The organism is Pseudomonas sp. NPDC087803, assembly GCF_044742995.1.
GTDB lineage: Bacteria > Pseudomonadota > Gammaproteobacteria > Pseudomonadales > Pseudomonadaceae > Aquipseudomonas.
This window is the reverse complement of sequence record NZ_JBIUVO010000029.1, coordinates 1-44,196: the sequence shown is the minus strand read 5'-3', so window position 1 is coordinate 44,196 and position 44,196 is coordinate 1. Positions and strand designations below refer to the sequence as shown.

The window sequence follows — 44,196 nt, the reverse complement described above, 5'->3', positions numbered from 1 at the left end:
ATCACGCTGACCGCCCGCGACGGCGATGTGATCTCGATCCTCGGTTCCTCCGGTTCCGGCAAGTCCACGTTCCTGCGTTGCATCAACCTGTTGGAAAACCCGCATCAGGGTCAGATTCTGGTGGCGGGTGAAGAACTCAAGCTCAAGCCTGCCAAAAATGGCGAACTGGTTGCCGCTGATGGCAAACAGATCAACCGCCTGCGTTCCGAGATTGGTTTTGTATTTCAAAACTTTAATCTGTGGCCGCACATGAGCGTGCTCGACAACATCATTGAAGCCCCGCGCCGCGTGCTCGGCCAGAGCAAGGCAGAGGCGATCGAAGTCGCCGAAGCGCTGCTGGCCAAGGTCGGCATCGCCGACAAGCGCCACGCCTACCCGGCGCAACTGTCCGGTGGTCAGCAACAACGCGCGGCGATCGCCCGCACGCTGGCGATGCAACCGAAGGTGATTCTGTTCGACGAGCCCACCTCCGCCCTTGACCCGGAAATGGTTCAGGAAGTACTTAGTGTCATCCGCGCACTGGCCGAAGAAGGCCGCACCATGCTGTTGGTGACCCACGAAATGGGCTTTGCCCGTCAGGTCTCCAGCGAAGTGGTGTTCCTCCACCAGGGGTTGGTGGAAGAGCAAGGATCGCCTCAGCAGGTGTTCGAAAACCCGCTTTCGGCGCGCTGCAAACAATTCATGTCCGGCAACCGCTAACGGAGCAACATGCATGCAGAATTTTAAAAAGGTCTTCCTGGCCGCCGCCGTCACCCTCGCGTTCAGCGCCGGTGCCATGGCCGAGACCCTGAAAATGGGCATCGAAGCGGCGTATCCGCCGTTCAACAATAAAGACGCCAGCGGCAACGTGGTCGGCTTCGACAAAGACATCGGCGCCGCCCTGTGCGCCAAGATGAAAGTCGAGTGCACCGTGGTCACTTCCGACTGGGACGGCATCATCCCTGCGTTGAACGCGAAGAAGTTTGACTTCCTGATCTCCTCGCTGTCGATTACCGAAGAGCGCAAGGGCGCGGTGGACTTCACCGACCCGTACTACTCGAACAAACTGCAGTTCATCGCGCCGAAAAACGTCGACTTCAAAACCGACAAGGACTCGCTCAAAGGCAAGATCATCGGTACTCAGCGCGCGACGCTCGCCGGCACCTGGCTGGAGGACACCTACGGTAGCGATATCGAGGTCAAACTCTACGATACTCAGGAAAACGCCTATCTGGATCTGACCTCCGGTCGTGTCGACGCGATCCTCGCCGACAAGTACGCCAACTACGACTGGCTGAAAACCGACGCTGGCAAAAACTACGAGTTCAAGGGCGACCCGGTCGTGGAAAGCGACAAGATCGGCATCGCCGTGCGTAAAGGCGATCCACTGCGTGAGAAGCTGAACGCCGCGCTGAAGGAAATCGTCGCCGACGGTACCTACAAGAAGATCAACGACAAGTACTTCCCGTTCAGCATCTATTGATCTGACCTGCGGGATCGGCGCCGTGATCCGACGGCGCCGGCTCCCGGCCTTGCCTGCCGCGATTTGAAAAGAAATCCATGATTATCGACCTCTACGGATTCGGCCCGGCCCTCGCTGCCGGTGCGCTGATGACCGTCAAACTGGCTCTCACGGCCTTGTGCCTAGGGCTGGTGCTCGGTCTGCTCGGCGCCTTGGCCAAGACGTCCCCGTACAAGCCGCTGCAATGGCTTGGCGGTACTTATTCGACCCTGGTGCGCGGTGTCCCGGAATTGCTCTGGGTGCTGTTGATCTACTTTGGTACGGTCAACCTGATGCGCAGCCTCGGTGAGTTCTTCGGCAACCCCGACCTGCAACTCAGCGCCTTCGCCGCTGGCGTGATTGCGTTGGGCCTGTGCTTCGGCGCCTACGCCACCGAAGTGTTCCGCGGCGCGATCCTCGCCATTCCCAAGGGCCACCGCGAAGCCGGTGTGGCGCTGGGCCTGTCGAAATGGCGGATCTTCACCAAGCTGATCATGCCGCAGATGTGGCGCATCGCCCTGCCCGGTCTGGGCAACCTGTTCATGATCCTGATGAAAGACACCGCACTGGTGTCGGTGATCGGCTTGGAAGAAATCATGCGTCACGCGCAGATCGGCGTGACCGTGTCGAAACAGCCGTTCACCTTCTATCTGGTGGCCGCAGTCATGTACCTGGGCCTGACGGTGCTGGCGATGACCGGCATGCACTTCCTGGAAAAACGCGCCGCTCGCGGCTTTGCGAGGAGCGCTTCATGAACTGGGAAGTGATCATCAAGTGGCTGCCGAAACTGGCGCAGGGCGCGACCCTGACTCTGGAGCTGGTGGCGATTGCCGTGATTGCCGGCCTGTTGCTGGCCATTCCGCTGGGCATCGCCCGCTCCTCGAAGCTGTGGTACGTGCGCGCTTTGCCCTACGCCTACATCTTCTTTTTCCGTGGCACGCCGCTGCTGGTGCAACTGTTCCTCGTCTATTACGGCCTGGCGCAGTTCGATGCCGTGCGCAGCAGCGCGCTGTGGCCGTACCTGCGCGATCCGTTCTGGTGTACCACCGCAACCATGACCCTGCACACCGCGGCATACATCGCCGAGATTCTGCGCGGCGCGATCCAGGCCATTCCGCCGGGCGAAATCGAAGCGGCGCGGGCACTGGGCATGTCCAAGCCCAAGGCAATGTTCTACATCATGCTGCCGCGTGCGGCGCGTATCGGCCTGCCGGCCTACAGCAACGAAGTGATCCTGATGCTCAAGGCCAGCGCGCTGGCGAGCACCGTGACCCTGCTGGAACTGACCGGCATGGCCCGCACGATCATTGCCCGCACCTACCTGCCGGTGGAAATCTTCTTCGCCGCCGGGTTGTTCTATCTGCTGATGTCCTACGTGCTGGTGCGCGGCTTCAAGCTGCTGGAGCGCTGGCTGCGCGTCGATGCCTGCCAAGGGCGTTGATACTTCCCACGTGCTGACGGGCGAGAACCTACTCGCCCGCTTCGCCGCGCTGGATGCTTTTCTGATTGAGCATCAGGCGCTGTGGAAACCTCGTCCGTTCACTCATCTTTCGCTTCCATGGGAAACCGCCTACCGCGAATTGGCTTCGTGGCTACGCGGACGATCGCTGGAAGATGCAGAGCGGGCGCACAACCATCCTGCGGATCTCGTCGATGCCCCGGAGCCGTTCGCTGCATTGGCGGCGTTGTCATCTGAGCTGAGCGCAGTCGGAGAGTTGCCGGAACATGCGCTGGTAGCGGCAGGTCACCGATTGAACGTCGATGTACCGGGGCGCAAGTGGCAGCAGATCGAAGCCTTCGCCAGTCGCTTGTCTTTTGCCTCGCCGCCAAAGCATTGGCTGGACTGGTGTTCTGGCAAGGGGCATTTGGGCCGGCGCCTGCTGAGCGCCGGGCAACAGCTGACCTGCGTTGAATACGATCCGGTGCTGGCGGCTAGCGGTCAGGCATTAAGCCAGCGTCATCATTTGCACGCCCTGCATGTCGAACAGGATGTACTGGCGGCAGACGCAGCGAGCGTTATAAGTGCTCAGCACACCCCGGTCGCCCTGCACGCCTGCGGTGATCTGCATGTGCGCCTGATGCAACTGGCAAGCGCTGCCGGATGTCAGCAGATGGCCATCGCCCCGTGCTGCTACAACCGGATTAATCGCAATGAGTACCAGGCCTTGTCCTGCGCCGGCATGCAATCCGCCCTACAACTCTCGCTCGAAGATCTGGCACTGCCCATGAGCGAAACCGTCACCGCCGGTGCACGCGTCCGACGACAGCGCGACACCTCCATGGCCCGGCGCCTGGCCTTTGACCTGCTGCAACGGCAAGTACGAGGAGTAGACGAATACCTGCCCACCCCGTCCCTGCCCAGCGCCTGGCTGGACAAACCTTTCGCCGATTACTGCCGCGACCTGGCAGCGCTGAAAGAGTTATCCACAATCGGCTCGCCCGACTGGCAGGCGCTGGAAGCCGCCGGTTGGCAGCGGTTGGCCGAAGTTCGCAACCTGGAATTATTGCGCGGACTGTTCCGACGACCATTGGAGCTATGGCTCAATCTTGATCGAGCGATTTTCCTCAGCGAACAGGGTTACGTCGTACGCCTCGGCACCTTTTGCGACACCCCACTGACACCGCGTAATTTTCTGCTGCTGGCCGAACGTGCTTAAAATCTTTACAGCCTGTGGATAACTCTGTTGATGGTTTTCCACTGGATCCAATATCTACAGCTGCTACGCGGCCAAAACAGCATTGGTCATTTTTTGTTCATATAGATAAAAAACCTGTAAAACAGGCATTTGCGCACAAAACGAGAACGTGTCCACAAAATCCCCCGCAACACTGCCGTAGCGACGATCCGTTGTGCATAAGCTTCCAATCAAAAGGACATAAACGGGTGAAATGGGTGCTTGAATGGTGCACAAATCCTGCCATCACTCTCATGCTGGATTGGCGCCGAGCAGCCCGATTTTGCGGCTTGAAACCCGGCGACACAGCCCACGCCACCCTCGATCCAGCGCCTGCGTAAAAATAGTCTGAATTCAGGGGTTTACAGAACCAACCCAATCGCTATAATCGTCGCCCACACGCCGGTATAGCTCAGTTGGTAGAGCAACTGACTTGTAATCAGTAGGTCCCGGGTTCGACTCCTGGTGCCGGCACCATATTCAAAGCCCCGCAATGCGGGGCTTTGTCGTTTCTGGACCAAAAGAATTCTTCACGTCGAATAGTGAAAACGTCCACAAAGTGTCCACACTTGTTTCTCTCTCCCCACCACCAGCCCTTATTGACCCTAAGCCGGGGCCGCTCTGCTCAAAAAACAGGTCGCGCTGCTCAAGCCGCGACGGCGATCACAGTCGGTCAAACAGCAATCGGTCAACCGCTTGCGCGGAAGGGCTAAAATTGCGCGAAAACATAAGGTTCGCTACCACTCATTTTAGCTTACCTCTTTGTGAGTCAATAAACTGTGCAAGGTCAGCCGTCGAAACGCTTTCACGTTTATAATCTGAAGCAGTTGAAAGTAAACCTTCTATCTCACTCCAGGTTTTAAAATACGCTGCCATATATTCCTTTGAGTCCAACTTCCTTGTGTCCGCCAAAGCTTTGTTTTCATAAATCCATACTTCACTCCCGAACCTGAGAAACTCATCACCACAAAATCCGACCATCTTCAGCATTAGTTCTACCTGGGCATCATACAGTCCACTTGGTACGTCACTGATAACGCCAGTACATTCACTGCCGTTTTTTTCTTGCGCTTTATGCATATCCAAACTTAAACCGTCTCTAAGTGTTGAATTCGCAAAAGCTTTATCAAACATCTTCTTATCCATCACAAGTAATCCTATTATTTAGAAACATGATCGCTCAAGGAAGAATCGGCTTCGGCATCATCCAACTTCTGAGACCTCCCTCCCACTGTCAAACTGACAGTATTTTGGAATTTTCAGAATTACTTCTATAGCTATTTATTCAAATTCAATAATGAAACATTCGTCCACTCCTACTCTCGCCTTAGTCAATCGCCAATAATCAAATGCTCAGTCAACTAATACCCACTTAGTAGGAAATGGCTATGGCGGGGCCGCTCACTCGCCACGGCGTACTCCGTCGCTAAAACACCGGGCCAGGTTGTTAAAAAAACGTGTCGCGCTGAACAAGCCGCGACGGCAGTTGCAGCCGGTTGAACAGCTATCGGCCAACCGCTTGCGCGGAAGGGCTAAAAGTGTGCGAGAACGTAAGGTTCGCCACCACTCACTTTAGCTTACCAATAAGCTGTGCAAGGTCAGCCATCGAAACGTCTTCACGTTTTTAATCTGGAGCAGCTCAAATTAAATTTTCTATCTCACTCCAGGTTTTAAAATAAGCTGCCTTAAATTCGCGTGATCTCAACTTCCTAAAATCCGCCTTCTCTTTAGCTTCAAAAATAAAAACTTTACTCCCATCCCTTAGGAACTTATCACCACGATATCCGGCCACTGCCAGTAAATCGCGCACCTCAAAATCATCCAATTCACTTGGAACGTCACTGATGAGGCCTGTACATTCATAAGAGAAACTATCACTGCCAGCTTCAGTTTCAGCTTTAAGCCCCGCTGACAGCCTATTAAAATGCGTACTGAAGGCCGCCCAGTCTCCTTGAAGATTCTTTGATACCTCATCCATCACAATTACTCCTCTTTTGTCAGAAACATGACCGTTCAAGGAAGAATCGGCTTCGGTATCATTGAATTTCTGAGACCTCCATACCTCTGTCATAACTGACAGTTTTTTGGAATTTTTCAGAATTATTCTTATAGCCATTTGCACAACGTCACGAATGAAGCATTCGTGCATCCGACTCTCGCCACCTTAACCTTCCGATCACCGCGCAACCGCCGGCTCCAGCAATAGGCCGACGATGTCGCGTTTGCGCTGAAAGTCCTCCTCACCAAACATCATGAAATCCAATACCGCTCGGCCCAAGGTCTGCGCGCTGCAACCGGCGGAAGGGATAAAGTCATGCAGCAACAGGTTGCGCTTGAAGCGCGGAATAGTGCCGTGGTGTGCGTTGGCGCGCAGCAGCTTGGCAAAGCCCGTGCGCGACACTGACAGCGTGTAAATCTGGCCGTCGTCGCTGGCGAACACGTCCAGGTAACGGGATTACCCCGGCGTGTACTGGGGCGACGCAAATCTGTTGGACGTTTTGTCAGCAATTACACCGTCGTCGAAAATCTGCGACTGCTCGACGCGTGCAGATCCGATGCCTAGAGGTCCCACTCCGGCACGACGTGACCACGATTGCGAATCGCCCCTCCCCCGAGTTTCCGCAAAAACGGTCGCGGCCGATTGATGTAACTCACCCATGCAAAGCCTTCGTGGATACGAAGGCTTTTGGCATTTCAGACCTGACTGATCTCAAATACGAACGAAATCTTCTGCTGGCTCGCACTCCACACATAACGCAGATGTTTGCCCTGCTTCGGAATCGACACCGCTGGCGGCCGGAACGCAGCGACACATTCGTGGCCCGGCAAACGCACGCTGTTGTAGAGCATTCCCCACGATTCAGACTCGCGCAGTTGTCGGGCAAACGCCTGTGACGGGCCATAGGCGTCTGGATCGGGTTGATGCAAATGTGCAAAACCATCACGGACATCGTGCAGCGGCTTAACCACACGATTGACGTAAGTGCGCATGGTCAACTCAAGATCCGCTTCGTTGGTGGCCGCGAGGAAACGCTCCTGGTGGTAGCAGGTTTCGGCGATGGCCGCGGCCTGGCTGCTGGCGGCGTAGTAGACGCCGAAGGTGCCATCGGTGAAGCGACTGCTTTTGCCGATGTGGGTAAATGCCGCCATCACCGGGGTTGAACCGGGGCCGGAGAGTCGGTCTTCGGGGCGCACGCGGGCTAGGACGCCGGCCTGTTCGATCAGGCGATCGTTGGTCAGCGCTTCCAGCGCGTAGGTGATTTCCAGGTCTTCGGGATCGAGCACGTCTTCGAACAAAGCAATCGGCGGGAAGCTGCTGTTGACGATCCGGTAGGCCTTGGGCCATTGCGTCTCAGCCAGCGGCGGGGCCTTCAACCGCGCACCCCGTCGAGGTAGCGGCGCACGTCGGCAATGTCGACCACCCTACCCGCGAGCATGTAATCCAGCGCCGTTCGACCATTGAATGGCGCAGCCGTGTTGGGGCTGCTGACCCATGTGTAGGCGCGCTCGCGGCTGTTGCTGAAGATGATGCTCAACGCCTTGTGAATACCCATCAGATACGAGATGCGCTCCAGCGTGTCATGCGGAAGACGAATGTTCGGCGGCAGGTGCTTGTACTTGTAGAACGTGGTGTTGCCCACGCCGCCCAACAACGTGCGTTGCTGCTCGGCGCTGCAGCCCCAGCGCTCCATGAGGTTGAAGAAGAACTTCAGCGCGACGCGCCCGGCTTCGGGGACGTCGAGTTGTTCGCGTGGGGTGAGGGCTGGGGATGAGGTAGGCATAGACGCCTCCTGATTTTTTGTCTTGGCTGAAGACTAGTACATAACTGTAATTTTTTTGAGTTTTGATACACAAACGAACGATCGTAACTATCAGCGCACAGAAGCCGGAGTTAATCCGGCTTATGTATTTCTGCGCTATTTGAACAATTCTGAATGGCTTCCCAAATCAACAAACGTGATCAGGTCTGGGCGTGTGTTTTCGTAAACCATCAGAAAATCGCCACCGATATGACACTCACGGAATCCAGACCAATCTCCAGTCAGCGCATGATCCAGATACTCTGCCGGTAATTGCTGCCCCAAGAACAACATCGTCATCACCTTCCGGACGTCGTTCATGTCTCGCCTTCCGGCGCGGTTATAACGATCCCAGGACTTCTTGAATTCAGAAGTCTGTGCACACTGTTTAGGCCGATCAGCGCGTTTTTGCGTTTTCTCCGGTTTCGCCATCAGCAGTCCTCAGCATGTCGTCTATCGAGTCGAAACGCTGACGGATTTCTAGTGCTTCCATCATTGCGCGGGCCGTTTTTTCTGATGGAACTCGCACCTCGAAGGGAAGCCCCTGAGTGGCAACAACCTGTCGCAGAAAAAGTCGCATGGCGTCGCTAATGCTCAGCCCGCAAGCGTTCAAGACTTCAGTGGCACGCGCTTTCAAATCCTCATCAATGCGGCAGCGCACATCGGTAGTTTTCAGTAGTGCAGCCATTTCAATTACCTCATCGTGATTTTGTAGCTACATGAGCGCTACCTCTACATTGTTGTCGGAGGGATCTTCGTCGGTCAACGCGAAGTTGATAGGTGGTTCTCTACCGCCATGACTCGCATGCCAGACAGCCATTTCAGCTCGTCTGACAAGGTAAGTGCTATCAGCTAAATCGTTACTTTGCCTGAGACCTGTCTGCGCATCACGCAGGCATAAACCCCGGAAGATGTAAGCTGTTTCTCTTCGAAAAAATTGCCCCACGCGCCAAAACCACGCACTTTTCTTGACCCCAATCACCCCCACGTCATCAAAAATCCCGATCCTGTGTCAGCTTCCAGCCATCGGCGGGGACATCAATTCGCTACTAAACCCGCGACAACTATGCTCAGGTGCTGGAATATAGCCGGCATATGACGCCGGATCGGCCGTCTCGTAAACAACAATACCCAGCCCACTTCAGAGGGCATTACCCATGGATAGCAGAACCTTACGCAACCTCATGCGCATCGTGCAGACCGGCTCGTTGTCGGCCGCAGCCGAGCATTCGTGCCTGACTGTGCAGGCCTTGGCCGCACAGTTGAACAAGGTCGAAGAGCAGTTCGGTTTCCGCTTGTTTCGTCGTTCCAACAAAGGGCTGACGCTGACGCCGCAAGGCACGGAGCTGACGCCTTACATGGACAAAGTGCTGATTGCCACGCGACAGATGGAAGAAAAGGTCGAGGCGCTCAAGGTGCCTGGCCAGCGCACATTGAAGGTTGCGTTGAACAACACGTTGTCGTCTGACTTCAACCGGCGAATGATCGGACGCCTGATCGAGGTGTTTCCCGATTACCAGATGGAATTCAGCTACGCCGAGTCGATGGAGAACCTGAGCAAGCTGAAGAACGAGGACTTTGACCTCGCGGTGCTGATCGGCCCGCAGCGGCCGGGTTTGCCGAGCATTGTTTTGCCGGATGTGCAGGTGCAGGTGGTCGGCGCCCATTGCGGGCAGGAAAACGATCCACTGACGTTGCTGGGCAACAAGTTTCAGGTGCGTCCTGCGGAAGATTGTCCGTATTCCCACAGCTTCCTGCGCTTTCTCGACGCTGGGCTGGGCAATCACGAGAACGGTCAGCGCATGGTCTATTCCTGCAGCGAGACCCTGACGCTGTCGTTGATCACGCAGATGGACGCGGTTGGCATGGTGTCTCGTGAGGCCGCGCAAAAGAACGGCCTGACGATTTTCCCCGGATTCGAGGATTTCCTCGAAGTGCGTCTGGCGGTGAATAACCCGAACCTGTCGGGCCAGGCCCTGAACGACGTGGTCGATCTGCCGCTACATGAACGAGCCGAGCGCAATGTACGCAGCCGTCCCAACCGCCACACTGAGAAAGAGGTTTTTGCTGAAATACGCACATAACAGCGTCGGAATGGCTGCATAAAATTCCGGGCGATCGAGCTGTAAGTGCTGATCCTTGATCAACAAGGGTGTCAGGCTGATCGCAGCGACGATCGCCACCGGCAGGTATTCCAGCGCCCGCGCGACGAACGGCGGCCAGTGCTCGGTGTTGACTTGCAGCGGCAGCGCGCGCGGCAGGAAGGTCACGGCCATCATCAGCGCCACCACCAGGATCAGGAACGTCTGGTCAGGCATACACCCACTCCGCAGCCCACAAACGTGGCGATGAATACGTTGAATGGCGAAGTGCCGACCAGGCTCAGCGCGCCCATGCAGGCGACGGCAGCTGCTGCGGCGATGAGTTTGTTGCGGGTGTTGCACAGCGACACCAGCACGTAGAGCATCATCGCGGTCAGTGCGTAGTCGAGTTGATATTTGATCAGGTGCGACGCGTACTGCGCACATACAGCACCCAACAATCCGCCCAGCACCCAGGAGGTGTGGCAGAACAGGTTGAAGCCGATCAGGTAACGGATGTTGACCGGCGCGCCGGTGCCCAGTTTGACGCTGTGAAACGCAAAGGATTCGTCGGTCAGGCCACCCGCATAAGCCCAGCGCTCCATGCGGCTCAGCCCCAGCGCGCGCAGGGCCTTGGCCATGTACACCGACATCAGCATGTGCCGCGCATTGATCAGGAAGGTGGTCAGCACGATGGTGGTCAGCGAAGCCCCGCTGGAGATCAGCGCCAGCGCGGCAAATTGCGAAGCGCCGGCGTAAACGAACAGGCACATGGCTACCGGCAGCCACATCGGCAGCCCGGCATTGACCGCCATCAGCCCGAACACGAATGACACCGTGAAGTAACCGGCCACCACCGGGCTGGCTTCGGCAAACGTGCGCGATGGCTGATGGGCAGCCATCAGCGGCGCACTGCCGGACGTTTCATTCATAGATCCCTCTCAAATGTCCGCTCGCCGTGGGGTTCGCAAAAACCCTGGGCAGCCCAGAATCGCTTGCCCGCGAGGTTAGCATCGTCGACGAACAGAAACATCCGTAATACACCGACCCGCTTCATGTCGGACGAAGCCGCTTCCACCAGCCGCTGGCCGACGCCCTGGCTGCGATAGCGTGGGCTGACCGCCAAGTGGTTGATGGTGCCGCGACTGCCGAGCATGCCGCCGAGCACCGCACCGACGATTTCGCCTTCGACGTCGAAGGCCAGATAGGCCGTGGTGGTCTTCTGGATCAATACTCCGCGCAGGCATTTGGCGTCCTGCCATTCGCAGAACGACACTTCGTCGAACTGCCGGAAGAAGCGCTCCATGCGCTGCGCGTCCTTGGCGGTGGCGCGTCGCAGCACCACCGGCGTCGAGCACTCGACGCCATCGATTGGGGTGATCTGATTAGCGAACAATGTCGAAAGCGGTCCCGGGCCGCGAGAAGGAAATCGCCAGAATCTGCCGGTAAGCCATGGCATGCGTGTGGGTGTTGCGCGCCGGGGTCACGTAGTGGCGCATGTCGCGATCAAGGAAGTACGTGGTGTCGAGGATTTCCTGGTAGGTGGTCGACGCCAGTTGATGCTCGTGCACATCGTACAAACGGCTTTCCGCGCCCTCGACGTTGTTGCGCCCCCAGAAGTGCACACCGCTGAACGGATAGCCGTCGCAGTGAATCCCTTCCGGGGTGATTTCCAGTTGCTTGCCGGGTTTGATCTCGATACGGATCTGATGGATCTGGCATTGCCAGATTTCATCGTGCAATTCTTCCGGCAGCACGCTTTTGTACACTTCAAAATCGGTGTCGATCAGGCTGCGCATCACCGGCGAAGTAATCACTTCATCGGAGAAGTCCTGAAAGTGCCGCACAACACCGCCCACATAGGCGTTGTTCTCTTTCGACTGCACGTAAGCGCGATGTTCGAGTTGCTTCAATTCACGTGTTTTCGGGTTGTACTCGAAGTCGCTGTAACGACGGTAACGCATGCCGGCTTCGGCCTGACCGTAGTAACTGTCCGGCTCCATGTTTTCCCAACTTTTGGTCAGTCTGACGAAGTCGGCAAAATGACCGTAGAGATTGAAGTCACCACCCTGGACGTTGACATATTTGTCGCGCCGTAGCGATTCGCCCACTTCTCTGTTCAAAACGATCATTACCAAATTCTCCGCTGCGTTGAGCGGCCTAATCTATTAGGTGGAGAATTTGCGTCCATGAGAAAGAATTTCAGGCATTTAAAGCCCTGTTTGAAACGGTACTTGAAGACGCGTCAAAACAACTTTTACATGACAAAAACACGGGTTTTTTACGCTTTTCGCAGAAAAGACCTCGAAAAAAAACCCCGAGCCAGTCGGGGTTTTCTCATGCTTTTTACAGCGGATCGTTCATCAGAAGATGTTGATCGGGTAATCCACGAATACACGCACTTCGTTACCGCTGCTGTTGTAGTCGGCGGATTTCTGCGACACGCGCAGGATCGAGCTGCGCAGTTTCACGCTCAGGTCTTTCGCCGGACCGCTTTGCACGACGTATTTGACCTGGTTGAAGATCTCACGCTCAGTGCCGCCACTGCTGGTATCGGTGGTGATGTTATCGCCACGCACATAAGCGAAGTTGTAGCTCAGACCCGGTACGCCGAATGCGCCGAAGTCCAGGCCGTAGCCCAACTGCCAGCTGCGCTCGTCTTCAGCGTTGAAGTCCGACCAGTAGGAGTTGGCCAGGTAGATGGTGTTGCCACCGTCGCCCTGACGACGACCATCGTTCTGATAACCGCCGTACGGATAACCCAGGTTGCTGTCACCGGTACTGCGCTGATGCGCCACGGTGAACGAGTGCGGGCCGGTGGCGAATGTGGCCGCCAGGCTCCAGATCTTGTTGTCCTGGCCGCCGGTGTTCTTGATGTCGGCATAGGACTTGTCGAGCTTGGTGCGATAGCCGTTGAAGTCCAGGGTCAGGGATTGATCCTTGTCGATCGGGAACACGTAGTTGGCGTTCACGTACTGCTTCTTCATGACGTCTTCAACGTCGGAAGCGTACAGCGCCGCCTTGAACTGTTCGGTGAACTGATAGCTGCCGCCCAATACGTTGATCGACTTCAGACCACCGCTGTCACGGCCTTCAGCACTTTTGCGCGATTCGGCAGTGAAGCGACCGGCGTCCAGTTGCAGGCCTTTGATCTCTTTGGAAGTGATCAAGGTACCGGTATAGCTTTCCGGCAGCAGACGCGAGTTGTCGTAGTTCAGCACCGGCAGGGCCGGCATCTGGTCACCGTAGGTCAGTACGGTATTGGACACGCGGAATTTGACCGCAGCGCCACCCTTGGACAGGTCGTCAGCCGCATTGCCGCTGTCACCCTGTTTGAAGAAGTCGATACCACCGGCACCGCTGCGGCCCTTGCCGCCATCCAGACGCAGTGCATACAGACCGAAGGCATCAACGCCCACACCCACGGTGCCTTGGGTGAAACCGGACGAGAACGTACCGATGGCCGCCTGGCCCCACTCGGCTTTGTCCGGGTTGCCGTCTTTGTAATCACGATTGATGTAGGCATTGCGCAGCAGCACTTTCAGGCTGCTGTCTTCAACAAAACCCTTGGATTCGGCCTGGCCGTCGGCCATTGCCGAAGTGGCACTCAACATCCCCAGTGCGATCAGACTGATTCGCTTGTTCAACATTTTGTTTTCCTTATTACGGGTTGAAACGCGCTGTGTCGAACGGCTGAAACGGCGCTATTGCACTCTTTTTTCACCCCGAAACAAAAAGACCCGCCCACGGTAAAACCGTGTCGGGCCCTTTTATTATTTTGAGTCATGGCGGTTGGCCACAGGCGTTGGGCCGAATCGTAGCCGCGCCCTCAATAATGTGTCAATTTCAAGAATCGTCTTTAAATAGGTAAAAATCGTCTAAGAATCGTAAATTTTGCGATAGCGCATTGCTCGGAAATGCGCTCAGCCAGTGAATCCAGTGCGATTACGCGCAGCCGTCGAGACCGCATTGCACGGGGGATTGCCTTGGTTCAACAGCGACAACCGCTTGCCCCAACCAGTGGGCGAAAGCCTGCGGTTTACCAAGCCAAGGGCTGATGTCGATCAAAGTGAATTGCCCGCCCTGCTCCAGCGCCAGTGTCGGAAAACCTTGGCCGCCCAGTTGCGCCAAGAGTGCACGGCTGGCTTTTACATGCGTTGTTGTATCAACGGATTTAAACGCGGCCGCAAAGGTGTCCTCGGCGTAACCCAACTCACTGGCGAGTTCGAACAATACGGATTGATCGGCAATCCGCCGTCCCTCCACGTAATGCGCCGTCTGCAATCGCCCGAGCAGTTGCAGCCCACGACCGTCGATGGACTCTGCCGCCAGCACCGCTGCGATCGGTGGCCTCGAATCGAAAACCGCCGAGTGATCGCGCAGCAGACCTTCGAAATACGCCTCGCCAAACGGCTGCCCGGTGTATTCGGCAATGCGCCGGTCGTGGGGCATGACGTAATCGCGCAGTTGTGAGGAAACGCGCTGGCGGTTCGCGCCGCTCATCATTCCGCCCGCATGGGCAACGACCGGCAACACTTGCTGCGCCGCTTGCACCAGTGGTTTGGCGCCATAGCACCAGCCGCACAATGGATCGTAAATGTAGTGAAGGATCATGAGAGAACTCCGGCAACCAATCAGGAAAATTCGATGCCGGCAGACTATTCCTCCGCGCATCGGGGAAAAACGCCGGTATGGCTTTCAGACTGTTTCGCGAATCGGTCGAATGGACCGATTGGTCAGAATGTATCTAAATCGACATAAATTGAAACAATCCAACAAGGGAACTTCTCAGGAATAAATTACGGGAGCAAATGCAAAGCATTACCATTCGCGCGTTTGAATTTCCCTACCTTTTCGGATGCGCTTTTTCATGCCTGCCCCGTTCCGTCTCACGCCCGTGACCCTTGGATTGTCTGCCTTTCTAACCAGCGGTTTTGCTTACTCCGCCACCGAATTGCCCGCCACCGCGATCAGCGCCGAAGCGCAAGCCGAGGACCCGCGCGTCAAGATCAGTAACACCGCGACACGCACCTCGACCCCAGTGCGCTATGTGCCGCAGGCCATCGACTCGATCAAGACCGCGAACGTCGCCGACTACGGCACCAACGACATCGGCGACGCCCTGAGCGGTATTCCCAACGTCAGCAGCAGCGCCGACACGCGCTTCGACAGCCTGCGCATCCGCGGCTTCGACGCCAGCAACGACTTCTATCTGGACGGCATCCGCGACGACAGCCAGTACAAGCGCGACCTGCACAACATCGAGCGGGTCGAAGTGCTCAAAGGCCCGGCGGCGGTGCTCTACGGCCGTGGCAGCCAGGGCGGGATCGTCAACCGCGTGAGCAAGCTGCCGGAGTTCGGCCGGCGCTCGACCATTGAAGCCCAGGGCGGCAGCGAAGACCTGCGCAGCCTGTACGCCGACCTCAGCACCGACCCCAGCGAAAACCTCAGCCTGCGCCTGAACATGGGCAACATGGATGAAAACAGTTTCCGCGACGGCGTAAGCGGCAACCGCCAGCTGTTCGCGCCGTCGATGAGCTGGCAACTGAGCCCGGACCTGAATTGGCTGGTGCAATACGAATACAGCCGCTACAACCGCACCCCGGATCGCGGCATTCCCGGAGTGAATGGGCGCCCGGCGGACGTCGGTCGCGCCACTACTTACGGCAACGATCACGATTTCATCGACGACAAGGCGCAGTCCCTGCGCTCGAAACTCACCTACGAGATCAACGACAACTGGCAGCTGCGCCAGACCCTCGGCGTGTTCAAGCTCGACAGCGATTTCGACAACACCTACCTGACCAACTTCGACCCTAAAACCAATAAAGTCGCGCGCCAGCACTGGCAGCAGGACCTGACCACCCGCAACGTCTACAACAACATTGAGTTGGAAGGCGGTTTCGACACCTTTGGTCTCGAGCATCGCCTGCTGACCGGCGTCGAAATCGGCAGCCAGCGCCGCGATCCGAAGTTGTACAACGCCGCGGCTGGCAAGACCCCGGGCGCACAACCGGTGCCATCGCTTGACCTGTTCAACCCCGACCGCGAGCTCCGTCATACCGGCAGCATGCAGGTGTTCAGCGACAGTCACACCGAAGTCGAAAGCCGCGCGGTCTATGTGCAGGACCAATTGCGCCTGAACGATCAATGGCAACTGCTGGCCGGCCTGCGCTACGACACTTTCGATATCGAGTCGACCAACAAACTCAAGAACGTAGCCGAAGATCGCGACAGCCACAGCACCAGCCCGCGCTTCGGGATTGTCTGGACGCCGCTGCAGAATCATTCGTTCTACGCCTCGTGGTCGAAGACCTTCTCGCCAGTGGGCGGTGGCCTGATCGGCATCACCCCGGGCGCCGCCGGCAATAGCAACGACTTGAGCCCGGAGCTGACCAAACAGAAAGAAATCGGCGTGAAAAGCGACTGGCTGGATGATCGCCTGAGCACCACGCTGGCGGTCTACGACCTGGAACTCTACAACCGCCGCACGAGCGATCCGAACGATCCGACCCTGACCGTCATGACCGGCCTTCAGCGCTCACGCGGCGTCGAGCTGACCGCCACCGGCAAACTGGTCGGCAACTGGTACATGCGCGGCGGCATCGGCGTGCAGGACACCACCATCGAGAAGGACAACAACGGTCTGGAAGGCAAACGCGTCAACAACGTGGCCAAACACAATGGCAGCCTGTTCCTGACCTGGAAACCGGAAATGGGCTGGTACGGTGAAACCGGCCTGACCCTCGTCGGCCAGCGTTATGCCGACAACGCCAACACCACGGTGCTGCCGGGTTATGGCCGCTGGGATGCGCTGGTCGGTTACCGCTTCAAGGACTGGGACTTGCGCGCGGCGCTGAACAACATCACCGACCGCGAGTACTACGCTTCGGCCACCAGCCAGAATCAGATCCAGCCAGGCGCACCGCGCAGTGTGGTGATGACCGGCACCTACAGCTTCTGATTCAACCCAATACCTGTAGGAGTGAGCCTGCTCGCGATAGCGGTGTGTCAGTTGATATTTATGGCGACTGACAGATGGCAATCGCGAGCAGGCTCACTCCTACAAAGGGTTTTGTGTTGTGCATAAAAAAGCGCCGCCATCCCGGCAGCGCTTTCACCAATCCTTGTTGTTTTTCTTATCCTTGCATCACAGCCCATAACGCTTCCAGTTCGGCCTCGCTGAACAGGCCAGCGGGATAGCGCTCGATCATCATCCGGCGCGGATCAGGTTCCCTGATCTGACGCGTTCCGTTGGATTTCAAAAAGTGCGCGACAATCTGGAGCGACTCGCCGTTTACGGCCATGGGATGCAAATTCCGCTCGCTGACTACGTTCACTTCGGCGTTCATTTCAGCGCTCTCTCCCCGTTCGTGAGCGGCTAAGTTATCCAAGGTTTATGACAGAACTGTTGAAGTTCCCCGCCCTCCCTAGTGCGCTTTGTCCGATACAAGAGCTATGCCAAGGTTTCCGATTTGTCGACAAGCGGATACAAAGAAGCCCGCGGTCCAGTGGGGCCGCGGGCTTGTTTGCATGTGTAGCAAGCTAATTGTTGCCCGGCTGATTTGTGAATCAACTCAAGCTGTTACGTCTCAACTCACTCTTTGTGCGGCGCTGGCTGTTGTTGGGTAAGGCAGTGGATATTGCCGCCGCCCAGTAACAGTTCACGACCCGGCACCATCACCACTTCGTGCTGCGGGAACAGCTTCTGCAGGATTTCGCGAGCAGGCGCATCCATCGGATCGTCGAAGCTCGGCGCGATGATGCCGCCGTTGACGATCAGGAAGTTCACATAGGAACCGGCCAGACGCACGGAAGGATTACGCTCCTGGGTACCGTCCACCGGATCGACGCCCGCGCACTCTTCTTCGGTGGCGTACAGCGGCCCCGGAATCGGCATCTTGTGCACCGTGAACGGGCGGCCCTTGGCGTCGGTGCTGCTTTGCAGCACGTTCATCGCGGCCTGGCAGCGCGGGTAGTTCGGATCCTGCGGATCGTCGGTCCACGCCAGCAGTACTTCGCCCGGCCGCACGTAGCAGCAGAAGTTATCCACATGGCCATCGGTTTCGTCGTTGAACAGACCATCCGGCAGCCAGATGATCTTATCCACAGACAGATTGTCGCGAAGCAGCGCTTCGATCTCTTCGCGGCTCAGGTGCGGGTTGCGATTGTGGTTGAGCAGGCACTCTTCGGTGGTGATCAGCGTGCCTTCGCCGTCGACGTGAATCGAGCCGCCTTCCAGCACAAAACCTTCGGTGCGATAACGCGGGCTGCGCTCGATTTCGAGGATCTTGCCACCGACCTGCGAATCACGATTCCACGGCGAATACAGACCGCCCTCAAAGCCGCCCCAAGAGTTGAAGTCCCAGTTCACACCGCGCACTTCGCCGCTGTTATTGATGACGAACGTCGGGCCGGTATCACGCACCCAGGCGTCATCGCTGGACATCTCGACCACGCGGATATTCGGCACGTCGAGGCGTGCACGGGCGTTCTCGTACTGGCCGGCGGACACGGCGACGGTCACCGGTTCGAAACGGGCGATGGCCTTGGCCACTGCAACGTGCGCGGCCTGCGCTGGCTTGCCACCCAGGCGCCAGTTGTCCGGGCGTTCGGGCCAGATCATCCAGGTCTGGGTCTGCGGCGCCCACTCGGCCGGCATGTAGAAGCCATCGTCACGCGGGGTACTTTTCAAAGTGGTCATCGGATCAGGACTCCTGGAAACCGTCGAGGGGTACAAAGCAATGGTGACTTTATAACCGATAAATATCGGCACTAAAAGTCGATAAACATCAATTCATACAAATCCATGCAAAATTAACCGATATAAATCTAAATTAGTGTAGGAGCTGCCGCAGGCTGCGATCTTTTGACTTTGCCTTTGAAAAGCCAGATCAAAAGATCGCAGCCTGCGGCAGCTCCTACAGGGGTCTGGTTTAGAGGCCTTCCTCGAGCACGCGGTCCAGCATGTCGACAAAGTAGTCGACACTGCGACGCGAGGTGACCATCGGCGGTTTGATCTTGAGAATGTTCAGGTCATCGCCGGTCGGTTGCATGAAGATCCCCAGCTCGCGCAGGCGATCGCACAACAACGTGGTTTCTTCGGTGGCCGCTTCCAGCGTCTCGCGGTTGCGGATCAGTTCCACCCCCAGATAGAAGCCGGAACCATGCACCGCGCCCACCAGCGGATGTTTATCGATCAGCGCTTCCAGCCGCGCCTTGAAGTGACCACCGACGATCTGCGCGTTTTCCCAGAGCTTTTCTTCCTCCATGACATCCAGCACCGCCATGCCGATCTGGCAGCTCACCGGGCTGCCGCCGGCAGACGAAAAGAAATAGCCTTCGGCCTCCAGCGCTTCGGCGATTTCTCGGCGCGTGATCACCGCACCGAGCGGCTGGCCGTTGCCCATGCCCTTGGCCATGGTGATGATGTCCGGCACCACGCCCTGCTCTTCAAAACCCCAGAAGAAGTGGCCCATGCGCCCATAACCGACCTGTACTTCATCGGCAATACACACCCCGCCTTGGGCACGTACTAACGCATAGACTTGTTTCAGATAACCGGGCGGCAGGGAAATCCCGCCGGCATTGCCATACACCGGCTCGCAGATGAAGCCGGCCAGTTGGCGCTGTTGCGCGGCGATATGTGCCAGTTGCGCTTCGACGCTGCGCACATAGTGCGGCGCAGAATCCAGGCCACGGAATTCGCCGCGATAAATATTCGGCGCGGTCACTGGATGAACCCAGTCCGGGCGGCTTTCCAAGGCCTTGGGATTGTCGGCTATCGAGGTCGACACGGCATCGGCGCCGACGGTCCAGCCGTGATAGGCCTCAAGCACGCTGAGCATGTCGCGCCCGCCGCTATAGGCCCAGGCCAGGCGAATCGCCAGATCGTTCGCCTCACTGCCACTGTTGACCAGAAACACCCGGTCCATGCCTTCCGGCGCCAGTTTCAGCAAGCGTTCGGAGAACTCCGCCACCGCCGCATAGTTGAAGCGTGAATTGGTGTTGAGCAGCGACCACTGTCGCGCCGCCACTTGAGCCATGCGCGGATGACCATGACCGAGCACTGCGACGTTGTTGAGCATGTCGAGGTAGGAACGGCCCTGCATGTCGATCAGATGATTGCGCCAGCCACGCTCAATGCGCGGCGGGTCGACGTAATAATGTTTTTGCGTGCGGGCGAAACTGGCGTCACGGCGTTCGAGCAAGGTTTTGGCGTCCAGCTCCGGTTCGGCATCGCAGGCCAGGCCCAGCAGAGTGGCTGGCGAAGGACACAAGGCTTGCCACGCCGCCGCACGTGAAGGACTGCAGAACAATGGCGCATCCAGCGATGCAACGCGGCTCAACTGCACAATCAACGGGCCGCTGACCGCACCCAGCACCTGACCTTTTACCAGCGCCGCGCCACTGTGCAGCGAGGCGTTCACACCGCGCAAACGCACGCTGAGCTGCGGCCCGACGAGTTGCAGCACACCGTCCGCTGCGTGATGCAAAACCCCGGCAAACGGCGCTTCCACGGTCGCGCCTTGGGGTACGCGCAGTTCAACGTGCAGCGGGAAGGTTTCCGGTTCGACTGCGCTGTCCACTCGCGTCTGCGACAAGCGGTACTGCCCGTACCGGCTCGCCGCCAGACCATGCGTGGCAGCGGCTTCAGTCAGCAACCGTTGATCGATGCCCGCCTGCTCCCAGTTGCCCGCCTCGAAATGCGGGCTCAGGACGCCAAGATCAATCAGCGCGAACTCACGCCCGACCAGCCCCGGCAGCAGCGGTGCGAAACCTTCGCTGTCGATGGCTGGCAGAGGCTGACTGACCGCCGTGAGGATCGCCGCTTCCATCAGCGCCAGCGGCACCGAAGTGGCGACGTGGAAAATTTCCCATTCGTGGCCAAGGTTGTCACGGCTGTAAGTGTTGCCCGGATCAATGCTGACCTGCTGCTCGCCACTGAGAACCAGCACCGCCGCCCGCGCCACGATCAATGGCCACAGCGCCAGCAACTCTGCGTGTTGCAGCGGATTGACTGCGTGGTATGCCTGCACCGCCGGCAGAATCACAAACGGATCGCCGCCGGCATGGTGCAGCAGCGCCGCGCACGTCACCGACAGATCGGTGATGCGCCAGGTACGCACCAGATCACCGAAGTCGATCACCCCCTGCAATTGCCAGTGACGCTTGGCATCGCGCTGCCAGACGGCGTTATCGTCGGTGATGTCCATGTGGATCGCCTGCACCGGCAGCTTGTCCTGCAACGGTTGCAAGCGCCGCTCGGCCTGTTCGGCGGCGTCAGCGATCAGTGCGCGCTGGTGTTCATCCTTGATCACCGGCAGCAGATGGCTGATCAGCGCGCTGGCATGCTGCGCATCCCATTGCAGCGTGCGTTGAAGGCCCGGGTGCTCGAAGCCGGCCAGTGCCAGATCCATCTCGCCACACAGTCGACCGAAACCGGCCACCACTTCCTGGCCCAGATGTTCCAGATGGGTCAGCGACTGGCCCTCGATGTAGTCCAGCAGCCGCACGTGCAGCGGTTCGCCGTTGGCTTGCAGCGACAACAGATCCTCGCCGTTGTTGGCCGGGATCACACTGGGTACGTGCACCGACGAGTGTTCGGCCAGGTATTTGAGGCCTGCATGCTGAGCCTGCAGCTCCACCAGTGCATAGTCGCCGCGGCAGATTTTCAGGACAAAGCGCCCACGCTCGCTGTCGACCCGATAATTCAGATCCTGCTGACTGCCCAGCGCCTGTAATGTGCCGCTGAGCCCGTAATGCTCCGCCAACCACTGCCGGGCCTGTGCCTCAGAGACCTGCGGGCTGGGCAAACTGGCGCGATGAATCAACGTGGCGAGCGGCATGGAACGACCCCTGAAATTTTATTAGGCGCCTATATCGCCATTGCTGCAGTGGATGCGCAACCCCCGACCGGCGATATTCGAGCGCTCGCATCCGCCAGCGCTTTGCGCAAGAATGTCGGCCATTCACACCTATCTGGAAAAAACCTCATGAATGTAATCACCACCGATCTGCCCGGTGTTCTGATCATCGAACCCAAGGTATTTGGTGACGAGCGCGGCTTCTTCTACGAGAGTTTCAACGCCAAGGCGTTCCAGGATGCTACGGGGCTGGACACCCAGTTCGTTCAGGACAACCATTCGCGCTCGCAGAAAGGCGTGCTGCGCGGGCTGCATTACCAACTGCAGAATACCCAGGGCAAACTGGTGCGGGTGACCGCCGGTGAAGTGCTGGATGTCGCCGTGGACATCCGTCGCAGCTCGCCGCACTTCGGCAAGTGGGTCGCCGTGCGCCTGTCGGCCGAGAACCACCGCCAGCTGTGGGTTCCGGAAGGCTTTGCGCACGGTTTCGTGGTGCTCAGCGAGTTCGCCGAATTCCTCTACAAGACCACCAACTACTACGATCCATCGTCCGAGCGCAGCATTCGCTGGGACGACCCCGCGCTGGGCATCGACTGGCAGCTTGATGAAGCGCCGAAGCTGTCGGCCAAGGATCAGGTCGGTGCGCTGCTCAAGGACGCTGACGTCTTCGCCTGAGCCTAGGCATAATGCGCCTGTCACCACAGGCGCATCCGGCTCATGAAACCTACCCTTCCCCGCAGACCCCGCTGGCGCAGCCTCGCCCTGCTGGCCCTGTGTCTGGCGCCGCTGCTGTGGCCGCTGGAACATCTTGCCGAGCGCTATTACCGCAGTGAACTGGCCGGGCAAAACCGCCAGACCCTCGACCTCTACGTCGCCAACCTGCTCGGCACCCTGCACCGTTATGAAGTGTTGCCGCAGATTCTCGGCGACCTGCCGGCCCTGCGTGCCGTGCTCGGCGCACCGGACGACGGTGTCACCCAAGGCAACGCCAATCGCCTGCTGAAAAACATCGCGGCGCAGACCGGCGCCGAAGTCATGTACCTGATGGACACCAGCGGCCAGACCCTCGCAGCCTCGAACTGGGACAAACACGACAGTTTCGTCGGCCGCAATTTTGCTTTCCGTCCCTATTTCAGCGAAGCCATGGCCGGACGTCTGGGGCGTTTCTTCGGCCTCGGCACTACTTCGGCCAAACGCGGTTATTTCTTCGCCGCGGCAGTGCGCAACGGCGAAAAAATCATCGGCGTGCTGGTGATCAAGGTCGACCTCGATCACACCGAAAGCCTGTGGGGCAAAACCCCGGAACAACTGCTGGTGACCGACCATAACGGCGTGGTGATTCTCACCTCGCGCCCGGAATGGCGCTTCCGCTCAACCCGTACCTTGAGCGAGCCCGAGCGCTCGGCGATCACCGCGATCCAGCCTTATCCGACCCGCGAGCCGCGTCCGCTGAACCTCAGCCCCAACGCCTGGCTGACGCAAACCGTGAACATCGCCGAAACCGGCTGGAGCGTCAGCATCCTCGCCCCGCGCACGCTGATCGACCGTCCGGTGCGCACCGTGGTGGCAATCGGCGGCGCCACGCTGCTGGTGGTGATGCTGTTGCTGGGCCTGATGATGCAGCGCCGCCGGCATTATCTGGAACGCATCGCCTTCGAAGCCAAGGCCCGTCGTGAACTGGAAGGCCGGGTGGCCGAACGGACCAGCGATCTGGAAGGCCTCAACCGCCGCCTCAAGCAGGAAGTACTGGAGCGTGAACAGGCCCAGCAGGAACTGGTGCGCGCCCAGGACGATCTGGTCCAGGCCGGCAAACTCTCGGCACTGGGCACCATGTCGGCGAGCATCAGCCACGAACTCAATCAGCCGTTGGCGGCGATTCGCAGCTACGCGGAAAACGCCGAAGTGCTGCTCGATCATCAACGCACCGACGATGCTCGCGGCAACCTCAAACTGATCAGCGAACTGACCGGGCGCATGGCCTCGATCATCGCCCACCTGCGGGCCTTCGCCCGCCGCGATCGCCATGCCCCGGAAAGCGTCGCCCTGCAACCGGCGCTGGACGATGCGCTGGCGTTGCTGGCCAAACGGCGCCGCAGCATGGAAGTCGAGCTGATCCGCGACCTGCCGGCCGCCACGCTGTGGGTCGAGGCCGGGGAAACCCGTCTGCGTCAGGTGCTCGGCAACCTGCTGGCCAACGCCCTCGATGCGCTGACCGAAAAAGGCCCGCCGCGCAAACTGTGGCTGAGTGCCGAATCCACTGCCGAGGGCGTCAATCTGTACATTCGCGACAACGGCCCGGGCTTTTGCATGGAAGCCCTCGGCCGCGCCAGCGAGCCCTTCTACACCACCAAGACCCGCACTCAGGGCCTTGGCCTGGGGCTGGCCATCTGTGAAACCCTGATGCGCGCCTTCGGCGGTGAACTGTCGTTCGCCAACCACAAGCAAGGTGGCGCCTTGATCACCCTGCGGCTGCGCGCCGGCGCGCCCGGGGTCAGCCTGCAACCGTCCGAGGATCGAAGTGCATGACCATCGACAATCGCATTCAGGTGGTGTTGATCGACGACGATCCGCACCTGCGTCAGGCCCTCGGCCAGACCCTGGACCTGGCCGGGCTGAAAATCCTCCCGTTGTCCGAAGCCAAAGGTCTGGCCGGACAACTGGAGCGTGACTGGCCCGGCGTGGTGGTCAGCGACATCCGCATGCCGGGCATGGACGGCCTGGAGCTGTTGCGCGAATTGCATGCGCAGGATCCGGAGCTGCCGGTGCTGCTGATCACCGGCCACGGCGATGTGCCGCTGGCGGTGCAGGCGATGCGTGCCGGTGCCTATGACTTTCTGGAAAAACCGTTCGCCAGTGACGCGCTGCTCGACAGCGTGCGCCGCGCCCTGGCCCTGCGCCGGCTGGTGCTGGACAACCGCAGCCTGCGTCTGGCCCTGAGCGATCGCAACGAACTGAGCGCAAGACTGGTCGGCCACTCGGCGCCGATGCTGCGCCTGCGCGAGCAGATCGGCGCGCTGGCGGCGACCAAGGCTGACGTGCTGATCCTCGGTGAAACCGGCGCCGGCAAAGAAGTCGTGGCCCGTGCGCTGCACGACTTGTCGAGCCGCCGTAACGGCCCGTTCGTGGCGATCAACGCCGGGGCACTGGCGGAATCGGTGGTCGAAAGCGAACTGTTCGGGCATGAGCCGGGCGCGTTTACTGGCGCGCAAAAACGCCGCATCGGCAAGTTCGAATTCGCCAACGGCGGCACGCTGTTCCTCGATGAAATCGAAAGCATGAGCATGGACGTGCAAGTGAAACTGCTGCGCATGCTGCAAGAGCGTGTGGTCGAACGGCTGGGTGGCAATCAACTGATCCCGCTGGACATCCGGGTCATCGCCGCAACCAAGGAAGACCTGCGTCAGGCCGCCGATCAAGGGCGTTTCCGCGCCGACTTGTACTATCGCCTGAACGTCGCACCACTGCGCATTCCGCCGCTGCGCGAACGTGGCGAAGACGCGCTGGTGCTGTTCCAGCATTACGCCGATGAAGCCAGCGCCCGGCATGGCTTGCCGCCGCACGAACTGCAACCGGCGCAACGTGCCTTGCTGCTGCGCCACACCTGGCCGGGCAACGTGCGCGAACTGCAGAACGCTGCCGAGCGTTTCGCCCTCGGTCTGGAGCTGGCGCTGGACAACAGTGGCGTCGAAGGCAGCGGCAACAGCGTGGAAGTCATCAGTGGCGGGCTCAGCGAGCAAGTGGAAAACTTCGAGAAGTCGTTGATTGCCGCCGAGCTGGCGCGCTCGCACAGCTCGGTGCGCAGCCTCGCCGAAGCTCTGGGTATTCCGCGCAAGACCCTGCACGACAAACTGCGCAAGCACGGTTTGAATTTTGCCGACAGTGGCGCCCATGGAGACGAAGCCGAATGAGCCGCGACAGTCGCTATCTGGAATCGGTGCTGCATCACGACATTCCGCTGACCCGCGAGATGGGCCTCAGGGTTCTCGCCTGGCACGAGCAGCAGTTAAGCCTGCACCTGCCGCTGGAGCCGAACGTCAATCACAAGAGCACCATGTTCGGCGGCAGTCTGTATTGCGGCGCGGTGCTGGCGGGTTGGGGCTGGCTGCATTTGCGCCTGAAGGAAGAAGGCATCGAAGACGGGCACATCGTGATTCAGCAGGGGCAGATCAGCTATCCGCTGCCCGTGACCGGTGATGCCACGGCGATTTGTCCGCCACCGCAAGCGGCGGTCTGGAACAAGTTTTTGGCGATGTATCAGCGTTATGGACGCGCACGGTTGACGCTCGATACGCGGATCGTCAACGCCGGGAGTGAAGAGGATGCGGTGACGTTCAGCGGGCAATACGTTCTGCACCGCTGAAGCAAAAGATCGCAGCCTGCGGCAGCTCCAACACGGGTTTCGCATTTCCCTGTAGGAGCTGCCGCAGGCTGCGATCTTTTGATCTTATGAGCGCGCCAGCTCCAACAGTCTTGAACGCCACGCCGCTTTCGCCGGCAGCGCCAGAAAGAATTCATTGAGCAGCGATTCCCGCGCCGGATAACAGAACGCTTCGCCCTGCAGATCCACCACCTCACCGCCCGCACCTTCAAGCACACCCTGTGCTGCCGCGGTATCCCACTGCGAAGTCGGCGCCAGTCGCGGATAGCAATCCGCCGCCCCTTCGGCCAACAGACAGAATTTCAACGAACTGCCGATATTCGTCAGTTGCAACTCGCCCAGGCTGGCGCTCAAACCAGCGAGCAGACGCTCCTGCTCCGGACTGGAATGCCGACGGCTCGCCACCACGGTGAACGCTTCACCAGCGGCGAGTACGTCACGCACCTGAATCGCCACCGGCGAGCCACCTTTATCCCCACGCCACGCGCCGAGCCCCGCACCGCCGACATAGAAACGCCCATTGGTTGGCATCGACACCACGCCAAACACCACCCGACCGTTTTCGATCAGCGCGATGTTCACGGTGAATTCCTCACTGCCGCTGATGAACTCTTTTGTGCCATCCAGCGGGTCCACCAGCCACCAGCGCTGCCAGCCGGCGCGCACGCTCTGCGGGATATCGGCGTCCTCTTCGGACAGCACCGGAATGCTCGGATCGAGCGCCACCAGCCCGGCGACGATCAGATGGTGCGCGGCCAGGTCTGCCGCCGTCACCGGCGAGTCATCGGACTTGGCCGTAACCGCCACATCGGCGCGCCAGAACGGCAGGATCGCCTCGCCTGCCTGCAATGCCAGCGTAACCACTGGCGCCATCAACGGATGGGGAAAATTCATCGACATCTCACTCATGACTGAAAATACCCGCGCTGGCTCAGCAGATCGCGGGTCAGGTACAAAGCCGCCAGGGCACGGCCTTCGGTAAATTGCGGGTTCTGCGCCAGCGCTGCCAGTTCACGCAGATTGACCTTGTCGACCCGCATCGGCTCGGGCTCGTCGCCCTCCAGCCGCTCTTCATACAGATCGGTGGCCAGCACCACCTGGATCTTCTGGCTCATGTAACCGGGCGACAGCGACAGCTCGGTCAGATGTTCCAGTTGGCGGGCGCCATATCCGGCCTCTTCCTTGAGCTCGCGCTCGGCCGCCGCCAGCACATCCTCACCCGGCTCGATCAAGCCCTTGGGCAGCGACAATTCGTACGCATCAGTGCCGCCGCAGTATTCCTCGACCAGCACCGCGTGTTCGCTATCGAGCATTGCCACGATCATCACTGCGCCATAGCCCGCGCCTTTGCCGACCAGACGCTCGTAAGTGCGCTCCACGCCATTGGAAAAACGCAGCTTGAGTTCTTCCACGCAAAACAGACGACTGGTGGCGACGATCTCGCGGGCGAGTACAGTGGGTTTCTGGCGCATGCAAAGCTCCTTGGCGTGAACGCGCTACTATAACGTGGCTTTCCCGATTGTTTGTGTCGGATATCTTTCTACCGCTCGAGACGTTGCCATGCCTTCTTTACCGTGGTCTGACATCGATACCGTCCTGCTGGACATGGACGGTACGCTGCTGGATCTGCACTTCGACAACCATTTCTGGCTGGAACACCTGCCGCAACGCTACGCCGAACTGCACGGCGTAAGCCGCGCCATGGCCGAAATGGAACTGCAGCCGCTGTTCGAGCGCCATGCCGGTCAGTTGCAGTGGTACTGCCTGGATTTCTGGAGTGCCGAGCTGAAGCTGTCGGTGCGTGAGTTGAAACTGGAAACCGCGCACCTGATCGCCCTGCGCCCGGACGCCGATACCTTTCTGCAAGCGATCAAACGCGCCGGCAAACGGGTGATCATGATCACCAACGCCCACCGTGATTCGCTGTCGCTGAAGCTGGAACGGATCGAACTGGCGCCGTACTTCGAGCGGCTGATCAGCTCCCACGATTACGGGTATCCCAAGGAGAACCCGCAGTTCTGGGAGGCCTTGCAGGCGGATATCGCTTTTAACCCGGCGCGCAGTCTGTTCATTGATGACACCTTGCCGATCCTGCGCAGTGCGCGGGATTTTGGCGTGGCGCACCTGTTGGCGGTCAAAGAGCCGGACAGCCGCAAAGGGCCGAAGGACACCGCCGAGTTTGCGGCGGTCGAGGACTACCGCGATCTGATTCTGGAACTCTGATTTCCTGTAGGCGCTGCCGCAGGCTGCGATCTTTTGATCTTGTTTCAAGGTCAAAAGATCGCAGCCTGCGGCAGCGCCTACAGGGGGTGTGAGTTATTCAGGGATACGTAGTTTCTGGCCCGGGTAGATTTTGTTTGGATCCTTGAGCAGCGGCTTGTTCGCCTCGAAAATCTTGTTGTACTTGTTGGCATCGCCATACACGCGCTTGGAAATCGCACTCAGCGTGTCGCCCTTCTCGACTTCGACAAACTTCGCTTCCTTGGCCTCGCCGGCTGCTACGGTGATCTGATCATCCACACCGCTGACGCCGGCGACATTGCCCAATGCCAAGAGAATTTTTTCCTTCTCTTCCTGAGTCGCAGCCTCACCGGTGGCGATGACTTTCTCGCCCTCGACCTTGACCTGGATTTTCGAGGTATCAATCCCCGACAGCGCGTCCTGCACGTGCTTGGTCAGCGCCTCGCCATTCGCCTGAGCCTTGTCTGGCGTCAGCGCATCGAGGATTTTCTCACCGGCTTCTTTGATAAAGCTGAATAGGCTCATCGTGTTTCTCTCCATGGAATTAAAGGGTCAGACGTCAAAGCCTAGACCACCTTTGCCAAACCCGGTTCCAGCCCGACCAATGACCCCTCCCCTGCGCAGGCGTTAGAATCGCCCACCCCGCCAACACCTTCCGGAGCGACGATGGACATCAAGCAGCTGAAATTCCTCATCGCCCTCGACGAAACCCGCCACTTCGGCCAGGCCGCCGCGCGCTGCCACATCACCCAGCCGACCTTGTCGATGCGCCTGCGCAGCCTTGAAGAAGAACTCGATCTGCCGCTGGTCAATCGCGGCCAGCGCTTCGAAGGCTTTACCGCGCCGGGCGAGCGGGTGCTGGCGTGGGCACGCTCGGTGCTGGCGGCTTACGACGGGTTGCAGGCGGAAGCGGCGGCCTGTCGCGGCAACCTGATCGGTACGCTGCGTCTGGGGGTGGTGCCGTTGTCGAGCTTCGATCCGCTGCCACTGATGCAACGCCTGCACGCCGCGCACCCGAACCTGCGCTTCGAACTGTCGGCGCTGAGCTCCGAGCAGATCCTCGAACACCTGGCGAACAACCGTATCGACATCGGCGTGTCGTACCTCGATCGGCTGGATCACCAACGTTTCGAGTCGCTGGCCTTCAGCGAGACCCGCATGGGCCTGCTCTACGACCAGCGCTCTTTCACTTTCGGCGAGGCACCGTTGAGTTGGGAGTCGCTGATCGAGTTGCCATTGGGCATGCTCACCAGCGGCATGCATTTCCGCCAATCCATCGACCACAACTTCCACAGCCGGGGCCTGTCCCCGCAGCCGCTGCTGCAAACCGATGCCGTGCATCAATTGTTACAAGCTGTGCATGGCGGTTTCTGCTGCGCGGTGATGCCGCTGGAGGGGGGCCTGGAAAAACTCACCGATCACCTGCGCCTGCAACCGATCGCAAACGCCCAGACCCTCGCGCCACTGGGCCTGATCATGCGGCGCGGGGCACCGCGTTCGGCCTTGGCCGAGGCCTGTTTCGCGCTGTATCAGGCATCACCGACAACGCCTTGATCGACGGCGTCTATCAATAGATCGACAGTAGCGATTAGACGCGACAAGTTGCCGCGCCTAGTCTTAATGTTGATCAATCCGTCGGTGATGCCATGAACGCCAAGCGCCCAACTTGCGCGGCGCCTGCACTCGAAACGCCCGCGCCCGCCGCCAGCCAGACCTACAGCTACAGCGATCTGCCCCTCGTGGAATCGGCCAGCACCGCGCTCGCCGAGGAAGTCGCGTTGGCGATCGCCTACAACGGCATCAGTCAGGCGGTGATGCTGGTGACGCCGACCGATCTGGAAGACTTCATCGTCGGCTTCAGCCTCGGCAGCGGCATCATCGAAGACGCCAGCGACATTTATGACCTGCAACTGACCGGCGCGGGCTCGGCGCAATACGCGCAGGTGACCATCGCCAACCGCGCGTTCTGGAACCTCAAGCAACAGCGCCGACAATTGGCCGGCACCAGCGGCTGCGGCCTGTGCGGCGTTGAAGCCGTCGAGCAAGCCTTGCCCGATCTGCAAATCTTACCCGGCGCCCCGTTGCCGCCCGCCGCATGGCTCGACGGTCTGCGCCAGCGCATCGGCGCCTTTCAGCCCCTCGGCCAGCACTGCGGCGCGGTCCACGCGGCGGTGTTCATGAGCGCCAGCGGTGAATTGCTGCTGGGCCGTGAAGACATCGGACGGCACAACGCCCTCGACAAACTGATCGGCGGGCTGATCCGCCAGAAGATTTCCACCGCAGGCGGCCTGGCGATTGTCACCAGCCGTTGCAGTCTCGAATTGATCCAGAAAGTTTTGCGCGCCGGCATCCAGACTCTGGTCAGCCTGTCCGCGCCCACGGGCCTTGCCGTGCAATGGGCCCGTCGTCACAACCTCAATCTCATCCACCTGCCGCAGAAAAATGCGCCGCGGGTCTACAGCCCAGCGATGGAGAATCAAGCGTGAGCCAACATCATCAAGCCGACCAGAAACCCGTCCCGCGCTACAAGCCCTACAAGGGTGCCGCCGGTGGCTGGGGTGCGCTGATCAGCGTGGCCCAGGCCTGGTTGACCAGCGACAACGCGCTGAAAAACCTGCGCATGATGCTCAAGACCAACCAGAACGGCGGCTTCGACTGCCCGGGCTGCGCCTGGGGCGATTCGCCGGAAAGCGGCATGGTCAAGTTCTGCGAGAACGGCGCCAAAGCGGTGAACTGGGAGGCGACCAAACGTCGGGTGGACGGCAAGTTTTTCGCCAAACACAGCGTCACTTCGCTGCTGGAACAGAGCGACTACTGGCTCGAATATCAGGGCCGCCTGACCGAACCGATGGTCTATGACGCCGAGACCGATCGCTACAAACCGATCGCCTGGGATGATGCCTTCGCCCTGATCGGCAAACACCTGCAAGCGCTGGCGAGCCCCGATCAAGCCGAGTTCTATACCTCGGGCCGGGCCAGCAACGAAGCGGCGTATCTTTATCAGCTGTTCGTGCGCGCCTACGGCACCAACAACTTCCCGGACTGCTCGAACATGTGCCACGAGGCCAGCGGTGTGGCGCTGGCGCAGAGTGTTGGCGTCGGCAAAGGCACCGTGACCTTCGACGACTTCGAACACGCCGACGCGATTTTCGTCTGGGGCCAGAACCCCGGCACCAACCACCCACGGATGCTCGAACCGCTGCGTGAAGCGGTGAAGCGCGGCGCGCAAGTGGTGTGCATCAACCCGCTCAAGGAGCGTGGTCTGGAACGCTTCCAGCACCCGCAGCACCCGATCGAAATGCTCACCAACGGCGACAAGCCGACCAACACCGCGTATTTCCGTCCGGCGTTGGGCGGCGACATGGCGGTGCTGCGCGGCATGGCCAAGTTCCTCCTGCAATGGGAACGCGATGCGCAGAAGGCCGGCACGCCGGCAGTGTTCGATCATGATTTCCTCAACGCCCACAGCGCCAACGTGCTGGAGTATCTGGGCGTGGTCGATGACACGCCGTGGGAGCAGATCGTCGCGCAGTCCGGCCTGACCCTGGTGGAGATCGAGCAAGCGGCGCGCATGTACGCCAAAGGCAAGAACGTGATCATGTGCTGGGCGATGGGCATCACTCAGCACCGCCACTCGGTGCCGACCATCCAGGAAATCGCCAACCTGATGCTGCTGCGCGGCAACGTCGGCAAACCCGGCGCCGGCCTGTGCCCGGTGCGCGGCCACAGTAACGTGCAGGGCGACCGCACCATGGGCATCAACGAGCGTCCGCCAGTGGCGTTCCTCGATTCCCTTGAGCGGCGCTTCCAGTTCAAGGTGCCGCGTGACAACGGGCACAACGTGGTCGAAGCGATCCATGCGATGGCCGAGGGCCGCGCCAAGGTCTTCATCGGTCTGGGCGGCAACTTTGCCCAGGCCACGCCGGACAGCCCGCGCACCTTCGCGGCGCTGAGCAATTGCGACCTGACCGTGCAGATCAGCACCAAGCTCAACCGCAGCCATCTGGCCCACGGTAAAGATGCGCTGATCCTGCCGTGCCTGGGTCGTACCGACATCGACATCCAGAGCGAAGGCCCGCAAGCGGTCACCGTGGAAGACTCGTTCAGCATGGTCCACGCCTCCAACGGCCAGTTGCAGCCGCTGTCGAATCAGATGCGCTCGGAACCGGCGATCATCGCCGGGATCGCCGCCGCCACGCTGGGCAGCAAACCGGTGGACTGGAACTGGCTGGTGGCCGATTACCGGCGCATCCGCGACCTGATCGCCGATACCATTCCGGGCTTCAAGGACTTCAACGAGAAGGTCAAGAACCCGGGCGGTTTCTACCTCGGCAACAGCGCGGGTGCGCGCAAGTGGAACACCCCGTCGGGCCGCGCCAATTTCCGCGCGAACATGTTGCCGAAGGATCTGGTGCATGAACGCACCCGCGCCACCGGACAACTGCCAGACCTGATCCTGCAATCGATGCGCTCCCACGATCAGTACAACACCACGATCTATGGCCTCGACGACCGTTATCGCGGGGTCAAGGGCCAGCGCGATGTGCTGTTCGCCAACGAGGCCGACATCATTCGCCTGGGCTTCCGTCCGGGGCAGAAGGCCGACATCGTGTCGATCTGGGACGATGGCCGTGAGCGTCGGGTCAAGGGCTTTACCTTGCTGGCGTTTGATATTCCTGCGGGGCAGGCAGCGGCGTATTACCCGGAAGTGAATCCGCTGGTACCGCTGGAGAGCACCGGGGATGGCAGCCATACGCCAACCTCGAAATTCATTGCGATTCGCCTTGAAGCGGCGAGTGAAACTGGGCTGATCATGGCCAAGTCCGCGTAATGCGGTGCCTGGACTGACCCCTTCGCGAGCAAGCCCGCTCCCACATTGGAATGCATTTCAAATGTGGGAGCGGGCTTGCTCGCGAAAGCGCTGGCTCATTCAACAAAATTCTTTGTACTGCGCACCTTTCAAACGCCCACAAAAAAGGCCGCTTTTTCACAAAAGCGGCCTGTCCGAAGTAGCTAAAGACCGGCGAAAATCGCTTAAGTTCCGTATACAAAACAGTAACTTGCAGAATTGTATACAAGTCGTGTTATTCGTCGGATTTCGATTGTCAGCCCTGATACAGAGCCTCAGGATCGCGCCGTCATCCCTTTGAGGCTCCTCTATGAAGTTCTCCTCGATTCTCTTGTTGTCCCTTGGCCTGGTCAGTGGCTTCGCTTCTGCCGGAGGCACCACCGAAGCAGGTGTGGGCGGCGCATTGGGCGGGGTTCTTGGCTCGGTCGTCGGTCAGTCTTTAGGCGGCAGCACAGGTTCAACCATTGGCGCGGCCCTGGGCGGCGCGGGTGGTAGCGCGGTTGGCGCCAACAAACACAGCCGTGGCGAAGCGGCCATTGGCGGTGCGCTGGGCGCAGCCGGCGGTAACGTGGTCGGCCGCAGCATGGGCGGCACCACCGGCAGCCTGATCGGCGCGGCAGCAGGTGGCGGCGCCGGTGGCGCGCTGGGCAACTACATGGGCAACAAGAGCAATGAAGACGATCGTCGTTACGATCGTGGTCGCGACGACCGTCGCTACTACCGCGACGACCACCGTGGTCGCGGCCATGCTTACGGCCATCGCAAGCATCATCGGTATTACAACCACCGCTGATTGCTGAGCTTTTTCAGCAGCAGTTCAAAAGATCGCAGCCTGCGGCAGCTCCTACAGTCGAACCCTGTAGGAGCTGCCGCAGGCTGCGATCTTTTTTGCGTTATCAAACCAGCAAACGCTCCAGCGCCTGGCGCAACCGGCCGGGAATCGGCACCGGCTGATTGCTCGCCCGATCCACAAACACATGGACAAAACGCCCCGCCGCACACGCCTCGCTTTCGCCAGCCTTGAACACCGCCAGTTCATATTGCACCGAACTGTTGCCCAGCTTGCCGACTCGCAGACCGATCTCGATCTGATCCGGGAACGCGATCGAGGCGAAATAATCGCAAGATGAACTCACGACGAAACCCACTACCTCGCCATCGTGGATATCCAGGCCACCGACCTGAATCAAGTAAGTGTTCACCGCGGTATCGAAAAAGCTGTAGTAGGTAACATTGTTGATGTGCCCATAAGCATCGTTGTCGTGCCAACGGGTGGTGATCGGCTGGAAATGCGGGTAATCGGTGCGTTGCGGCATGGTGCTGGACATCGGTGTCGATTCCTTGAGTTTCCGCCCAGTCTAAAGGTAAAAACCTTTCCCTCGCGCCGCCAACTCGCCAATCAGTGGCGCCGGCCGCCATTGATCGCCCTGGCGCGTCTCCAGCGCCAGCAAGCGCTTGTGAATGTCTGCCAGCCCCTGATCGTCCGCCCAGGCCATCGGGCCGCCTCTGTCCGCCGGGAAGCCGTAGCCATTGAGGTACACCTGATCGATGTCATGGGCCGATCCGGCAATGCCTTCCTGCAGAATTTTCGCGCCCTCGTTGACCAGCGCCAGAAGACACCGCTCGAGGATTTCCTCGGACCCTATCTCCCGGCGTTGAAAGCCGAGGCCTTCGCTGACGCTCAATATCAGCGCATCCACCTCAGGATCATGCTCGGCCTGACGACTGCCCGGCTCATAGTGGTAATAACCGTTGCCGGATTTCTGCCCGAAGCGCCCCAGCTCGCATAAGCGATTGTCGACCTGAACCTCTGGCGCATCCTGGCCCTTGCCGGCCAACTCGCGCGCACGCCATTCCAGATCAATGCCGACCACGTCGTACATGCGAAACGGCCCCATGGCGAACCCGAAGCCCTGCAATGTCGCATCAACCTGCTGCGGGAAAGCCCCTTCGAGCAGCATCTTGCGTGCCTCCAGCACATACGGATGCAGCATGCGATTGCCGATAAAACCGTGGCAGTTGCCCGACACCACACTGACCTTGCCCATGCGCTTGCCCAGCGCCAGGGCCGCTTCCAGCACGGCCGGCGCAGTCTGCGCCCCACGGACGATTTCCAGCAGCTTCATGATGTGCGCCGGGCTGAAGAAGTGCAGGCCGAGCACTTGCGTCGGACGTTTTGTTGCAGCGGCAATCGCGTCGATATCCAGCGCCGACGTGTTACTCGCCAACAGTGCCTCAGGCTTGAGCAGGCCATCCAGTTCGCGAAAGATCTTCTGCTTGAGCTCAAGGTTTTCGTACACCGCTTCGATCACCAGATCGACATTGCGGATCGCCGCATAATCCGCCGCCGCGCTGACCCGCGCGATACGCGCATCCGCCTCGGCCTGATCGATCCGGCCCTGGCGCACGTTGTGTGCATAAGTGTCGGCCACCGAGGTCAACGCCTGCTCAAGCATCTGTGGGTTGTTATCGACCCACTGCACGGCGATGCCGGCATTGGCCAGGCACATGACAATGCCGCGGCCCATGGTGCCTGCGCCGATCACGGCAGCTTGCTGGATATCGAAGGATGTCTGGCTCATGTTGTTCTCTTGTTGGCGATCCGAAGACAGCCTTCACCATAGTCAGGCACTGGACGTTTTTGAAGTTTATTACCGTGATGAGCGACATTCAGCGCATGGATAAACCCCAATCGCCCTGAAGCCGCACCCTGTAGGAGCTGCCGAAGGCTGCGATCTTTTGATCTTGATTTTCAAGAGCGAAATCAAAAGATCGCAGCCTTCGGCAGCTCCTACAGACAGATCAGAGATGCTCTTGAGCCCAACTGCGGACTTCTGCGTACGGATACTCTTCCAGCGCCGCATACCCGGAAATCGTCCGCGCCTTGAGCTTGGTAAACAGCGGCACACTGATCCCGCACAGAAACCGCGTCAGGCGCTCCGCCGTCGGCACATTGCCGGTGTGCTGTTCGTGCCTGTGGATAAAATCACCGCACAGCGTCGCGAAGTTTTTATCCACAAGCGCCGGCAACTCGGGAGGCGTCGGCAGCCGCGCAACATCACCGTGGCAAACCGAACAATGCCCGCAATGTTCGGGCGCGTTGTGGTCGCCGAAGTATTCGGCCAGGCGATACCCCAGGCAGCGTTCAGTGGCGAAGAGTTCGAGCATGGCGTGAATCCGCGCGACTTCAGTCTGCTCATGCCGGGTGAAATACCCGTGCAACTCCGCACTCAAAACAGCGCTGTCGAAGTCGCTGTGCAGCACGTTGTAGACCTCGGTCATCTGCTTGCTCTCAAGCTCGACCCAGCCCTTCTCCTGAAAATAATCCAGCGCCGTCACCACCCGATTGCGCTCAGCCGAATACTGCGTGTACATCGCCTCGAAATTCACCGTGGCCCAGGTCCGTGCGCGGCTGGAGGTCTGGATGATGGCCGCGACAAAATCCCTGCGCTCACCGTCGAATCGCTCAAGCAGCGCTTGCGGCTCCAGCAGGTATTTGAAACGGTATTCGGCGTAATACGCATAGCGCGGCGCGATCAGGCCACGCAACTCCAGTTGCACCAGCAAAGTCTTCAGCGGCAACGTGCGAATGTTGCTCTGATCAGCCAGCGGCCCGAGCAGAAATTCCCACTGCCCTTCGGGCGCGGCCGCCTGCATTTCCTCCAGCACACAACGAATCCCCTCGCGCTCCGGGGTATCGCCGTAGACGAAGTTTTCCAGCACGTTGAGGCTGTCGCGGTTGGCCAGCACCAGACAATCCGATGGCTGCCCGTCCCTCCCGGCGCGACCGATTTCCTGACTGTAGTTCTCGATGGATTTGGGCAGGTCGAAATGCACCACGTTGCGGATGTCGCTCTTGTCGATGCCCATGCCGAAGGCGATGGTGGCGACAATGCAATTGGACTGCCCGGCCATGAAGCGCTTCTGGATCGCCTCGCGCTGATCGTTGGGCAAACCGGCGTGATAAGCCTCGGCCTGTATGCCGTTGCGCCCCAAGTGCTCGGCGATGTGCTCGGCGGTTTTCTGCAGGGTGACGTAGACGATGCTCGGCTGGCCCGGGCGCTCGCTCATCCACTCCACCAGCCGCCTGCGCTTGTCCTGACCGCGCACCGGTTCCACCAGCAGATTGAGGTTGGGCCGGTAGAAGCCGGTGGTCACCACATCTTCGGCGGCAATGGCGAATTTCGCCTGCATGTCGGCGATCACTTTCGGCGTCGCCGTGGCGGTCAGCAGCAGCGTTTGCGGGATGTTGAACTGGCGCTGGTAGTCCGGCAACTTCAGATAGTCGGGGCGGAAATTGTGGCCCCACTCCGAGATGCAGTGCGCCTCGTCCACCACCAGCAGCGAGATCGGCACCTGCTGCAAAAAGTTGCGGAAACGCTCGTTCTTCAGGCGCTCCACCGAGATCATCAGAATCTTCAATTCACCCGAACGGGCGCGGGCCATCACATCATTGGCGTCATCGCGGCTTTGTGCCGAATCGATGCTGCCGGCACTGATGCCGTGACGTTTGAGGAACGCCAGTTGATCTTGCATCAACGCCAACAGGGGCGAGACCACCAGGGTCAAATGCGGCAGCAACAGTGCCGGCACTTGATAGCACAGCGACTTGCCGGATCCGGTGGGAAAAATCGCTGCCGCCGAGCGCCCCGCCAGTACCGCGCTGATCGCGGTTTCCTGCCCGGGGCGAAACTGTGGATAACCGAAAACCTGTTCCAGGGTGTTGTGCATGCGCTGTCACTCCGTTGACCGCTGTGATGCCAACAGCCTAGCGGGCGATCGCAGCGAGTCGAGAAAAGGCCGGGGTCAATTCAATACGGGATGATACAGCCAATGATGCAGACAACTCGCTCCACTGCAGGAGCGAGCTGCTCGCGAAGAGGCCCGCAACAACGATACAAATTTATCGGCTCAGGGTTGCAAAATCGCCACCCGCAGTTGCTCGTTCAACACCTGCTCATGCACGCCCTGACTCTTGCTCGCCCACAGCGCATGGGCCGGGCTGATGTCACCGGTAAAGGCCGCCGCCAACTGCCGCAGCTCCGCGACACTGCGCACGCGCGGGCAGAACGGTTGCCCGTCACAGTCCACGCTGGCATGGCGATAGGTGCTGAGCAAACGATCCCACAGACCGTCTCGCACCTGCCGGATCGACTTGAGCTGCACATGCGGCACACCCAGTCGCCGCTCCAGCCCGACCTCATCCAGCGCTTCGCTGGCGAGCAGGGTTTTGCCGAACATCAACACCTCGGCACGCGAGGCAGTATCAATGCCGGTCTGGCTGGAGAGCGCATCGGGCCAGCCGGTGCGTTCAAGGTCAGCGAACACCCAGCCGTTGCTGACGTCGGACCCCACGGCCAAACGGCAACCACTGGCCCACAGCAATAAAATCGAGGCCATACGTAGCCACTGCATACTCAATTCCCTTTAAGCACGTATCGGACGTTTGGAAACGTCCTACGGATTCTGGCGCGCACCATACAGAGGTTTGCCACGAAACGCCTGTGAATCCCGTGGGAAATTTCAGCGCTAGGGGTTTCACCTCGAAAAAGCTGCAAAACCTTGTAGGGCATATGCCCGATCCTCGGAAAAACCCCTACGAACGCTGTCCATTGCGGCGCTCTTGTGAGTGCTCGCCACGCACTTCTATAGTGGCCGCCGCGACTGAAAACACCGGAGCGACTTCGTACAGGACACGTCCCACCATGAACAGGCAAAACCCGCTGCTCTCTCGTTACCAGCCCCTGAAAACCACTTACAGCGACAATCCGGTGCTGGTCATCGATACCACGGCCAGCCACGGTGATCTGCTGGATGCCGCGCACCAGCGCCTGCGCGCAGCCAGTGATCTGCTGGAGACTCTTTACTGTTTGTGTTTCAAACAGGCCGATGTCAAAGACATCCCCAACATCGTCAATGCGCTTTATTTATTGACCCAGGACGGCTGTGAACTACTGGAAGTAGCAAAACTGCAAATAATCAACCCCGTGTAAAAACCACAACTACAAATAACGCAACAACTGAAAACTTCAAACATTGAAAGTTTAAAACTAGCCTGCTTGCTCTTACATTAATCAAGAGCAACATCATGACAACCGTAACTATTTTCTTTTGTGGCACCGGCTCTACCAAGTTCGACACCACCAACGCCAACTATTGGGACGGCGAACTGGTATCCACACTCGCCTCGCACCACAGCGGCCGCGAATTCGCCGAATGGATCGTGGTCGATGGCCCCGGCACCAGCAACCTGCAGGCCGACGAACTGTTCACCAAGTCCGCCGACTACGGCATGAGCGGCACCCTGTTCGGCAAAGGCTGGGAAGAGAACGTGCTGCACGCGATGAACATCATCAAGGGCCAGTGCGACTGGCAGCGTGAGCAACTGACCGAAGCCGAATACAACCGCCTCAAGGCCGCCGGTGTGCCCATCGAAGATGTAAAAAACGAAGGCACCTGGTTCTGGCGTAAATACAACTACGGTGATCGCAGCGTGACCCAACAGAAGTTGCAGGAGCAGATCATTAAAACTTTCCGCAAGGGCAGCGTTATTCCCACCCAAGTGAACCTGGTCGGTTGGAGTCGCGGCGGCATCAGTTGCCATATGCTGGCCAATGCCATGTTCAAGGACGCGGCATTGAAAAACATTCCAGTGAACATCTTTGCAATTGATCCGGTACCGGGCATCGGCAACTTTCAGGAGCATCGAGTCAAACTTAACAGCAACGTCAAAGAGTACATCGGCTTCTACGCCCGCGACGAACGCTCCAAAGGTTTCAGTTGCGTCATCCCGCAAACCGCCACCGGTACCCGGACACACATCTTCCCGATCCCCGGTCGCCACGCCACCCTGGTCGGCAACGCTGCCGCTGACGGCAACGCCGGTCCGAAAGTACTCGCCGAACCCGGCCAGTTCGTACGCCACTTCGCGGAAACCTGCCTCAAGCGCTGGGGCACCCCACTGAACAAAACCCTGAACCTGAGTGACGCCACCCTGAAAAACTTCGGCGACGCGATGGCCAGGGACGCGGCGAAATACAAGGCCATGGAAAAGTGCTCCTACACCTGGTTCACCGAACTGGACCAGGGCGAACGCTACGTATCGCTGGGCAGCAAGGGCGTACCGTTCTCGTCGGTGAAGGGTGGCATCTATGCACCAGACAGCGGACTGACCACCAGCGTGCTGGATCTGGCGGCGTATCGGCATATTCGTTGAAGGCACTGGGTGGCGATCGGCGTAAAGCGAAAAAACCTACAGCCATTGCCTATCGGATGTTCGTCCCGTTCCTACAAGGACAGACACCTTGTCGCCTATCACCACCCGGTAGCTCGAATCTATAGTCGTGACTGTCGCTGCCAATCAGCGGCTCGGGCTTGGTCACCTGAATGGATCGTGCAGACGCGTCCGCTGTATGCTGCCGGCACTCAATTGCCTGCAGTTTTATGGTGGCTGTGTTTGGGACACCTTCGGGTGTGCCGGGTCTGTGCACGATCCTCACCGGTTGACCAACCCGAACACAGTCGCCTCCTGTCGCTTGGTCACGATGTGGTGGTTTCACTTGGAGCATTTGAGGATCAACAAAATGAAAACATGGAATCAATTACCCGCTGATCGCTACCGCTCACTCGAATCCAACCTCACCGACACCAAGCCCCTGATCATCGACACAGAGGCCAACCCGCAAGACATCCTCGAATGCGCCGTCCAGCGCCTGCGCGCCTCCAGCGACCTGCTGAAAACCCTTTACTGCCTCAGCTTCAAACAAGCCGACGTCGAAGACATTCCCCACATCACCCACGCCCTGTATCTGCTTACGCAGGATGGCTGTGACCTGCTGCAGGTCGCGCAGCAGCAGATGCTCGGCTGGAAAGAACCGGCCTGAGATTGACAATGTTCGGATCGCTCTGCCGCCTCACCTGAGAGCGATCAATAAAAACGTGATCAAACATTGGAGCAACCATGAGCGAGTTTTTTGATGCACTGATGGAAAGCGTTCAGGAAATGGACGAGATCTTGCACGCGCAGCGCTGCAACTCGCCCCTTGCTCCGAAAATATCTGAAAAGAACACGCTGACTTTTCAGCAGAAACAAGCCTATTACGACAAGGTATACCGCTCGAATTATCTCGCCAGTTTACGCATTGAAGGCTTTGAAACGGTGCCTGCCGATGCGGCTGAATCATTGCCTGTTCGGCAGCAAATCCTTGATCGATACCGTCACAACACTAGCTGACCCCAGAGAGTGATCTGCGGCGCTTAAGTGGCATTATTCTGGCTGTTTACATGAAAAAAATCTTGAATAATGGCAGTTAACAGGAGCCGTTATTGCCGACTCCACGCCAAGAGGCAACCTTCTACTTAAGTGCTATTATTCTGGCAGTTAAGGAAAAAAAATGAAGGAATACTGCCACATGGCCAAGAAAACAGCGCCACTTCTGCCCGCCTCCGCTCGACTGCTGTCGGAATTTGGCGAACGGCTGAAGCTGGCTCGTCTGCGCCGCAAGCTGACGGCAAAGCAGGTCGCTGAACGGTCAGGCATGTCGCTGACCACCTTGCGCAATCTGGAGTCAGGCGAATCAGGAGTAACCATCGGCGCTTATCTGTCGGTCATGCAGGTGCTGGGCCTGGAAAAGGATCTGAATCAGCTTGCCGCGACCGATGAAATGGGCCGACAGCTACAGGATGCTCAGTTAATGCCTGCATCAAGATCCCCAATCAAAAAGCCACAGCGAGTACGCGGAGTCAGCGCGTTAAAAAAAGCTGCATCCGATCACAGCGAGACTTCAAGCGTCATCGATGCCGCTACTACAACAAAACTTCCGGACGATTTTCCAATCAACACGCACACTCTCTCCAATCTGTTGAAGAAGAAAAAGCCACGCTCCACGACAGGTGAAAAATGACGCTGATCGCTGTTTATGCAGATTGGGAATCGTTGAACGGCCCCAGGCGTCTCGGCTTCCTGCATGCCCGTAAGACACGCAATACCAACGTATTCGAGTTTGAATACGATCCCGTAGCGCTGGCCGACCCCGAGTTAAGCTTCACACAGCTGGACCCACGAATCGGACTTTTTCAAGGACGTCAGTTTCCTGGTCAACATCAGACTCGTTTTGGCGTCTTCGCTGACTCAAGCCCTGATCGTTGGGGCCAACTGCTAATGAAGCGGCGCCTGGAGAGGGATACACGAGACGGTTTGATTCCCAAGGGCAGCAAGCTATTCGAGTCTGACTATCTCCTTGGCGTGCATGACCAGTTCCGCGTCGGCGCCATCCGCTACAAGCTCAACGACGAGGGTAATTTTCTCGATGATCGCGATGGCGTTGCTGCCCCACCCTTTGTTGAATTACGTGCGCTGGAACAGGCGAGTCTGGCCTTGGAAAACGACACGGACAACACCGCACTCGATGGCCGCGAATGGCTAAGAATGCTCATCGCGCCGGGTGGCTCACTGGGCGGCGCCAGACCAAAAGCCAGTGTGGTCGACGAGCATGGCCAACTGTGGATCGCCAAGTTTCCCAGTACGCGAGACGACTACGATGTAGGTGGCTGGGAAATGCTGGTGAACGCCTTGGCGGTCAACTGCGGGCTACGTGTCGCAACCGGCATGGCACGACGTTACGCGAGCGACCACCACTGTTTTCTGGTCAAACGCTTCGACCGAACCGAACACGGTGGGCGCCACCACTTCGCCTCAGCCATGACCCTGACCAACCGCACCGACGGCGACGACGCTTCAACAGGCGCCAGCTACCTTGAGTTGGCGGAAGTACTCATGGAACACGGTTCGGAGCCCAATGCAGACCTTCGCGAGTTATGGTCGAGAATCGTCTTCAACATCCTGGTATCCAACACCGACGACCACCTGCGTAATCACGGATTTATTCTGGATCCCGGTCGGGGATGGCGCTTGTCGGCAGCGTATGACATGAACCCCGTAGCGCATGCAGATGGGTTGAAGCTGAACATCACTGATGCTGACAACGCGTTGGATCTGGAGCTGGCGAGGGAAGTGGCGGGGTATTTTCGAGTGAGCTCGATACATGCAGAAGAAATAATTGAGCACTTTAAATCCGAGATCAGCAACTGGCCGGAAGTAGCACGTGTATTGGGACTATCCAAGCGTGAACAGGACCTTATGGCAACAGCGTTTAGCCCCCTTTAATGCCCACAAAAAAGCCGCCCCTAAGAGGCGGCTTTTTAGTTCACAACAAACCAATCTTACAACTTAGGACCCGCAGCCTTGATCGCGTCGCTCACTTCGAACTTCTTGAAGTTCTCGATGAACAGACCGGCCAGCGCCTTGGCAGCTTCGTCGTAGGCAGCCTTGTCAGCCCAGGTGTTGCGTGGGTTGAGCAGGTTGGTTTCAACGCCCGGTACGGCCAGTGGCACATCGAGGTTGATGGTGTCCAGGTGCTCGGTGGCTGCACCGATCAGCGCGCCGCTCTGGATCGCAGCGATCACCGCACGGGTGGTCGGGATGTTGAAGCGTTTGCCGACGCCGTAGCCGCCGCCGGTCCAGCCGGTGTTGACCAGGTAGACCTTGGAGCCGAAGCCGCGGATGCGCTTGATCAGCAGTTCGGCGTATTCGCCAGCCGGACGCGGGAAGAACGGTGCGCCGAAGCAGGTGGAGAAGGTCGACTTGATGCCGCTGCCCGAACCCATTTCAGTCGAGCCCACCAGCGCGGTGTAGCCGGACAGGAAGTGGTAGGCCGCTTGTTCTTCGTTGAGGATCGACACTGGCGGCAGCACGACTGCGCCCTCCATCATCACGATGAGCACCGAGTAAGTGGCTAATATCATGTAACGCGCGGAACGCATGGCT

Annotated in this window: 45 protein-coding genes, 1 tRNA gene and 1 pseudogene; 23 read left to right on the top strand and 24 right to left on the bottom strand. The window is 59.0% G+C overall.

Annotated features, from left to right (window positions below):
* From ACIOUG_RS15930 to ACIOUG_RS15905, 6 genes are all read left to right on the top strand, one after another.
* On the top strand, positions 1–699 hold the full coding sequence (locus ACIOUG_RS15930) for an ABC transporter ATP-binding protein (RefSeq protein ID WP_401066885.1): 699 nt from the start codon (positions 1–3) through the stop codon (positions 697–699).
* Positions 700–712: 13 nt separating this feature from the next.
* Entirely contained in the window at positions 713–1,462 is a 750-nt protein-coding gene (locus ACIOUG_RS15925; RefSeq protein WP_401066867.1) for an ABC transporter substrate-binding protein, read from the top strand.
* A 77-nt stretch (positions 1,463–1,539) separates the two neighbouring features.
* Entirely contained in the window at positions 1,540–2,235 is a 696-nt protein-coding gene (locus tag ACIOUG_RS15920; protein ID WP_007961693.1) for an ABC transporter permease, read from the top strand.
* Positions 2,232–2,921, top strand: a complete 690-nt coding sequence (locus ACIOUG_RS15915) for an ABC transporter permease (protein ID WP_401066865.1) — start codon at positions 2,232–2,234, stop codon at positions 2,919–2,921. Before ACIOUG_RS15920 ends, ACIOUG_RS15915 begins: the two co-directional genes overlap by 4 nt.
* On the top strand, positions 2,902–4,137 hold the full coding sequence (locus ACIOUG_RS15910; RefSeq protein ID WP_401066864.1) for a methyltransferase: 1,236 nt from the start codon (positions 2,902–2,904) through the stop codon (positions 4,135–4,137). Before ACIOUG_RS15915 ends, ACIOUG_RS15910 begins: the two co-directional genes overlap by 20 nt.
* 419 nt (positions 4,138–4,556) lie before the next feature.
* Positions 4,557–4,632: transfer RNA gene (locus tag ACIOUG_RS15905), tRNA-Thr, on the top strand.
* Between the two features lie 267 nt (positions 4,633–4,899).
* Here ACIOUG_RS15905 and ACIOUG_RS15900 read toward each other — a convergent pair.
* The 7 genes and pseudogenes from ACIOUG_RS15900 to ACIOUG_RS15870 form a co-directional block, all read right to left on the bottom strand.
* A complete protein-coding gene (locus tag ACIOUG_RS15900) occupies positions 4,900–5,301 on the bottom strand; it encodes a hypothetical protein (RefSeq protein WP_401066863.1) in 402 nt (133 codons plus the stop codon).
* Positions 5,302–5,794: 493 nt separating this feature from the next.
* On the bottom strand, positions 5,795–6,304 hold the full coding sequence (locus tag ACIOUG_RS15895; protein WP_401066862.1) for a hypothetical protein: 510 nt from the start codon (positions 6,302–6,304) through the stop codon (positions 5,795–5,797).
* A gap of 45 nt (positions 6,305–6,349) precedes the next feature.
* Positions 6,350–6,601, bottom strand: a pseudogene (locus ACIOUG_RS15890) (phage portal protein); the annotation flags it as partial.
* A gap of 248 nt (positions 6,602–6,849) precedes the next feature.
* A complete protein-coding gene (locus ACIOUG_RS15885; RefSeq protein WP_401066861.1) occupies positions 6,850–7,530 on the bottom strand; it encodes an RES family NAD+ phosphorylase in 681 nt (226 codons plus the stop codon).
* Positions 7,527–7,937: an antitoxin Xre-like helix-turn-helix domain-containing protein gene (locus ACIOUG_RS15880; protein ID WP_401066860.1), complete on the bottom strand. Its 411-nt coding sequence runs from the start codon at positions 7,935–7,937 to the stop codon at positions 7,527–7,529. Before ACIOUG_RS15880 ends, ACIOUG_RS15885 begins: the two co-directional genes overlap by 4 nt.
* 135 nt (positions 7,938–8,072) lie before the next feature.
* Positions 8,073–8,387, bottom strand: coding sequence for a type II toxin-antitoxin system YafQ family toxin (locus ACIOUG_RS15875; protein ID WP_401066858.1), 315 nt, complete (start codon positions 8,385–8,387; stop codon positions 8,073–8,075).
* Positions 8,353–8,643, bottom strand: coding sequence for a type II toxin-antitoxin system RelB/DinJ family antitoxin (locus tag ACIOUG_RS15870; protein ID WP_401066856.1), 291 nt, complete (start codon positions 8,641–8,643; stop codon positions 8,353–8,355). The genes ACIOUG_RS15875 and ACIOUG_RS15870 overlap by 35 nt, the downstream gene beginning before the upstream one ends.
* Before the next feature lie 469 nt (positions 8,644–9,112).
* Here ACIOUG_RS15870 and ACIOUG_RS15865 point away from each other — a divergent pair, with 469 nt between their 5' ends.
* Positions 9,113–10,039 (top strand): LysR family transcriptional regulator, encoded by a 927-nt coding sequence (locus tag ACIOUG_RS15865; RefSeq protein ID WP_007961685.1) that lies wholly within the window; start codon positions 9,113–9,115, stop codon positions 10,037–10,039.
* On the opposite strand, the gene ACIOUG_RS15860 is transcribed toward ACIOUG_RS15865, so the two are convergent.
* From ACIOUG_RS15860 to ACIOUG_RS15835, 6 genes are all read right to left on the bottom strand, one after another.
* Positions 9,956–10,273 carry an AzlD domain-containing protein gene (locus ACIOUG_RS15860; RefSeq protein WP_003220702.1) on the bottom strand — a complete coding sequence of 106 codons (318 nt, stop codon included), beginning with the start codon at positions 10,271–10,273 and terminating at the stop codon, positions 9,956–9,958. The two genes, ACIOUG_RS15865 and ACIOUG_RS15860, sit on opposite strands and share 84 nt — an antisense overlap.
* On the bottom strand, positions 10,252–10,968 hold the full coding sequence (locus tag ACIOUG_RS15855; RefSeq protein ID WP_024164477.1) for an AzlC family ABC transporter permease: 717 nt from the start codon (positions 10,966–10,968) through the stop codon (positions 10,252–10,254). The genes ACIOUG_RS15860 and ACIOUG_RS15855 overlap by 22 nt, the downstream gene beginning before the upstream one ends.
* Complete coding sequence (locus ACIOUG_RS15850; RefSeq protein WP_130887682.1) at positions 10,965–11,342, bottom strand: GNAT family N-acetyltransferase; 378 nt, start codon at positions 11,340–11,342, stop codon at positions 10,965–10,967. Before ACIOUG_RS15850 ends, ACIOUG_RS15855 begins: the two co-directional genes overlap by 4 nt.
* A 79-nt stretch (positions 11,343–11,421) precedes the next feature.
* A complete protein-coding gene (locus tag ACIOUG_RS15845) occupies positions 11,422–12,168 on the bottom strand; it encodes a 2OG-Fe dioxygenase family protein (RefSeq protein WP_064585516.1) in 747 nt (248 codons plus the stop codon).
* Between the two features lie 231 nt (positions 12,169–12,399).
* Positions 12,400–13,686, bottom strand: a complete 1,287-nt coding sequence (locus ACIOUG_RS15840) for an OprD family porin (protein WP_027611233.1) — start codon at positions 13,684–13,686, stop codon at positions 12,400–12,402.
* Positions 13,687–13,981: 295 nt separating this feature from the next.
* Positions 13,982–14,650 carry a DsbA family protein gene (locus tag ACIOUG_RS15835; RefSeq protein WP_401066853.1) on the bottom strand — a complete coding sequence of 223 codons (669 nt, stop codon included), beginning with the start codon at positions 14,648–14,650 and terminating at the stop codon, positions 13,982–13,984.
* A 256-nt stretch (positions 14,651–14,906) separates the two neighbouring features.
* Here ACIOUG_RS15835 and ACIOUG_RS15830 point away from each other — a divergent pair, with 256 nt between their 5' ends.
* Complete coding sequence (locus ACIOUG_RS15830; protein ID WP_401066852.1) at positions 14,907–17,000, top strand: TonB-dependent receptor; 2,094 nt, start codon at positions 14,907–14,909, stop codon at positions 16,998–17,000.
* Positions 17,001–17,175: 175 nt separating this feature from the next.
* Here ACIOUG_RS15830 and ACIOUG_RS15825 read toward each other — a convergent pair whose 3' ends face one another.
* The 3 genes from ACIOUG_RS15825 to ACIOUG_RS15815 all read right to left on the bottom strand — a co-directional run bounded on the left by ACIOUG_RS15825 (position 17,176) and on the right by ACIOUG_RS15815 (position 21,885).
* Complete coding sequence (locus tag ACIOUG_RS15825; protein ID WP_401066851.1) at positions 17,176–17,388, bottom strand: hypothetical protein; 213 nt, start codon at positions 17,386–17,388, stop codon at positions 17,176–17,178.
* 245 nt (positions 17,389–17,633) lie between these two features.
* Entirely contained in the window at positions 17,634–18,740 is a 1,107-nt protein-coding gene (gene aguA, locus ACIOUG_RS15820; protein ID WP_401066849.1) for an agmatine deiminase, read from the bottom strand.
* Positions 18,741–18,972: 232 nt separating this feature from the next.
* On the bottom strand, positions 18,973–21,885 hold the full coding sequence (locus ACIOUG_RS15815; RefSeq protein ID WP_401066847.1) for an aminotransferase: 2,913 nt from the start codon (positions 21,883–21,885) through the stop codon (positions 18,973–18,975).
* Between the two features lie 147 nt (positions 21,886–22,032).
* Between ACIOUG_RS15815 and rfbC the strand changes: the two genes are divergently transcribed.
* Genes rfbC through ACIOUG_RS15795 form a run of 4 tightly spaced genes read left to right on the top strand, consistent with a single transcriptional unit; the run spans position 22,033 to position 26,263 of the window.
* Positions 22,033–22,578, top strand: coding sequence for a dTDP-4-dehydrorhamnose 3,5-epimerase (gene rfbC, locus ACIOUG_RS15810; RefSeq protein WP_103368291.1), 546 nt, complete (start codon positions 22,033–22,035; stop codon positions 22,576–22,578).
* A 42-nt stretch (positions 22,579–22,620) separates the two neighbouring features.
* On the top strand, positions 22,621–24,429 hold the full coding sequence (locus ACIOUG_RS15805; RefSeq protein WP_401066846.1) for an ATP-binding protein: 1,809 nt from the start codon (positions 22,621–22,623) through the stop codon (positions 24,427–24,429).
* Positions 24,426–25,811, top strand: a complete 1,386-nt coding sequence (locus ACIOUG_RS15800; protein WP_401066845.1) for a sigma-54-dependent transcriptional regulator — start codon at positions 24,426–24,428, stop codon at positions 25,809–25,811. Before ACIOUG_RS15805 ends, ACIOUG_RS15800 begins: the two co-directional genes overlap by 4 nt.
* A complete protein-coding gene (locus ACIOUG_RS15795) occupies positions 25,808–26,263 on the top strand; it encodes a YiiD C-terminal domain-containing protein (protein WP_401066844.1) in 456 nt (151 codons plus the stop codon). Before ACIOUG_RS15800 ends, ACIOUG_RS15795 begins: the two co-directional genes overlap by 4 nt.
* 84 nt (positions 26,264–26,347) lie before the next feature.
* Here the strand turns inward: ACIOUG_RS15795 and cysQ are convergent, their stop codons facing one another.
* Complete coding sequence (gene cysQ / locus ACIOUG_RS15790) at positions 26,348–27,181, bottom strand: 3'(2'),5'-bisphosphate nucleotidase CysQ (protein WP_401066884.1); 834 nt, start codon at positions 27,179–27,181, stop codon at positions 26,348–26,350.
* A 5-nt stretch (positions 27,182–27,186) separates the two neighbouring features.
* Positions 27,187–27,753, bottom strand: coding sequence for an ADP compounds hydrolase NudE (nudE, locus tag ACIOUG_RS15785; RefSeq protein WP_401066842.1), 567 nt, complete (start codon positions 27,751–27,753; stop codon positions 27,187–27,189).
* Positions 27,754–27,841: 88 nt separating this feature from the next.
* Between nudE and yrfG the strand changes: the two genes are divergently transcribed.
* Complete coding sequence (gene yrfG / locus ACIOUG_RS15780; protein WP_401066840.1) at positions 27,842–28,504, top strand: GMP/IMP nucleotidase; 663 nt, start codon at positions 27,842–27,844, stop codon at positions 28,502–28,504.
* A gap of 93 nt (positions 28,505–28,597) precedes the next feature.
* Here yrfG and lysM read toward each other — a convergent pair whose 3' ends face one another.
* The gene (gene lysM, locus ACIOUG_RS15775; RefSeq protein WP_401066839.1) at positions 28,598–29,047 is read right to left on the bottom strand and encodes a peptidoglycan-binding protein LysM; all 450 of its coding nucleotides are present in this window, start codon (positions 29,045–29,047) and stop codon (positions 28,598–28,600) included.
* A 141-nt stretch (positions 29,048–29,188) separates the two neighbouring features.
* Here lysM and ACIOUG_RS15770 point away from each other — a divergent pair, with 141 nt between their 5' ends.
* The 4 genes from ACIOUG_RS15770 to ACIOUG_RS15755 all read left to right on the top strand — a co-directional run bounded on the left by ACIOUG_RS15770 (position 29,189) and on the right by ACIOUG_RS15755 (position 34,164).
* Positions 29,189–30,076 (top strand): LysR family transcriptional regulator, encoded by an 888-nt coding sequence (locus ACIOUG_RS15770; RefSeq protein WP_401066838.1) that lies wholly within the window; start codon positions 29,189–29,191, stop codon positions 30,074–30,076.
* Between the two features lie 92 nt (positions 30,077–30,168).
* Positions 30,169–31,008 (top strand): formate dehydrogenase accessory sulfurtransferase FdhD, encoded by an 840-nt coding sequence (gene fdhD, locus ACIOUG_RS15765; RefSeq protein WP_401066836.1) that lies wholly within the window; start codon positions 30,169–30,171, stop codon positions 31,006–31,008.
* Positions 31,005–33,353 (top strand): FdhF/YdeP family oxidoreductase, encoded by a 2,349-nt coding sequence (locus tag ACIOUG_RS15760; protein ID WP_401066835.1) that lies wholly within the window; start codon positions 31,005–31,007, stop codon positions 33,351–33,353. Before fdhD ends, ACIOUG_RS15760 begins: the two co-directional genes overlap by 4 nt.
* A 328-nt stretch (positions 33,354–33,681) precedes the next feature.
* Positions 33,682–34,164, top strand: coding sequence for a glycine zipper domain-containing protein (locus ACIOUG_RS15755; protein WP_003220670.1), 483 nt, complete (start codon positions 33,682–33,684; stop codon positions 34,162–34,164).
* Between the two features lie 103 nt (positions 34,165–34,267).
* Here the strand turns inward: ACIOUG_RS15755 and ACIOUG_RS15750 are convergent, their stop codons facing one another.
* The 4 genes from ACIOUG_RS15750 to ACIOUG_RS15735 form a co-directional block, all read right to left on the bottom strand.
* On the bottom strand, positions 34,268–34,699 hold the full coding sequence (locus ACIOUG_RS15750) for an acyl-CoA thioesterase (protein ID WP_401066833.1): 432 nt from the start codon (positions 34,697–34,699) through the stop codon (positions 34,268–34,270).
* 30 nt (positions 34,700–34,729) lie between these two features.
* Positions 34,730–35,953 carry a 3-hydroxyacyl-CoA dehydrogenase NAD-binding domain-containing protein gene (locus ACIOUG_RS15745; RefSeq protein ID WP_401066831.1) on the bottom strand — a complete coding sequence of 408 codons (1,224 nt, stop codon included), beginning with the start codon at positions 35,951–35,953 and terminating at the stop codon, positions 34,730–34,732.
* A gap of 220 nt (positions 35,954–36,173) precedes the next feature.
* Complete coding sequence (locus tag ACIOUG_RS15740; RefSeq protein WP_401066830.1) at positions 36,174–38,102, bottom strand: ATP-dependent DNA helicase RecQ; 1,929 nt, start codon at positions 38,100–38,102, stop codon at positions 36,174–36,176.
* 180 nt (positions 38,103–38,282) lie between these two features.
* Positions 38,283–38,786 (bottom strand): polysaccharide deacetylase, encoded by a 504-nt coding sequence (locus ACIOUG_RS15735; RefSeq protein WP_401066828.1) that lies wholly within the window; start codon positions 38,784–38,786, stop codon positions 38,283–38,285.
* A gap of 290 nt (positions 38,787–39,076) precedes the next feature.
* Between ACIOUG_RS15735 and ACIOUG_RS15730 the strand changes: the two genes are divergently transcribed.
* The 6 genes from ACIOUG_RS15730 to ACIOUG_RS15705 all read left to right on the top strand — a co-directional run bounded on the left by ACIOUG_RS15730 (position 39,077) and on the right by ACIOUG_RS15705 (position 43,536).
* The gene (locus ACIOUG_RS15730) at positions 39,077–39,364 is read left to right on the top strand and encodes a hypothetical protein (protein ID WP_401066827.1); all 288 of its coding nucleotides are present in this window, start codon (positions 39,077–39,079) and stop codon (positions 39,362–39,364) included.
* A 95-nt stretch (positions 39,365–39,459) separates the two neighbouring features.
* The gene (locus ACIOUG_RS15725; protein ID WP_401066825.1) at positions 39,460–40,587 is read left to right on the top strand and encodes a hypothetical protein; all 1,128 of its coding nucleotides are present in this window, start codon (positions 39,460–39,462) and stop codon (positions 40,585–40,587) included.
* 367 nt (positions 40,588–40,954) lie between these two features.
* Positions 40,955–41,254, top strand: coding sequence for a hypothetical protein (locus ACIOUG_RS15720; protein WP_401066824.1), 300 nt, complete (start codon positions 40,955–40,957; stop codon positions 41,252–41,254).
* A 188-nt stretch (positions 41,255–41,442) separates the two neighbouring features.
* Positions 41,443–41,604: a YhfG family protein gene (locus tag ACIOUG_RS15715; RefSeq protein ID WP_400498785.1), complete on the top strand. Its 162-nt coding sequence runs from the start codon at positions 41,443–41,445 to the stop codon at positions 41,602–41,604.
* A gap of 178 nt (positions 41,605–41,782) precedes the next feature.
* Positions 41,783–42,274 carry a helix-turn-helix domain-containing protein gene (locus ACIOUG_RS15710; protein ID WP_401066823.1) on the top strand — a complete coding sequence of 164 codons (492 nt, stop codon included), beginning with the start codon at positions 41,783–41,785 and terminating at the stop codon, positions 42,272–42,274.
* On the top strand, positions 42,271–43,536 hold the full coding sequence (locus ACIOUG_RS15705) for a type II toxin-antitoxin system HipA family toxin (protein WP_401066822.1): 1,266 nt from the start codon (positions 42,271–42,273) through the stop codon (positions 43,534–43,536). The genes ACIOUG_RS15710 and ACIOUG_RS15705 overlap by 4 nt, the downstream gene beginning before the upstream one ends.
* 56 nt (positions 43,537–43,592) lie before the next feature.
* On the opposite strand, the gene ACIOUG_RS15700 is transcribed toward ACIOUG_RS15705, so the two are convergent.
* On the bottom strand, positions 43,593–44,196 hold a 604-nt coding region (locus tag ACIOUG_RS15700), incomplete at its 5' end, for a phosphoenolpyruvate carboxykinase (ATP) (RefSeq protein ID WP_401066820.1).

Bases quoted from the DNA above. Each gene is read 5' to 3' on its own strand.
- ACIOUG_RS15925 (WP_401066867.1), top strand. From the start codon at position 713: ATGCAGAATTTTAAAAAGGTCTTCCTGGCCGCCGCCGTCACCCTCGCG.
- ACIOUG_RS15920 (WP_007961693.1), top strand. From the start codon at position 1,540: ATGATTATCGACCTCTACGGATTCGGCCCGGCCCTCGCTGCCGGTGCG.
- ACIOUG_RS15915 (WP_401066865.1), top strand. From the start codon at position 2,232: ATGAACTGGGAAGTGATCATCAAGTGGCTGCCGAAACTGGCGCAGGGC.
- ACIOUG_RS15910 (WP_401066864.1), top strand. From the start codon at position 2,902: ATGCCTGCCAAGGGCGTTGATACTTCCCACGTGCTGACGGGCGAGAAC.
- ACIOUG_RS15900 (WP_401066863.1), bottom strand. From the start codon at position 5,301: ATGGATAAGAAGATGTTTGATAAAGCTTTTGCGAATTCAACACTTAGA.
- ACIOUG_RS15895 (WP_401066862.1), bottom strand. From the start codon at position 6,304: ATGCACGAATGCTTCATTCGTGACGTTGTGCAAATGGCTATAAGAATA.
- ACIOUG_RS15880 (WP_401066860.1), bottom strand. From the start codon at position 7,937: ATGCCTACCTCATCCCCAGCCCTCACCCCACGCGAACAACTCGACGTC.
- ACIOUG_RS15875 (WP_401066858.1), bottom strand. From the start codon at position 8,387: ATGGCGAAACCGGAGAAAACGCAAAAACGCGCTGATCGGCCTAAACAG.
- ACIOUG_RS15870 (WP_401066856.1), bottom strand. From the start codon at position 8,643: ATGGCTGCACTACTGAAAACTACCGATGTGCGCTGCCGCATTGATGAG.
- ACIOUG_RS15865 (WP_007961685.1), top strand. From the start codon at position 9,113: ATGGATAGCAGAACCTTACGCAACCTCATGCGCATCGTGCAGACCGGC.
- ACIOUG_RS15860 (WP_003220702.1), bottom strand. From the start codon at position 10,273: ATGCCTGACCAGACGTTCCTGATCCTGGTGGTGGCGCTGATGATGGCC.
- ACIOUG_RS15855 (WP_024164477.1), bottom strand. From the start codon at position 10,968: ATGAATGAAACGTCCGGCAGTGCGCCGCTGATGGCTGCCCATCAGCCA.
- ACIOUG_RS15850 (WP_130887682.1), bottom strand. From the start codon at position 11,342: ATGGAGCGCTTCTTCCGGCAGTTCGACGAAGTGTCGTTCTGCGAATGG.
- ACIOUG_RS15845 (WP_064585516.1), bottom strand. From the start codon at position 12,168: ATGATCGTTTTGAACAGAGAAGTGGGCGAATCGCTACGGCGCGACAAA.
- ACIOUG_RS15840 (WP_027611233.1), bottom strand. From the start codon at position 13,686: ATGTTGAACAAGCGAATCAGTCTGATCGCACTGGGGATGTTGAGTGCC.
- ACIOUG_RS15835 (WP_401066853.1), bottom strand. From the start codon at position 14,650: ATGATCCTTCACTACATTTACGATCCATTGTGCGGCTGGTGCTATGGC.
- ACIOUG_RS15830 (WP_401066852.1), top strand. From the start codon at position 14,907: ATGCCTGCCCCGTTCCGTCTCACGCCCGTGACCCTTGGATTGTCTGCC.
- ACIOUG_RS15825 (WP_401066851.1), bottom strand. From the start codon at position 17,388: ATGAACGCCGAAGTGAACGTAGTCAGCGAGCGGAATTTGCATCCCATG.
- aguA (WP_401066849.1), bottom strand. From the start codon at position 18,740: ATGACCACTTTGAAAAGTACCCCGCGTGACGATGGCTTCTACATGCCG.
- ACIOUG_RS15815 (WP_401066847.1), bottom strand. From the start codon at position 21,885: ATGCCGCTCGCCACGTTGATTCATCGCGCCAGTTTGCCCAGCCCGCAG.
- rfbC (WP_103368291.1), top strand. From the start codon at position 22,033: ATGAATGTAATCACCACCGATCTGCCCGGTGTTCTGATCATCGAACCC.
- ACIOUG_RS15805 (WP_401066846.1), top strand. From the start codon at position 22,621: ATGAAACCTACCCTTCCCCGCAGACCCCGCTGGCGCAGCCTCGCCCTG.
- ACIOUG_RS15800 (WP_401066845.1), top strand. From the start codon at position 24,426: ATGACCATCGACAATCGCATTCAGGTGGTGTTGATCGACGACGATCCG.
- ACIOUG_RS15795 (WP_401066844.1), top strand. From the start codon at position 25,808: ATGAGCCGCGACAGTCGCTATCTGGAATCGGTGCTGCATCACGACATT.
- cysQ (WP_401066884.1), bottom strand. From the start codon at position 27,181: ATGTCGATGAATTTTCCCCATCCGTTGATGGCGCCAGTGGTTACGCTG.
- nudE (WP_401066842.1), bottom strand. From the start codon at position 27,753: ATGCGCCAGAAACCCACTGTACTCGCCCGCGAGATCGTCGCCACCAGT.
- yrfG (WP_401066840.1), top strand. From the start codon at position 27,842: ATGCCTTCTTTACCGTGGTCTGACATCGATACCGTCCTGCTGGACATG.
- lysM (WP_401066839.1), bottom strand. From the start codon at position 29,047: ATGAGCCTATTCAGCTTTATCAAAGAAGCCGGTGAGAAAATCCTCGAT.
- ACIOUG_RS15770 (WP_401066838.1), top strand. From the start codon at position 29,189: ATGGACATCAAGCAGCTGAAATTCCTCATCGCCCTCGACGAAACCCGC.
- fdhD (WP_401066836.1), top strand. From the start codon at position 30,169: ATGAACGCCAAGCGCCCAACTTGCGCGGCGCCTGCACTCGAAACGCCC.
- ACIOUG_RS15755 (WP_003220670.1), top strand. From the start codon at position 33,682: ATGAAGTTCTCCTCGATTCTCTTGTTGTCCCTTGGCCTGGTCAGTGGC.
- ACIOUG_RS15750 (WP_401066833.1), bottom strand. From the start codon at position 34,699: ATGTCCAGCACCATGCCGCAACGCACCGATTACCCGCATTTCCAGCCG.
- ACIOUG_RS15745 (WP_401066831.1), bottom strand. From the start codon at position 35,953: ATGAGCCAGACATCCTTCGATATCCAGCAAGCTGCCGTGATCGGCGCA.
- ACIOUG_RS15740 (WP_401066830.1), bottom strand. From the start codon at position 38,102: ATGCACAACACCCTGGAACAGGTTTTCGGTTATCCACAGTTTCGCCCC.
- ACIOUG_RS15735 (WP_401066828.1), bottom strand. From the start codon at position 38,786: ATGCAGTGGCTACGTATGGCCTCGATTTTATTGCTGTGGGCCAGTGGT.
- ACIOUG_RS15730 (WP_401066827.1), top strand. From the start codon at position 39,077: ATGAACAGGCAAAACCCGCTGCTCTCTCGTTACCAGCCCCTGAAAACC.
- ACIOUG_RS15725 (WP_401066825.1), top strand. From the start codon at position 39,460: ATGACAACCGTAACTATTTTCTTTTGTGGCACCGGCTCTACCAAGTTC.
- ACIOUG_RS15720 (WP_401066824.1), top strand. From the start codon at position 40,955: ATGAAAACATGGAATCAATTACCCGCTGATCGCTACCGCTCACTCGAA.
- ACIOUG_RS15710 (WP_401066823.1), top strand. From the start codon at position 41,783: ATGGCCAAGAAAACAGCGCCACTTCTGCCCGCCTCCGCTCGACTGCTG.
- ACIOUG_RS15705 (WP_401066822.1), top strand. From the start codon at position 42,271: ATGACGCTGATCGCTGTTTATGCAGATTGGGAATCGTTGAACGGCCCC.